Source organism: Leptospira bouyouniensis, from assembly GCF_004769525.1.
GTDB lineage: Bacteria > Spirochaetota > Leptospiria > Leptospirales > Leptospiraceae > Leptospira_A > Leptospira_A bouyouniensis.
Window position 1 is genome coordinate 403,701 of sequence record NZ_RQFT01000007.1, and the last position, 57,671, is coordinate 461,371.

A 57,671-nucleotide genomic window follows, 5' to 3' on the forward strand; every position below is an offset into this window, starting at 1 on the left:
ACCTTTTATGATAACAGGAAGAGCCTGTCTTTTACCTAGATAACCTACGATTCCACACATTGTTTTACTCTCTTTAAAGTAGATTCCAAATCAGATTGGGATTTTGTTTCTGTTATGACACGAAAGATTGGTTCTGTATTGGAAGGCCTGATATGTATCCAAGAATCGGATACATACATCCACAAACCATCTTTTTCGGAAATGAGTTTGGGCGAAAACTCAGTTTGGAAATTGTGATATAAATTTTCCAAAGACATTCCCTTGGCCAATGGAAAAGATTGTTTGTCCATATATAATTTTGGAAGTCCATCCATCAGTTCGTCGATGGTTTTTCCTGTTTCCGCCATTAGGTTCAGAATATGAGCAATTCCGGAAACTGTATCACGTCCAAAGGATGGAATGTTTGGATCAATCACTCCACCATTTCCTTCTCCACCAAACACGGATTTGGTTCGAATCATTTCCTCAACTACGTTTGCTTCACCCACTTTGCTTCGTATCACTTCTCCACCAAAACGAGAAGCTACTTCTTCGTTCAAAAAACTTGTGGATAAATTGACGACTACTTTCGATTTTTTCTTTGATTCCGAAAGAACGTTCATAAGAGCCAAAGGCAAAGTGTATTCTTCTGAGATAGCTCCACGTTTCGGGGAAAACAAAACCAAACGATCAGCATCTGGATCCAAAGCAAAACCAATATCTGCTTTCGATTTTTTAAAGTATGGTTCGACTTTTTTTAATGCAGAAGCTGTTGGTTCTGGAGGACGTGGAAACGTTCCATCTGGATTACAATTATGCGAGATTACTTTGCAACCTAACATCTGTAAAAACTTAGGGATTACGTAAGAACCAGCGCCACCCACTGCATCAACAAATACTGTAAATTTTTTCTTCTTAATTTTGGAAACGTTGACTCTTTTTAAAACTGATGATAAGTGTAAGTCGATATAATCTTCACCAGAATCAATATAACTTTTAGGAGATATTTGTTCTTTTGTAAAGGACCCAGACTGGAGGATGGAAAGTAATTTCTGATTTTCTTCTGCCGAAAAGAAAAAACCTTTTTTGGAAATAAATTTAAACGCATTCCATTCCATTGGGTTGTGAGAGGCAGAAATCATAATTCCACCGTTTGCTTTGGCTAAGTTGACTACTGCTTTTGTTGTGGGAGTCGGAACGAGTCCCAATGTTAATACAGAACATCCTGAAGCTAACAACGCCGAGGTGAGAAGGGATTCTAAATAAGGACCACTGGGTCTTGAGTCTCGACCAATCACAACCGTTCCCTCATTCATCATGGTTGCAAAGGATTTTGAGAAGGCAAGTGCCTCTTCTAAACCAAATCCTTGTCCAATTTTTCCCCGAACACCGGAGATTGAAATCATGAGAGAGGAAAGATCATACTCTTTTGTGAAATGCATACAATACGATCAAGGCTCTTGGATTCACACTGTAAGTCTATCTTTTTGCTTTATGTGAAGTATCAGCGAAGTGGAAATAAAAAATAGATTTGAAGTAAAACGGTTTGGGCGATGACAGGATTGAACTGCCGACCCGCTGCTTGTAAGGCAGCTGCTCTCCCAGCTGAGCTAATCGCCCGTTGTTATGACCAGTAAACTAAGGCAAAGAAATCTGTAAATTAGAAATAGAAATAAAAAAGGCCACACATGGTGGCCTCATTCCAAGGTGCTAAAAGCAATTGTTAGGCGGCTTTTGCTTCAATCGAATTGATACGAAGTGCCATACGTGATTTTTTACGATCCGCATTTTTTTTGTGGATGAGTTTTGTTTTCGCAGCTCGGTCCAATTTAGAAGAAAGTTTAGAAAATACAGAAAGTGCTTCGGTTTTGTCGCCAGATTTGATGGCTTTAATGAGAAGACGAGCGTAAGTGCGTAACTCACTTCGGTCTTCGCCATTTCGCTCTTTTCTACGAGCGGTTCTACGGATGTCTTTTTTAGATGATTTTAAATTAGCCAAGGAATGTCCCCTATGAGGAATTTTTACTTATCTTTTGAGTACCACTCTGCCGGTCAAGGCGAAAGAGAAAAAAATAAGAACCAAAATTAAGGCTTTTGACCCAACTGATGGGAGCAAACGATGTTTTCAGCACTGATTTGGATCGATTCCGAACTCTATGAAATTTTGAAACAACGCCATTTAGACCTTGGTCTTGTCATAAAAATGGCTATCTTATCCTTAAAACTAGAGGGATTGGAACCTGGATCCTATCCAAAAGGAGAGTTTGGCCATTATGAAAGGTTGGAACTTTCTCGTTATGATTTTTTTACGTTAAGTTTGATTTCAAGGGAGAAGGAAGTTGACCCAAACGTATTACTCTCATATGCTTTCACAGAAGCTTTGTTGGAAATTTTGCGACTGTGACCCCTGATAAATCAAAATATCACTATATAAAAATTGATTCGATCGACGAGATCGACCCCATCAAATTATCCATTTCGCAAATCCAACAGCGGTATATCGACAAGGATAACAACCGTTATGCCCTAAGGTTTAACAAAGAAATCCGTAGAATTGAGATTTTAAAACTAGTGGGCAATCATTTTGAGATTGTCCCCCACCACCAGACATCGACTTCAAAAGAAGAAATCAATGCAAGAGAAACAAAGTCCCCAAATATACAAAGCCCTCCTCCCATCATTTCAGAAGATCTTAGGTCCAATCCCATTTTAGGGAAATTAATTTCGGCCCAAGAACCAAAATCCACTATTCATTCTGAAACTTCGGCAAGTCCCATGGAGATTCCCAAAGAAAAACATACTCCCGTTGTGGAAGAAAATCTTATGAGGGAAGATGTGGACTTGGATATTTTCGAAGGTGAAGAACCTCCTAAGCCAGAAGAGCCACTTTCTCATGAAGGTTTACTCAATACACCAGAACCTCCTAAACCTGAAGAGTTCGAAGACCACTCACAAATTACGGCAAATACTCGACTGGAAGAAGGAACAGGAGAAAAAACAGCACAGCAGAGGATTGATGATTTTTTAAAAATCATTGCAACTTATAGAGAAAGGATAACTGCCATCATTCGTAACCTTCAATCCTCTCGGATTTTTGAACTTACGGGGGATCCATCCGAAAACAAAAATATTGTGGGTAATTTTTCAAGAGAAATCGATGCAACTGTTTTTGAAGCCATTGATAAAATGATCGATCTTCATAAAGAAATGACATCATATCCTCGTCCAATCACATATTATATATCCAAAGCACCTGTGGAAAAAAGAGAAGAGATGAAACTCATCGAGTCAGACAAAGAAAAGTTAAACAACTTACATTTGTTCGAAATGCAAAGGCATACCGATGCGATCATTAAAGATCTAAAAAAATTGAGTTTGCAGTTATTGAATATATTGAATATCAAAAATGAAATTCAAGTCAAACAATTACAGTACGCAAACCAATTGATGTTTGTGGATGCAAAGAATGCCTCACTATATTTTGCACAAGACTTAGATAAAACCATTTTGGAAATTGAAAACTGGAAACAATCGAAATGAAAGAACTGTCGGAAGCAGAAACAAAAGCAATATTAGAAAAAATTCGATCTGAATATAGAGAACACGGAAAACTCAATCCAAAAGCATTCGACCAAACAGGATTTGAACAAAGGTATCTTCAAGTATTAAAACTAAGAGGCAACATTACAAAATTTCTTACAGAAGAAGTTACGTTTTTAGAGCAACTCAAATCGAAGTTCCAAGAACTTGCTGCGAGAAAAGAAGCAGCAAAAGCCCAAACACTCAACCGGATTATGGATGAATCGATTGAGAAATTGGCAAATTACAAAAAGGTAGATTTCCATCCATTGGCAAAAGTAGAAACTCGATACTTTTATGGTGCCATGTTGGATTTTACGGAAATGGAACTTCCTGTTCTCATTTATATTTTCAAAGGTACTCCCGAATATTCCTACTTACAAGATGCAGTTTTGCAAGTGGAAAGAATTGGGCTCACCCGACGTGGTCTTCCATCCATTAAAATGCAAGAGTTCATGAAAACTTTGTTAGATGCCAATGGCAATGCCATTGTGATTGAAAAAGCCTCACAAAATTTATTAAAAGATGGTTGTATCGCTTTAAAAAACATCATCGTGGCCGTACAAGATCTAACAGCAAAAAATAGAATTAACCCAGATATGATTGTCCAAGTAAACCAAAAAGAATATCCCAATTCTTTTAATGCTTACAACGGGAAAAAGTTTGGAGAATGTTTAAATCGGATCACTGAACGATGCAAACAAATCATACAAGATTTTCGAATGAATGCGTTGATGAATATCGAAGGTTGATTCAAATGTGGCTTCATGGACCCTATTTTACTTGGTGTCAGCGACACAATTGAATCAGAATTTGATGCTGAGGTTTATAAAAACCTCAGCCCTTTAGAAAAATACCATTCTTTACTTTTTAACTCTGTCGATAAACTGTTTGGATTCCTCGGAACTAACAGAGAAACACTCAAACCCTACCTTACTGATTTTGTTTCCGTTGAAGCACAGTCACTTGGCAGAGAGGGATATGGTTTTACGATCAAAGATGCAAATGATATGGGATTTGGTGGCCTTGCCTGCCATACAGTAGACCTTGGTGGAGCCAGTGTGGGTGGAGCCATTGCACAAGCCCATACCATTGTCAAAGCCAATCCTTATGCGGTGGTGCTTGTTGCCGCAGCCGATATTCCCAAATCCGTATTCAAACAAGTCTCTGACTTAAAACGACTCACGGCAACAGTTTGCCATAAGGATTGGGAGATGCCTTATGGAGCAACCCTCATTGGTCTCTACTCCTTGTTATGTGAACGAATGATGTTTGATACAGGTGTGACAAGTGATGATTTAGAAGTGATTACAAAACACTTCCGAACCCTTGCCGAAACCAATCCCCGTGCCTTCCAATACCAAAAACCAATGGTGGAGAAACAATTACAAAAACCTTTATCTGGTGTGTATAGCACTCCCATGATTGCCATTGTCACTGACCATGGATTCGCAACCCTCATCACATCAGAGTTCATGAAACAGAAGTTAATTGATAAAAAAGTGATTAAGGCTGATGCCAAACACATTTATGTGATTGGTTCGGGTCACAGTGCCCATGCCGAATACCTCATCCAAAAAAAGGATTTAAAAAGCCCTGCAGGTCTTGCTTGTGAAAGGGCCGTCGCGTCGAGTGGGATCAGTCGGTCAGAAATTGACTATGCTTGGATTTACGATTGTTTTACTGGGATGGTCATTCATGAGGCTTCGTTGTATTTTGGAGTCTCGCCGAAAGATACCGCAAATGCACTTCGGAATGGAAAGATCTCCAATGGAACAAAAGAAATTCCAATCAATTTAGGCGGTGGGATTTTGAATTACCAAGCAGCGATGGCAATCTCTGGCGCAACTGGCCTTGTGGACATCGCAAGCCAATATGGACTTTCAGTTCATCCCATTCCCAAAGTATTGAGTGAACCACCTAAGGTGAGTTTGCTTGGAGGTAATGGTGGGATTGATAGCATCAATTCCGTGATCCTGTTTGCCAAAGACAAAACAGAAAGGGTCTCGAAAGAACCAATGGAATTAAAAGCATTGGAAGTGAATGTTCCCAGTCCGAAGGAAAAGGAAAAAGCCACCATACTTTCTGCGACAACGATTTACTTCAATCCGGGCGGAGAAAAAAAACCACCTTATCTGATTGTTTGTTCGACCAAAGAGAATGGAGAAATGGTTCTCACGAACCTATATAACAAAGAAGGAAAGGAGATTGTATCAAAAGAGGGATTGGAACTGGGAAAAACAAAAGTGGAGTTCCAACTCATTGATGGCAAAATCCAAGCAGTGGTTTTAGATTGAATCTGATGTAATTTAGAAAGTTATTGCCACCACCGAACTAGATGGTGGCGACTTGAGAATTATGGTTCTGAGAAAAAACCAACCATGAAACATGGTTGATCTGGCTTCTCACCTAAAACTGTTTTAAAAAACGTAAATTCCCTGATTGGAAATAACGGATGTCATGGATGCCGTAACGCATCATCACCAATCGGTCAAGGCCCAGTCCAAAGGCAAACCCTGTCCATGTTTTAGAATCAAGTCCAGCGGCTTCTAAGACATTGGGGTGAACGAGTCCACAAGGGAGAAGTTCGAGCCATCCCGATTGTTTGCATACACTACACCCATCTCCATTACAAACAAGACAATTGATATCCAGCTCAAAACCAGGTTCCACAAATGGGAAGTATCCTGGGCGGAGTCTTGTTTTGATTTCTTTACGGAACACTCGTGATAAAAGTGTTTCCATAGTATAAATCAAATGGGCAACCGAAATGTTTTCTCCTACGACCATTCCTTCGACTTGGTAGAAGGTATTTTCATGGGAGGCGTCCACTTCTTCGTACCGGAACACACGTCCTGGAGCAATGATGCGAAACGGTGGTTTTAGTTTTCGAAGAGCTCGCACTTGGATGGCGGATGTGTGAGTCCTAAGTAAATTGCCATCCACCGTATAAAACGTATCTTGCATATCACGTGCTGGGTGATCGTCCGTGAAGTTTAAAGCACCAAAATTGTTTTCATCTGTTTCGACTTCTGGACCATCCATCACAGAAAAACCCATTGAGGTGAAGATGTCTTCAATCTCGTATTGGATTTGCGAAATGGGATGCAAACTCCCTCTTTCTTTTTTGGGAAGTGGGCGAAGTGTATCAAAAAATTCTTTACCCAATTGGTTTTCGTAAAAACTTTCTTTGAGACTCGTTCGTTTGGTCTCCACCAAAGCTTCGAGTTTTGTTTGTGCTTCGTTTGCTTCTTTGCCAACAGTCTTTTTTTCTTCTACAGACAGGGAAGCAAGTCCCTTCAGAACAGAAGTGAGTTTTCCTTTTTTACCGAGAAATTGGTTTTTAAATGCATCTAACTCCTGTTCGTTGGTTGCAGAACTTAATACAGTTTCAGCTTCTTTGATTAAAGATGCGATTTCTTGCGATAGGCTCATAGTGACTCTCGTGTTTCAATTAAGGATTTTAGTTCCGAATAAATCCCACCAAACGCACCATTGGACATGGCAAGGATGATGAGTTTGTCTTTTTTGTATTTTGGTAAGATCTTTTTTAAAAGAGAAGGAATGTCTTTTGGTGTGGGAGCATAGATAGACTCTTTTTTGGTATTGGATTTAATATCCTTCACCAATTTTTTGACATTCAGACGAAGGGACTTACTCACTTTGTCTACTTGGTACACTTCAGTGACAATGCTCACATCACTTCCTTTGAAACATTTCGCAAAATCATCTTGAAACACATTTCGGTGTGAAGTCGCACTCCTTGGTTCAAAAAGAGAAATAATTTTGTAACCAGGATACGCTTCCTTATGTGCTTTGATGGTTTCTTGGATGGCAACGGGGTGATGGGCAAAGTCTTCCACAAGTAAACTTGTTTCAGAAACATATAGGTTTTCTTGCCTACGTTTCACACCAGGGAAGGATTCCACTGCTTCTAAAATTTCTTTTCGTTTTTGAGGAGCGATTTCCAAACAAACACGCACTGCCACTTCCACATTGCGATAATTATGCGACCCTATAAGAGAAGGTTTGATTTTAGATTTTGTGCGGATCTCAGTTAAAATTCCTTTTTCATATTTAAAAATGGAATTTTTATCACCCAATTCAAAGGATTCCACAGGTGCATGTTGGTAATCTTTTGTGATATCACTTAAATTTTTGGACCCTTTCCAATAAAAAACCTTTCCGCGACCGGGGACTAAGTTTAACAGCCGTTTGAACATGACTTTGATTGCATCCAAATTGGCAAAAATATCAGCATGGTCAAAGTCAAGTGCGTTCATCACAAGGTAATAAGGCCTATAGTGTAAAAACTTGGAACTTTTATCAAAGAAGGCGGAATCATATTCATCCCCTTCGATAACAAAATAATCACCATCACCAAGTGCAAATCCAGGAAATCCATCCTTACGGATTCCACCTACAAAAAGTCCGGGTCTTAGTCCAATCGATTCTAAAATCCAATGGGTGAGAAAAGTGGTAGTGGTTTTGCCATGAGTGCCTGAAATCACAATTGGTTTTTTCCCTTTGAGGAAAAAATGACCAATGGCTTCTGCCATACTCATATATTCAATCCCTGTGTTTAATACTTCTTCTACTTCTGGGTTCCCCCGTGATATTGCATTCCCAATGATCACAAGGTCAGCACCTTTCACATTCTCCTTACGATAACCAGACTTAGGTGAAAGTCCCCACTCTTCCAATTTATCTGACATTGGTGGGTATAGGTTTTGGTCTGAACCAGAAACATCATGTCCTTGCTGTTTGAGCATATATGCTAAATTGCCCATGGCAATCCCGCCAATCCCTACCAAAAATATCTTCAAAAGAGTACCGTCCTAATGAGGTTATAAAGGAATAAAGGAATCGAAAGTAGAACCAAAAAGAATAACACTACTTTCATTAAAAAAAACAAAAAATCAAAAGAACTCCAAACCCTGCGAATGGATAAATAAAAATACGATAAATGTAAAGAATATAGGAATCCAACAGCTAACATAAACAAGGGGATTGGAGCAGGAAAAATCCAAAAGATAGAAGTGGCTGTGAAAGCTAAAAAGGATATGATAAAGACATGTGGTTCAGGACCTTCCCAATCTTTTGTACGATCACGCATTTGGTGGTACATCCGAAAACTATCCACAAGCCGAACGACAAAATAGAATCCAAGGTAAAAAAAGAAAACAGTTCCAACCCCTTGGGTATACGTGAGTCTTGTTTCTTCTTCCACAAACGAAACTTTAAAAATCAGAATTTGGATACAATTGCCAATCAATTTGGCAATTGGTGCAAGTAACATAAGTTGCAGGTGGGCTAACCAAACATCACGCCCACCCAAATCTGCTTTGTGGTAATACGATTCAAAAGCAGACATTGGGGAATAAAATAAATCACGGATGAGTTGCATCCGTTGTGTGATTGTTGAAACTTTTTGCACCTTATTGGATTTTCTGGTTGGGGCGCTCGTATCGGGAAGCACTTTTCACTTTCATGACGGCATTCACTAAATTTTGGAATGATTCTTCTTTCATCCAAGTGACAGACTCTTCAAAATGAGGAGGGAATTGCCGTAAAACAGGACGCCATTTTCCAGATTCCGATTCCCAAACTGGATAAAGCGACAAACGGATTTTGTTCCCTCCAGATAAGGTCACATCAAGGATGGCTTCTGGGCTCAGTTTATCGGAGAAAATTGGAAACTTCGGAGCACCTGTTTCATCAGGATAAAATTCTACCTTTAAACCTTTCACAACAGATTCCCATTGATTTCCAACATCGGGAGGTAATACAATTCGTTCACCTGTTGTCCGACTCCAATCATTCACGAATACATTGTATTGGTTTTTTTTGGCTCTGTTTTCGGCATGAACTGAAATTCCTTGTCCAACAAATTTAAGTTCCTTGATGAAACCTTCGCTCACCGTCACATACATTTTTTCTCTAAAATTAGTCACTGGTGTTCGAAACTTTTCGATGATGTATTGGTAAGGAGCAATGATTTCCTTATTGATGAGTACGGCGATTCGACCTTCATCCGATCCTATTTTTTTACCAAATAACAATTGTTTGCTTAAATCAAAGGAAATATCTTTTCCATTTTCATCTGATAATGTTAAAGATGGGGAAGATTCTCCTAAACAATAGTTTTTTTGGATTTGATCGCTAGTCACTTCAATGAGTTTTGTTTTAAGAACACTGAGTTCTGAAAAACTATTTTTCACATTATAATTCCCTTCATAGGAAAGGGAATCCCCTTCCCTAAGGGTAGTGACAGTATACAGTGCGGGTTCATTCCAACCACGAGGAATTTTTCTGAAAACCATGGGTTGATCTGCAAAACTTGGGACCATATTTCCACACCAATCTTCTTTTGGAGGAAGATAACGTATGGATTTCCAATCTTCTTTCCAATAATTGGTTTCCGAAATGTTCTCCGGATGATCCTCAAGTAAATAAAATAAGAGGAACAAACCTAAAAAGGCTATTAGAACTAAACTGATTTTTTGTTTCATACTTCTATTAGTGAATGTTTACGTCTGGTATAAACAAAGTAAGATCCAACCGCTAAAATGAATCCTGGAAACAAAAATACTCCAATCAACCATGCAACTAACTTTTGATTGTCGGATAGCGATATTGTATCCACTTCTTCTTTTTTTAAAGGAATTTCTGCAACGATATTGTCTTGGAATAAACCTGTTATGGAAACTGTGGAAAATTGTGAGTTCATTACATAAGGAATGAACTGATCTGTAATCCAAGTTGTACCTGTGTGTAGAATGATTTTTCCCGACTTATCACCTGTCAGGGACATCGGTGATAAAACCACAGAAAGGATTTTACTTTCTTTTTTCTCAGTTGGATCCATTTTACCATTTTTGTTTTCATCTTGGTAAACATCATAACCTGATTCTAGTAAAGTTTCCGATTTCCAAACAAAAGGAGTTGGTGCATTTGTTTCGTTTTCCAGATAACCACTGTAAGGAAATAGAATCCCCATATCTTTTTTTTGCAAAAGATCAGTAAGTCTGTGGTCAGGAAAACGTTTTGCGATGATAAAACCTGGTTTTTCTTCTCGCTCAATGAGAGGAGTTGATTTAAATTTTAATCCGGCAGATTGTAATAACCAACTAAAATCTTCACTCCCTTTTGGCTCCATGGTGATCAGTATTTTTCCATTTTTCTCTAACACAAATTTGGTGAGTTCTTCTTTTGCTTCTTTGGAAAATGGAACCGTTGGTCCAAGGATAACTAGCATTTCAGCATCTTCAGGTAATTTGGAAGGCCAACCTTGAGCAAAACCGAGTTCAGCCACTTTGAAATTTAAAAATTGTAAGGACGAGACAAATCGATTCACTTGTTCGTTGGGTAATGCACGAAATGACACTCCATATCGCTCCCCATTGGCAACGGTGAAATATACTTTTTTTTGTTCCGTTGTCACGTTGAGTAAAGCACCAACTAACTTACGTTCCAAATCTTCTAAATCTTTTGGTTCTTTCGCGATCACTCTTTCTTCAGCAAATGGAGTCGTGGATGTCAATAGAGACTGTTTTTTAGAACGAACAAATATAGTTCCATTGGATACTTGACCGAAATCTTTCAATAAATCAACTTCTACATCGGCATTGATGAACTGAACCGTAATGTGCGAATTTTCTGATTTGATTTGGTCGAGTAAAATTTCGATATCTGGTCGTACTCGTGTTAAAGCAAAAGCCGCAAGTTTGTCACCATTGGCCGGGCCATCTGCTTCAAGAGGTCGTGGATAAAAGGCAGTAATCGTAACATCTTCAGAGATGGGTTTGATTAAATTTCTTGAAATTTGTGATAAAGAAAATTTACCCTGACTACTCAAATCAAAGTTATAGTTTCGTTTAATCGCAAAATAATTCACCGCCACAAGGATTGGCAAAACAAACAAAAATCCTAGAACCGCATTTTGTAATAAGGAACTTTTGGATTTTGCTAAATTACTTTGTGCTTCGAGCGAAGATTTACCTATCTCAAGTAAAATGATTTGTAATAAAAAAACCAAAGAAAAGAGGACCACACATAAAAGAAGGAACTCTCTGATTTTTGGAATCGAACTTACCTCTTCATTAAAACCTGCAACTGGTTTTAAATCTAAAAAATCACGGAGGACCGAAAGTAAAAATGCGGCGATCCCAAAAACGGCAGCAATATAACGATTTTGGTCTTCTTTACGAATCCCTTTTGAAAAAGCGCGGACAATCGTATCCGATGCCAAAAACAAAAACACAACTCCTAAAAAAATAATTTTTCTTTTAGGGTCCACCACCATTCCATCAAACAAGAAATAGGCGAACAAGGAAATTAAACTTACAAATGGCAAAATTCTATCAGCAGATAATAACATAATTTACCCTCTCCATCTCCTGGATTCCAAGACCTTCACGGTTAAGTACAAAAATAGGAAAGTTCCACTTAAGAAAAAAACAATTCCTGTCAAAGGTAACACACCTTTTGCAAAGGCAGCAAAGTGTGAAAAGATATGTAAATGGAATAAAACCTTTCTTGTGGTTGCTTGAAATAAATGAGAAAAATAACCAACGACCCAAAGTGTCAAAATAATGAGCACGGATATGAGGAGTGAAATCATTTGGTTTTTTCCAAGACTAGAACCAAACATACCTATGGTGAAGGTAAAAATTCCTAGTAAAAATACACCGATACTACCAGATGCCACCATATAAAAAGGTGCTTTCCAAAATGCATACAAAAGGAGTGGAAAAAGTCCATTGATAAAAATTGTTATGATGCCACAAACTGTCACACCAAACATAAATTTGCCGAAAACAATTTCTAAATCTGTGATAGGAGAGGTAAATAAAAGTTCAAGAGTTCCTTTATTCCTTTCTTCCACAATGGAACCCATCGAAATGATTACCATTGCAATCAATATGGTTGTCATAAAAGATATAAAAGTGATGTAGGTTGCTATTTCATAATTAGCAGTCCCATTAAAATTGAGGATCATCACAAACAATGCATTTAAGAATGCAGTGCCTCCAAGGACTAGTGGTCCCATATAGGTTCCGAAAAATAATCGTAATTCTTTTTTATAGATCCAAACAGCCGTTTGCCAGTTCATATTTTCTCCATAAAAATCTGCTCGAGTGATACTTCTTGTTTTTTTAATGATTCAATTTGAATCCCAGAAGACAATGCTTTTGAAAATAAGGATTCTTTGAATTGTTTTGGATTTGTTGTTCGCACTAAAAACATTTCTTCTTCTTTTCCAGTTCCCATTTCGGTAACAGTATCATTCCCAGAGAGAACTGTTTTCATAAATTGAACCAATTCCTCTTTCGGTTTGCCAGAAAGACCAACTTCCCAGCCTGCAAGTCGGTTCATCTCCTCTTCCAAACGAGAGAGAGAAAGTTCTTGTTTCAAACTCCCTTTGTGGATGAATAAAAATTTATCACAAGTTTTATAAATCTCAGTTAGGATATGACTTGAGATGAGGACTGTATGATTTCCCGCCAAACTTCGAATCAAACTTCGAATTTCGACAATTTGTTTTGGGTCAAGGCCTGAAATTGGTTCGTCCATGATCACTATTTCAGGATCACCTAGGATGGCTTGTGCAATTCCCACACGTTTGCGATAGCCAAGGGATAAAGTTCCGATGAGTTTATCTTTCACATGGATGAGATTTGTTTTTTCAATCACCTTTTCTATTTCCGAATTTAGTTTTGAGTCCTCAATTTTTTTAATGCGACCCACAAACTGAAGGTATTCGGATATTGTCATATCCTCATAGAGGGGCGGTGTTTCTGGTAAATAACCGATCTTTTGTTTTGCTTCTAAAGGAAAATCAAAGATGGACTTCCCGTCAATGGAGGCATCCCCTGCACTTGGGATTAAATACCCGGTGAGGATCCGGATGGTTGTGGTTTTTCCTGCACCATTCAGACCTAGTAGGCCCACGATCTCACCTTTCTCTAATTTAAAATTGAGCCCTGAGATGGCTCGTTTTTCGCCGTAAAATTTGGATAAATTGCTGACTTGTATCATAACTTTGGTTTAGTTTTCGTATACCTGCACCTATGAATGAATTTCTGGAAAAAATCAAAAGCTTTTTCAAGGATGAAGAGAGCTTTTTTGATGCAAAGCAACTTCTCGGCCAAAATTGGCACAATTTTGTCCCTCAATACTTTGATAAAATCCTAGAAACACGTACGAATGCGGTATATGTATTAGACAGAGACGGAAATTACACCTATGTCAATGCAAAAGCTGTGGAAATGGCCGGGAAATCCGCAGAAGAAATGTTAGGGCAAAACATTTGGAATTTATTTCCAGTACTAAAAACCATCGAATTTGGAACTCAATTATCTGAGGCCATTCAAGAAAAAAAAACCTTTCGATCTGAAGAAACTTACTTCGATACGTTGGGTTGGTACGATATGCAAGTTTTCCCACAAGAAAACTTTACGATCATCATTGCAACCGAAGTCACAAACGAAAAAAATGCAAAAGATGAATTTAGCCAAATCCTAACTAAAAACAAAACAATCCTTAATGCATTACCTGACTTATTATTTGGAATCCATAGAAATGGACAAACAATCAATCATAAAGAATTTCCAAATTTTACAGGTTGGGATTGTAAAAACAAAGAAACTAACCTTCGTTACTCTGATATATCCGAAATTTTTCCAAATGATAAATTAGAAGAAATCCAAACGATTTTACACCAAGTGATTGATTTGGGAATCACTAAAACAGTCGAATATTCAATCCACGATACTGATGGTGAAAAATATTTCGAAGCAAGGTTTATAAAAACGGGTGATGTAGATGCACTTGCGATCATTCGGAATATCACAGAACGAAAAAAAGCAGAAGCATTAAAAAATGAATTCATCAGTTTGGTGAGTCATGAGCTGAGAACTCCACTCACATCTATCAAAGGTTCAATTGATTTATTGCTTGCGGGAGTTGCAGGTGAACTGTCAAACCAAACCAAGTCTTTACTTAATATTTGCCGCAAGAACACACAAAGACTCGTTCGATTTGTGACTGACCTTCTCGATATCGAAGCTTTGGATTCAGGGAATATCAACTTTAAATTCAGAACCTATCAACTCAACGAAATCCTACAAACTTCTGTGGATGGGATGCGTACTTTTGCAGAACAGTATCATGTTCTATTGAATTTTGATTCTAACTTTCCTCAAACAAGCGTTTATGTAGATGAAGATCGTTTGAACCATTGTATCACGAATTTAATTTCGAATGCAGTGAAATATACTCCCAAGTATTCAGAAGTGTCCATCTCTGTCCAAACCGATGAAACAAAAACAAAAATTCTCATTAGAGACAATGGACCAGGCATTGATCCTAATTTTGCACCTAGGTTGTTTCATAGATTTGCACAAGGGGCTCCCCCAAAAGATAAACTTGTCGGAGGATCTGGGCTTGGACTTTCCATTACCAAGGGTTTTGTGGAAGCCATGAATGGTAAAATTTACTTTTTTTCTGATGAAGTTGGCACTGTTTTTACAATAGAATTACCAATTACAAAACCAGGGCAAATTCCCATTGGAATGAACCAATGAGTACCCCGATTCTAAAACATGTTTTGATAGTTGAAGATGAGGAAGATATTGTAGAGATCCTTCGAATTGCCCTTGCGTATAACTCTAGTTATGAAGTGAGTTTTGCGAAAACGGGACCGGAAGGATTACAAAAAGCAATCATCCTACAACCCGATTTGATCCTTTTGGATGTTCTGATGCCGGGTATGAATGGGATGGAACTGATTGAAGAACTCAAAATTTTTCCGGAAACCAAAAGGATCCCGGTTGCCTTTCTCACATCACGCGTGCTAAAGAATGAAATTTTGGAATACCAAAGAAGAGGAGGCATCGGTGTGATTGAAAAACCCTTTGCCCCTCTTGAAATCTCTGAAAAAATCCAAACCCTATGGGATGATTTTCACAAATAGTAAAACCTATTTATTTATTTGTCTTGGAACCCAGCTAAAATTTCATCCTGGCGTCCCATCAGTTTTACAGATAACCTTGGTCCCACCTCACAAACGATACGCGAGGCAACATAATTACCCCAACGTGCTGATTTTTGTGCCGAATACCCTTGTGTGAGTCCATACAAAACTCCGGCAGCAAAAGCATCACCTGCTCCCGTTGTATCAATTGGTTTTACAGGAAAACCAGGAACTAATGTTATTTTGCCATTTTCAGCAACATATGCACCATCTTTACCAGCAGTCATAAATACCAATGAACAGAGCTTAGATACATATTGTACGGCTTCTTCTGGTGTTTTTGCTCCACTTAAAGCGAGTCCTTCTTCTGTATTACAAAAAACTACATCAACGTATTCTTTTGTTAGATGGATGAATTCATCTCTGGAACGATTCACACAAAATGGATCACTATATGTAAAAGAAACTTTTACATTGTTTTCTTTTGCGATTTTCATCGTAAGTTCACTTGCTTTTTTAGTAGAATCTCCATCCCACAAATAACCTTCGACATACACATATTTACTTTTTTTTAAGTTTTCAAGATCAATATCATTTGGACCAAGAGATGTGGAGATCGCAAGATTGGTAAGCATCGTTCGTTCAGCATCAGGTGTTGTTAAGACAACACAAGTTCCAGTATGGCCCGATTTGTCAGGAGTGGTTTCAAATAAAACTCCTGCATCTTCCATATCTTTTTTATAAAACTCACCATAAGTATCGTGAGTGACTTTCCCAGTATAACAACAAGTCCCTCCAGAATTTGCAATCGCAATCATTGTATTGGCTGCACTTCCACCGGACCTAAGTTCTTTCTTCTCATCATGTAAATCAGCAAGAATTTGACCTTGTCTTGACTCATCGACTAAGGTCATTACACCTTTGGTGATACTTTGTTTTTCTAAAAAATTGGGATTGATAAAGGCAATGATATCTACCAGGGCGTTCCCTACGCCGAATACGTCGTAATGTTTCATGTGGACAATGCTTTTTTCCTTTAGGGAATTGACACTCAATTTTCCTATTCCAGTTTGGCAAGGTACCGAGAAAAAAACGACTTCATGGTTTCCAAATTCAATTTATTTTTCCTCATTTGTTTGTTCCTCGGGCCAAAACTATTACTCTCACAAGAAACATCAAAAAAAGAACCAGAAACAATCGAGATCAAAGCGAATGTCGATTCAGCTTCCAAAAATACCAATTTTAGTAAAAACCCAACTGGATTCCAAAAAGAAATCAATTTAGATTCATCTAACACAAGATATACGAGTTTGCCCGACATTCTCAACCGAGAAGCAGGTGTCAGAATTCGCCAATACGGCGGACTTGGTTCTTATTCAACACTTTCTCTTCGAGGAACCAATCCAAACCAATCGAAAATTTATTGGAATGGTGTTCCTATCAATAATTCATTAGGTGGCGAAATTAATTTAGCTGATTTACCCTTTGATAATTTAGAAAAAATAGAAATTTATAAATCGGGGACACCAGCTGGTTTTTCAGGATCTGCTATTGGAGGATCCATCAATCTTGTTTCGAAAATTAAGATTGAAAAACCAATCACCCGTGTGAATTTAATGGGAGGTAGTTTTAAAACAGCAAAAGCTACCGTTACACATATGGACCAATTCAAGTATGGTTCCTATTTTGTGCAGGCTCTACAAGAGACATCAGACCAAAATTTTACGTATCTCAACAACAAAGGTACTGTATTATTTAATACTTATGATGATACAATTGATGAAAGAAGGAATGCTCAGTTTCGAAAAACGGGTTTTACTGGAAATCTTGCGTTAGAACTAGGTAAAACCAAAGTCAATTTTTTGAATGATTATATCCACAGAAAACAAGGGTTACCTGGCCCAGGCAACAGGCAAACTACATCCGTAGGAAGAGTATTTAGCAAACTTTCTTCTGCTATTACAACAGAAACCAATGAGTTTTTATTCACTAACTTAACTTTAGAAACTAAAACGTATGGAAATTTTTCTAGAGATGATTTGTTCGATCCAAAATCTGAGTTTAGTTTTGGCACTCCCAATGCGTACACAAAAACAAATCAGTATGGATTTCAATTATCTCCCACATTATACTTGTTAGATTACTTTCAAGTTTTGCGTGCTTCCCTACAAACAGAACAAGAGTTTTTTACAAGATACGAAAAACGTGCCAATCATGAGACTGAAAGAAAAGAACCAAAAAAAAGAAGGGATACCCAAAGTTTTACATTCCAAGATGAAATTCGACTTTTTTCGAATCGTTTATTTCTTGTCCCACAAGTTCGGTTTGAAAGGTATACAGATCGATTTGGGAAGGATGAAACGAGCATTCGAAATCAATTGCTCGATCCTCTGAATGATGTTTTTTATGTAAGGCAGAATTTTATAAATCCAAGTTTTGGACTAAAAATTGTTTGGATCAAAAAAGAAAATTTGGAATTCGGAACACTTGCAAACATAAGTAAAGACTTTCGAATTCCTAGCTTTTTAGAGTTATTCGGAGAACGAGGTAGTATCGTTGGAAATACAAAATTAAAACCAGAACAAAGTCGTAACGGTGATATGGGTTTTTATCTTCATACAAAAATAGGTTCCAATTGGAAAATCCAGTCGGATATCGCCTACTTTCAAAAACGAATTTTTGATATGATTTTATTTTTACCGAATTCTCAATTCACCTTGAGACCAGAAAATGTGGACCAAGCATTCATTCGAGGTGCTGAAACAAGTCACAACATTATTTGGAACAAAGGTGTAAAATTTAACTTCAATTATACTTACCAAGATGCAAGAAATTACTCCGACTCACCAGCATTAAATGGTAAATATTTACCATTACGATCCAAAAGCCAAGGGAGTGCCTTACTTGCATTTTTTAATGAAACTTCGGAAATTGGAATCGAATATCAATACATTGGAGCCAATTACAGAGATCGTACGAATGAATATTTGGGATACTTACCTTCTCGCCAATTTTGGAATCTTTATATCCAATACTCAGCTTATAAAAACAAGGATACTGGAAATGAATTGATTTTGGGATTTGAAGTGAGAAACTTATCTGACAAACGAGTCGAAGATTTGGTGGGGTATCCACTACCAGGACGTAGTTACTATTTGACTGGGAGTTATCGTTTCTAATGGAAAAGTTATTAATTAAAAAACCACCAGTAAAGAAATGGACTGCAATTTTATCGTTTTTGTTTGTTTTCCAATGTAGCCAATTAGAAATCGAAAAACCAAATTTATTCCAATTCCTTTTTTTGTCATCCTCACCTACTTCCGTTGGAGTTGTCACATCTGATTTTGCCAGTGGTGGTCGATTCAAATCCTTTGAACCCAATTCGTTTACAACTTTTCCGACATCCATACCCATCCATTCTGATGCAGTCGGTCGTTATTCCAATGACCGAGTTTTTATCGTAAACCGATTGAATCGAGATTCCATTCAAGTGCTGAATCCACAATTCGGATTTATCACCGAACAAGAGTTTAGTGTTGGGCAAGGAAAAAATCCACAAGACATTGCTGTTTGGAATGATAAATACTTTATTAGTTTGTACAACGCAGATGAACTTGTCATTCATAGTCGGGCTTCAGGAGTTAAAATTGGTGCGGTATCATTTGTTTCCCTTAAAGAAACTTTCTCCACTTCAGGAATCCCTGACTCTTCGGTAGAAGCATCCTATATGATCCAAGATGGATCTAGTTTGTTTATTTTATTACAAAGATTAGATCGTAATGATGTGTCCGGTTATCTACCACCTAACTCTGATTCTTATTTGGTCGAAGTAGATATGGATTTAAACCAAATCAAAACTGTCTACACTTTACCATATAGAAACCCGAGTTCCAAAATCCAAAAGGTATTTTTATTCGGAGAACCTCATTTAGTATTTTCTTGTGTGGGGCGAGTTGGATTCATTTCACAAATCGATGCAGGGATCATTGCATTCCGTTTGAGCACTAGGCAATTTCATCCAGAAAGATTGTATGCGGAACAAATCGCTGGAGGGGATATCCTATCCTTTCAAATTAAAAATGATGATTTCGGATATGCATCAGTTTTGGATGCGGGATTTAATAAAACCATCCAAGTATTTCGCCCTAGGACGGGAGAAAAAATAGGAACCCTCTTACAAATACCAGGAAATATTGGGATTAGTTTATCGGGTTTGTTACTCACAAATGAAGGAAAACTACTCGTAGGTTCCACTGATTTTTCAAGGCCTGGAATTTATGTGTATGATACCAATATAGGAAATGTTTTGCTGAACCCTATTCCAAGTTCAGTTGAGTTGACACCATTCGATATCTTCCAGTTGCAAAATCTTCCATAATTTTCATAATGGAAAAAGATAGGGGAATCTAATTTATGTTAACTCTAAAAAAACATCCAAACGGTCCACTCGCCAAACAAGTTCTACTCATCGTATTAGATGGTGTGGGTTATACAGAAAAAGGATTCGAAAATGGAAATGCAGTAGCAAAATCCAATATGCCTGTTCTAAAAAGTCTTTGGAAAAACCATCCTACAGTTTTGTTAAAAGCACATGGAACTGCTGTCGGTATGCCAAGTGACGAGGATATGGGAAACTCGGAAGTGGGTCATAATGTATTAGGCTCTGGTCGAATTTTTGACCAAGGAGCAAAATTGGTTTCTCAATCCATCGATAGCGGAAGTTTATTTCGTGGTCCGATCTGGAAAAAGTTGATTTCTAATAGTATCACAAACCAATCAACCTTTCATTTTATTGGTCTTTTTTCCGATGGAAATGTCCATAGCCATATTGATCACCTTAAAGCACTTATAGACCATGCGATCAAAGAAAATATTAAAAAAATCAGATTGCATATACTACTTGATGGAAGAGATGTTCCCGAAAAATCAGCGTTAGACTATCTCATACCTTTCGAAACTTATTTAGAAAATTATCGGAAAGCCGGAATGGATATCTGCATTGCTTCAGGTGGAGGTAGGATGGAGTTAACCATGGATCGTTATGATGCGGATTGGTCTATGGTGGAAAGAGGTTGGAACCATCATGTGGAAGGGGAAGGAAGAATTTTTCCTTCAGCAAAAGAAGCAATCGAGACATTTCGTTCAGAAAATCCTTCAGTTATCGACCAATATTTACCTGGCTTTGTCATTGGAGATACAAATGGAAATCCTGTTGGAAAAATTTTAGACAAGGACTCTGTTGTTTTCTTTAACTTTCGAGGGGATAGATCCATTGAAATTTCAAGAGCCTTTACAGAAGAAAACCTGACAACATTTAACCGCAAACGATTTCCAAAAGTTGAATTTGCAGGAATGATGCAATATGATGGAGATTTATTCATCCCCAAACAATACTTAGTCGATCCTCCTGCAATTGACCGTACTATGGGAGAATATTTTGCCAATGAAGGGATTGCCCAGTATGCCCTCTCTGAAACTCAAAAGTTTGGGCATGTGACATTCTTTTGGAATGGAAACAAATCAGGATACTTTAACCAAAACTTAGAAACTTACGAGGAAGTAAAATCAGACATTATTCCATTTGACCAAAAGCCCGAGATGAAGGCAAAAGAAATCACTGATAATTTGGTATTGGCACTCACTTCCCATAAATACCCCTTTCTACGCGTCAACTATGCTAACGGAGATATGGTGGGCCATACAGGGAATATGGATGCAACTGTGAAAGGTTTAGAGTATTTGGATCTTTGCTTGGATCGAATCAAAAAAATATGTGATGAAACCAATACAGTTTTGTGTATCACTGCAGACCATGGAAATGCTGACGAAATGTACCAACTCGATAAAAAGGGAAATGCACAAACTGCAAAAGATGGAAAACCAGTTCCCAAAACAAGTCACACACTTAATCCCGTACAATTTGTACTTTATGACCCAAAAGGTAAAATAAAACTCAATACAAACATACAAGAAAAGGGACTTGCCAATGTGGCGGCAACGATGATGGATTTATTGGGTTTTGAAGCACCAGAAGGATACCATCCAAGTCTAATTGATAGAAAGTAAATTTTCTCGATTCTTATGACCAAATGGATATTAATCTGTCTTCTGTTCAGTGTTACATTCGCCAGCTGTTCAGAAGATGGGATCGGATCTTTTTCAGAGGAGACCAAAGAAAAAATCCGCAAAAAAATCAAACAGGAAGGTTTCCAAGGTGTAGTTCTAATCTCACAAGATGATACTGTTTTATTTCGCGAAACAATCTCTTCTGGTAAAAGAAGGAAACGCTCACAATTATATAAAAAACATAACTTTCCTTTGGGTGAGTCATCCAAATTATTCACAACATATTTAATCCATAAACTTGTAGAAGATCAAAAAATATCATTGGTAGATCCAGTCCAAAAACATTTAAAGTGGTTTCCCAATTCCAAAATTACCATCGAACATTTGTTACGACACACTTCTGGATTACCAAAAATCATTGAATTTATTCCAAATTTTGACTCTGAACGATCCAATCTAAAAAGGGATGATATCAAAAAAACCTTTTTAGATTCCAACATGAAACCAAATTTCGTTCCAGGAGAATACTGGAAATACAGTCGATTGGATTATTTATTTTTAGCTTATCTCATTGAATCCATCACCTCTAAATCTTATGCAACTGTAGTGAAGCATGAAATTTTCGAACCTTTAGGAATGAAAAATTCGCAAGTTGATGTGAGTGACATTCTCTTAGGAAATAGCGGGATATTAAGTACCCCTGAGGATTTACTTCTCTTTGTAGAAGCAATACGAAAAACAAAACATATATCAGCAAAATCGAAAGAATCTATCCTCAATAAAACCGTGTTAACCGATGCAATCACCGAAGATCCAATATCTTTTGGGGAAGGAGTTTATGTAGGTGATTATTTTTATTGGACTTATGGCAAAAAGAAAGGGATTTCCAACTTTATTTACCATGATTTAAAAAGTAGAATTTTTATAACAATCGTAAGTCCCTATGGTACGAGTAAAGGGGATCTTTCCTCTATCAAATCTACACTGACAGAAATCATCTTCAGTGCAAAAAAACTTAATCTTAAAAAGAAAACAACATCAACAAACGAAGTTTACATTGAAGATCTTATGAAAGAAGAGAAAGTTCCTTCACTTGGAATTGCTGTTTATAAAAATTACAACTTAAGTTGGAAAAAAATGTATGGAACAAAATCTCAACATACATTGTTTCGTGCTGGATCTCTTTCAAAAACAATGACTGCAACAGCAACTTTGAAATTGGTAGAACTTGGGCAATTGGATTTATATTCTAATTGGATTGGAAAACTAAAGCAGTACAAAGTGTCCGTTCCTAAAGGTAAAAAAAGAAGTTTGGTAAATTTGGATTTATTATTATCTCACACAAGTGGGTTAACAGAAAAAGGAAATTGGGATGACCCAATTAACTCTGGAAAAAAACACCTCAAAGATTTAAAAGATACCAATGCCACAAAAGGAAATGGATTAAAATTATATTATAAACCAGGTACAAAGTCTCGATATTCTGGAGGTGGTTTTAGTATTGTCCAAGAAATCCTAACAGAACGTACCGGAAAACCATTCCCAACTTTGATGGATGAAATAGTTTTTTTACCATTACAAATGAAACGCAGCACATTTAGGCAGAATCTAACAGATGCAGATGATCGTTGTTATGGTTATGATGAACTAGGAAAAATATTACCTGAAAAAAAATTCGTAACTCCCGAGTTATCATCGGGAGGCCTATGGACAACGCCAGAAGAGATTGGAACGGTTTTTATCGAGGTAGCGAAAGCCAAACAAGGCCGTTCTGACTTTTTAAACAAGGAATCTGCCGAATACTTACTCTCACCAAAAATGAGCGCTGCCAGTTTGACCGTCCATGCCCTCGTGGCACATGGATTTTTTTTGAATCGCACCGGGAGAACAGAGTATTTCTTCCATGGTGGTCATACAAAGGGACATAAGTCGCTCGCCATCTTCAATGCTGAAAAAGGTTATGGAGTGGTCATTATGACCAATTCAGAGAATGGTTCAAAACTCATATGGAGGATACTCCGGACCATTTCCGTGGATGAAAAATGGGATAAGTTTGTGAATTAAACTATTGACCAAATTTTTAAATTGGCTATTCTCTAAGCGATTCGATGGAATATACAGAATCTAAATCTAACGGAATTGTAGTCCTTAAATTGTTTGGCAACTTAGATATGTTAAATGCCGGCATTCTTAAAGAAAGGATCAAAGAATCTGCGTCCCAATCGGAACATTGTTTCATTTTTGATTTAGAAGGTGTCAGTTTTATCGACTCTTCTGGATTTGGGCTCATCATGTCCCTGAATGACAAACTAACAGAATTAGGTGGAGGATTGCGCATTGTGAACGTATCCAAAACCATCCGTCAAATTTTCCGTATCTCTAAAATTTCCTCCGTGATCCAAATTTTTGAATCGACTGAGGAAGCCATCCAATCATTTCACCCTTAATCCATTTCAAAAAAACCACCAAAGATTATGCACCTTTTGTTAGGTGACAGATGTAGTAACCATTTTTTTCCAAAAGTTTTTAAGTTTCAATAGTTTAGGGTTTTCCGGTGACATTTCTTGTAATGCAAGTAAAACTTCCTTAGAACGTTCAATGTCTCTTCGGTGCATCAGAATTTCTGCAAGCAAAAGTAAATTGTTAAAATTTTTAGGATCCCGATATCTCAACCTCTCTGCATAATCAGTCGCAAGGACAAAATCTCGTTTTTGTTTATGAGCAAATGCAATATAAAATAAAAAATCAGTATCACCTGGATTCAATTGTAAATATCGATTCGCAAGGGAAATTGCCTTTTCATAATCTTTTGATTTCATATAGAGTTTGGACAATTCTCTCAAACAATACAAATCATCTGGTTCAGATTCCAGTGCAATTTCTAATGCATAAATGGCATGATTCCACTCTCCATCGCGGTATGACTGAATTCCTTCACCTAACATTTTGTAGTATGTATTATTCTTTGATGATTCTTTGGCTGCGTGTGCGACTTCTTCTAAAAAGGAAATTCTCATCAAACTCAAATCATCAGTGAGTTCGCCAAAAAGTTGCATCACCTTACAAATTTCACCTAGTTCTCCACCACCATCTTTGACGTGGCGTAAAAACACAGTTTCATCATCATTGATCATTCGATTTCCACCGGAAACACCAACAAACAAATCATCTCTACCATCTGATCCAAGTATCAAAATGTCACCTGGTCGTAGTGGATAAATTTGGATTACAACTTCGTCTCCACTCATTTCAGTGAAACCAATCTTACGTAGAGAATGTTCATTTTCCAAGAAACTTGCATTGCCATCACGGTATAAAACAATCCATGGATGTTCGGCATTGATATAATATAAGGTTCCAGTTTCCTCGTCCACCAAACCTAAAATAGCCGACAACAGCATATGACCATCAAAACTGATAAACACATTATGAACTTCTTGGAAACATTCTTTTAACCAACGTTCAGGATGGCGGTCTTGCATATATCTTAGTTTTTGTGTACGAGTGATAATGGATTTAAATACAGTTCCCATCACCAGAGCACCACCTGCTCCCTGGATAGATTTACCCATAGCGTCCGCATTCAAAAATACAGTATATTTTTTACCCATTAGATAAATTGAATCAGAAACAGATAAATCCCCACCGATTTCCGACTGTTTGTTTCGAAATTGAAACTGTTTCATTTGTCTTTCAAAGATTTGTATCGAAACAGTTTCCGATTTTGCGAATGATCCTTTTAATGGTTTGATGAGTAATGATGTGAGAAAATAATCTCCATTTTGTTTTTCTTGCATCTTTTGCATTTCAGATAAGGTTTCATTCAGTTCCTTTGTCCTCTGGTCGACCATTTCTTCCAAATGGTTTTGGTGTTCTGCCAACTCTTCTTTCATTTCTACAAACACTCTACCCATTTGCCCAATTTCATCACTACGATGTGTAGGAAGAGTTTCAGGTTTCCATTGGTCTAAATCTACCATTGCAGTAGTTAAAAGTTTGATTGCTTCCACCATATCCCTTGAAAACAAAAATGAGATCAAAAAAATAACACCACATAATAGTAATGAGGCGACAACGAAAAAGGACCAAATTTTCCAAGTTTTGGATTCTACCTCGTTTTCATCTATCATCACATGAAATACAAGTTGTTTGACAGTTTGTGAACTCCCTGAATAAGGAATTTTCACTAAGTAATAAGGTTTGTTTTGAAAATGGAATCGTTGTTCTTCCAATAAAAAATTTGGATTTTCATTCATTACCATGCGGATCATATCAGAGCCAACAGTTTTCACTTTTCCATCTTGGAATATGGCTAGATGGATTCTGTTATCTTTGGAAATGGTTTTTGTAAAACTGTCATCAACAACCTGACCTATGAGTAATGTTCCTCGCCCAAATAATGGCGCTGCCAATCGAAACCCGAGTCCACTATGACCATCTTCCAAGGCTGCTGTTGCCTGGCCGTTCAATGCATTTTGAATGATGGGTTGGTTTTTTTTATCATCACCAAAATCCTTTGGTCTGTGAACTCGAAAGACAACTTTTCCCTGGTTGTCTCCTAGTTCAAAAATGGAAAGACCATAACGTTTTAAAATTTGTTGTAAATAAGGAAGTTCTTTTTGTAAAAGAGAACGGTCGCTGAGACCTCTTTCTAAAATTTCTCTCGTTCTTGCATTGAATGTAATTTCTTCTAATAATAATCTAAGTTTTTCTTCTTTAAACTCTAATTCCCTTTGAAAATTCCTAGATAAGTCTTCTGCCCGTTGAGTTTGAGGTATGTTCTTTACCGATTGCAGTAAATAGGCAAAACTAGTCGTGAGAGCAATTACAAGAAGAATTTGACTCACACTCAATATTAATAAGAATTTGTAACGTATGCTCATAGAAAACTACGTGAATCTTCTCAAATTTACGTTACAATCAAATGACATTCCTTTGAAGGAAATGTATCATCTGGAAATTTTCAAATGAAACCAAATGCCACTTTATTTTTCCTCATTCTTTTGCTTTTGATCATTTATTACACAATCGAAGTTATTTTACACAAAAAGACATTAAAAAAATTCAAACATAGAATCCATGTCAATGGTACAAGAGGAAAATCGAGTGTAACAAGATTAATACGAGCAGGTCTCTCTTCTTCGGGATTTTCTGTTTTTGCAAAAACAACTGGCACACTCGCAAGAATGATTTTCCCAGATGGTTCCGAAACATCCATATCCAGATTCGGAAAACCTTCAATCCTCGAACAAATCCAAATTTTAAAAAAAGCAAATTCAGCAGGTGCTAATATTGTAGTTTTGGAATGTATGGCTTTGGAACCACGTTACCAATGGGCGAGTGAAGGACAAATATTACAATCGGATATTGGAGTCATCACAAACATCAGGGAAGACCATTTGGAAGTAATGGGACCTCAACTTTTGGATGTCGCCAAAACATTATTATCAGCTTGTCCCATCAATGGAACTCTCGTAGTTGGACCAAATCAATTCGAAGAAGAAATTCTAGAAGTTTGTTTGGATCGAAATACAAATCCAATCTTAATCAAAGAAGAAGAAATTGAATCCATAACAGATGAAGAAATAGTAAAATTCCCATACTGGGAACACAAAGAAAATGTTTATGTTGCTCTAAAAGTATGTACATTACTTGGGATCGACAGAAAACAAGCTTTAGATGCAATGTGGAAAGTTAATCCTGATCCAGGTGCCCTTTCCGTTTTACCAATTCATTTTTTTGGCAAGGAGTTTGTGTATGTCAACGCAATGGCTGCAAATGATCCGAATAGTACAAATCTCATTTGGAAATCTATTTTAAATAGATACCCAGAAATCAAAAAACGTTTCATCTTATTCCACACAAGAGACGACAGACCCGAACGCACAAAACAGTTAACGAAAGAATTTGCCAATTGGGGTAATTATGATGCAGTGATTTTAATTGGTACTTCTACTTCCTTAGCCTTCAAATATTTAAAAAGTTTTTCCAATGCAGATATTCCCATTTATGTTTGGGAACATTTGAGTTTAGACGGAATCTTTGAATCTTTACTCTCTATACTTCCTAAACAATCATTGGTTTTTGGAATTGGTAATATTGTTGGACTCGGAATGGATTTGTCTTTATATCTGAAAAATAGGTCAGAACAAACATATGAATGAAATTCTCCCTTTATCAATTGGACTTAGTTTGGTCATCAGTTTAATTTTTTCTGAGTTGTTTGGCATCTTGGGAACTGGTTTAGTCGTTCCTGGTTATCTTGCTTTGTCATTGAATCATCCAAAAAACATAGCACTCACTTTCCTCATCGCATTTTTATCTTTCATTTGTGTTGAGATACTTTCCAATTTTTTACTTATCTTTGGAAAAAGAAAAATCGTCTTTATTTTGTTATTTGGCTATTTTTTTGGATATTTACTTAATTATCAAATTTTACCTGAAATCGATTTAAATTATTTATCTGAAGTAAGAGGGATTGGATTTATCATTCCTGGACTAATCGCTGTTTGGTATGAAAGGCAAGGTGTTTTGGAAACTACTTCAGTATTGATACTTGCTGCTATTTTTGTGAAAATCCTTTTAATTTTTCTATTGGGAAATGAATTAGAAAGCCTATGATGACAAAAATTTATTGGTCACCTTGGAAACACTCTCGTATTGCTTTGTTTCTACTTGCAATCCTTGGTATTTTGGGTTTACTTCTCATAGAATCTTGTAAGGTAAAAAAAGAACAACCTTACTTCAAAAAAAAGTTACATGCTGCAAAACTAGCTGAGCGTGGATTTCAAATTCTAAAACCTGAACTCTTAAAACATAAAAAACCAGATTACAAAGAATTTGATCCAACTAATTCAGGGCTCATCGGTGAATTCCTAACACCTGTTACAAGTAATAGTGGTTCATTACCTGCAAAACAAACTTCCATCAATCCTAATTTTGCTGCTGTGATGGTTCAATTTTTTAAAAAAGCAAAAGTAGAAGAAGGAGATACTGTTGCTGTTGCCATCTCTGGTTCTTTTCCAGCATTAAACATTTGTTTGTTTGCAGCATTAGAGACTCTAAAACTAAAACCAATTATCATCTCCAGTGCCTCTGCCTCACAATTTGGAGCCAATCATCCACAGATGTTGTGGTTAGATATGGAAAAAGAATTAGAATCTTCAGGGATATTTTCATTTCGTTCTAGTTACGCATCTCTTGGAGGAATCCAAGACAAAGCAGCAGGTACTTCCAAAGAAGGAAAAGAACTTCTATTACGTGCGCTACAACGTAATAAAGTCAAGTTACTAGATCCAAATCATTTTGATGATTCTATCGAAAAAAGAATGAAATTTTATGACGAACTTTCCCAAGGAAAACCGATCAAACTTTTTATCAATGTGGGAGGGGGAACTACCATCCTTGGAACTAGCTTAGGCAAACAAGTGTTTAAAAACGGACTCATCACCGATCTACCAGAGGAAGTTCACATTCCCAATTCCGTGATCAAATCATTTTTAGAAAGAGAAATCCATGTCATCAATTTCATCCAAATCGAATCACTCGCAAGGAAGTTTGGACTTCCGTTGTCTCCGAAAAAAATACCCAAACCAGGAGAAGGGAAAGTATTTTATTCGGAAGAATACAATCCCTATCTTTATGTTTCCGTTTTCTTTTTTTTGCTCGTTGGTTTGTATGGTGTCACTAGATTGGGATGGGGTGAAAACGAAGAAGATCGTTACCTACCCAAAACACTGCGATCTAGGTAATCGAAAATGGCAAAAATCATCGTTTTATCCATCTTACTTTTTTTGATTTTACGGTTTGTGAGTCGTATCCTCATTTTGCCCGCAAAAATCGCAGAAGAAATTGGGAAACACCCAAGGGAAGAGTTCCGCATCAAACAAAACCCTCCAAAATCCAAAGAAAAAGACATTTCTGACCGGGGAAAAATTATCGAATAAATCTTAAATTCGAAAGGAAATTCGAAAGTTTGGACGAAACTTTAAGTATGATGAGACAGAATTCGTCCAAGAAATTACTTTTTCCTATTCCGTTTCCTAAATTTTTACATCATTCTCTAAAACAAATTCTATTCACATTACTGTTGTTACTTTTAATTCAATGTGGTGTACCCAAAGGGGAATTTGGATGGACGACAACCAAAATGGAAGAGATGGACATCTTAGAACAACATATCCAAACCATCACTGATTACAAAATGATGAGAGATGATCTCATTTTTTCACCAACCGATACGATTCATTATGTTTACCAATTTTCAAGAAATCCTGGTTTAGAAACAGATTTCCATATTTCACTCAACCGTTATGAATTGGATTTTGTTGAAATTGATATCAAAAAGAAAAGGGTAGAACCAGATACACTTGCCATTCGAGATGAATTTTCCCTATTACGAACTGGTGAGTACTTGATTAAAATTGTATATGAAGGTGATACCGTAGATGAAGTAAAGTTTCGCGTTTTGCCAGTTGAAGGTTATACACAAGAAAACCTTGAACAAGAATTAGCCGGCGATCAAACAGATGAAATTATTAAATACTCTCGTTGATGGGTGGAAGAATATTTCCAGTTTCTAATATTTTTTTAATCCTTTCCAATTCTTTTAATGCGACTCTTACTTCTGTCTCGCCACCTTCTTTGATCACAAATTCATAATATTCTTGTGCTTTTTTAAAATCTCTATTTTCTTCAGAGAGAACTCCCAAACGAAATAAAATTTTTATCAAAGGGATTTTGTTCCTTTTGGTTTCTAAAACACGAATCACAGCTTCCTGATCCTCAATTTTTAAATCCATCAATCGGTATTGAGATAATATATCATCCAGTGTAGTGACCATTAAGTCTTTTTTGAGAGTTTGTTTTTTTTCAATCAACTCCATTCGTTCTTTTTCTGCTAGGATAAGTTTCTCATCAATTTTTTTCCATTGCATGAGTGCGATATTTAACTTGTTTTGTTCTAATTCATATTTCTTTTGTTTTTTATCTTTTTTACTGAGAAAAAAATAAGCAATAGATTCCATTTCAGGAACACCTGTATCATCCGCTAGAGATGGATTCCAATCTTTACTATTTTTATCTAACCAATACTCTAAGAAGGTAGACCCTCTCTCGGGATCTCCAATTTTCTGATTGAAAAATACACCAATTTCATAGGAAACTCGCGTTTTTTCTTGGGTATCCGCACTCAATTGAAAATAGGTTTCATAATAATTTCCAGCGAGGATGTTTCGTTTTAAGTCAGAATTAATTGTTGCTAAACGTAAATTAGCCTTAATGATTTTTTCTTTTTCATCTTCAGAAGGATTTGGATTTTTTAAATATTCGGATAACGCTTTTTCATAAAAATCTGCTGCTTTTTCTTTTTTCCCATCTTGTCTAAATTGTTCTGCTACATCATTTAGCACATTTGGATTTTCATTCCAAATTCGATAAGCTCTCTCTAAAATTAATTCATAAGCAAAAAAGTCAGTATTACGTTTATAATCAAAGAGAACATAAATGCCCTTTCCTGCTGTACCCAATTTATTAACAATTTTTAATCTTTCTTTGTTATCATCTTCCAATTTTTTGATAACATTTGCAAACGCATACAAATCATTCGATTCAATTTGTTTTCTTTTTTTTAGATATGTTAAATACCTTTTGTTATAAGAATCATCATAACTAACTTTTGCTTTTTTACGAGCATCATCTAACAATCGTACTTCATCATTCCAAAGTTTTGACTGAGGTAAAAGATCAGATAGTTTTTTCCCTTCACGTATCCAAGCACTTTCTTTAATATGTATTTGATCTTTAGTTTTTTTGTATTTTTGTTCCGCTTGAATCCACTCGTTATACAACCTTTCATGTTCTTTCGCAGCACTTTCATCATATCCAAGTACATCTTCTTTTTGCCACTCTCCTAAACGATACCCTTCTTCCGTCATTTCTAATGGATGGTAACGAAACGCAGCAAGATAATGCCTAAGAGCTGGTGCAAATTTTTCAGATTCAACATAGAGTTTGGCAAGTTTGGTGTGAAGGTAATATAGAAGTGGTGAATCACGAACGATAAAGGTTTCAGTATGTTTGTGTGTACTTTGCCAGAGTAATAAACGGATATCATTCATCTCTGTTCGTGAATTGTATACATTTCCTTTTTCTCTGTCTTCCCAAATCCGCTTCTCTTCAATGAATTGACTATAATATCGTTTTAATAATCCTTCCGCCTCACGAATCTTAGTTTCTAAATTTTTCGGACCCGATTCTTGGCCAGGGTCAACGGGAAGATCTGCACCTGGCACCACAGGTACATCAGGAGCATTTGGATCTGTTGGTTTTGGTTCCTCACGGAGAGCAATACCTGAATCTTCATCAATATTGATTCTTTTTTCCGTGTCGAGGGATTTGATTTCCTCCATGGAAATCACTTGTAATGGAGAAAGATACAAACCAGAGAGAGGATTTCGACGATCCTCTTCCCCTGCCCAAATTGAAATTTGGAATAAGAGGCAAAAAAAGCCAATGGTCAACTTGGACATACTTTTTTTTGAAACCAGATTGACCAAGTTCGGTGACACCAAATCCCACTCCTACCTATTCTGAATTATCGGCGAAAATTCAATTTTCCCAATACAAAAGGTGTTGTATTCTTTTCCAAGTTACCGTTCACTAAACTACAAATACAAACAACAGAATTCTATGTCCAAAAATATAGTCGAAAGGTATCTCGTTCTTAAAAATAAATATCGGAATTATGATACTAAGTATGCCCTCAAACGAATGCAAGCCTTTCGTCTCGCAACCCAAGAACTCTCGAGAAAAGGTTATGAAGTAGCTCTCGAACTACTAGGTTCCATTAATTTTGGAATTGTTGACCCCACTTCCGATGTAGATTGTATTTTGTTACTGGAATGTGACCTACATAAAGACCAAGGTTCTTGCCCAAATCATTGCAATAATTTATCTTTTGTTAAAAATGAAATTTCTAAGTTTGTCACGAAACGATTGGCACCAGAATCATTTAACATTGATTATTTAGATTCTATCAATTTAAAATATGTAGAAGAAAAAATCAGAACAGAATCGGTATTGGGTGATGAAACACTTTTTTGTTTGTTATTCTATCGAAACATTGGTAGACCTGTCAATCGCCCTCTCTTCATTCCCTTTTGTGATCAACTAGAAGAAAATCATGATTTTGTGAAAGAAATTATCCCATGGGCGTCGGAGGCATTGGAAGGGTATCTAAATACCAACCAACACAGAATGTCTTTTAACAAATACAACGAGAGAATTCGTTCCCGTGGTTTAAGTTTACCAGAAGGGTTACAACAAGAATTACAAGCTTATATGGAAGGAAAGTCCTAAACGTAAACAATCTTAGTAGAAACAACAGTCAATAACCACACAAAATTTTCTATTTTGAATCACGTACGTAAATTTAATACATTCTCTAATATTCTTCTTTACTACTATTCTTTTCAAAATAGAGTATCGCCATGTTGGACAGAATTTGGTTACCGAGAGGAATATTGTTTCCCTATCTTTTTACCAATTTTGTTTTATTCATTTTTGTCTCAATTGCCTTTGCTTATTACACTGCAAGTGAACGAAATATTGACGCGGCGGAAGAAAACAGACATAAATCTTTGCAAATTGCAAATGAGCTTCGACATTCCTCAGACCAACTAACAAATTTAGTACGGTTGTTTGCAATCCAAAAAGAGCCCAAATATAAAACGTATTTCCAACGAATTCTCGAAATTCGAAATGGTGAAAGACCAAGACCCGAAAATTATGATTATGCATATTGGGACCTAGTCATTGCTGATGAATTACCTCCACCAAAAGAAGAAGGGGAAAAAATCAGTATCTATGATGCCATGGAGCAGGCAAATTTTATAGAATCAGATTTTAAATTACTCTCATTATCCAAAGAAAAATCAGATGAACTTACAAAAATAGAATTTGAGTCTATGGCAATGATTGAAAGTGAATTGAAAACTGGGAAATCCAATCCCAAAGCAATTCATATTTTATTTGATGATCATTATCTCCAATGCAAGGCAGAAATCATGAAACCAATCAATGATTTGTACCACCAATTGGATGATAGGACATCACAAGCAATCACCGATGCAAAAGAAAAAGTGTTTTTCCTAAGATCTATTTTAATCTTTTCAGGTATAATTTTTGGAATTAGTTTGTATTTAACTCATAGATCCTTGGTGTCCATTATGGGAGGGAGTGTTGACGAAGTACTGAGACGTATTTCTTTACTAGGTGAAGGAAAGTTTACTGGAGAAATCCTTCCAAACGATGATAAAAACTCAATTCTTAACAATTTGAATACGACTCAAAAAAGATTACAAGAGTTATATGAAGAAAAAGAGATGGCTAGTCGAGCCAAATCAGAATTTTTAGCTTCGATGAGTCACGAGATCAGAACTCCTCTCAATGGAGTGATTGGCATAACGCAAATTTTATTTAAAACCAATTTGGACGAAGAACAAAAGTCATATATCAAAACGATTGCAGATGCTGGAAAGGCGCTATTAAACATTTTAAATGATATACTAGACTTTTCCAAAATTGATGCAGGTAAGTTAACAATTGAAAAAATTACGTTTCATTTAAAAGAATTAGTCAAAGAAATCTTTGATTTATTTTTGATCGAAACAAAAACAAAACATTTAGAATTCACCTATTCTATAGGCGAGGATGTGCCAGAGGTGATCATTTCTGACCCTAGTAGAATTCGCCAAATCCTATTTAATTTAATAGGGAATGCTATCAAATTCACTGAGTCTGGATTTGTAATGTTACATATCCAAAAAAGGAATGAATTCCTTTTCTTTGCAATCAAAGATTCTGGCATTGGAATTTCTCATAACAAATTATCCTCCTTATTCCAAACATTTTCTCAAGTGGACACTTCCACCTCACGCAGGTATGGTGGAACAGGCTTGGGTTTAGCGATTTCGGAACGATTGGTGAAACTTTTAGATGGAACCATTGGTGTCGAGAGTGTGGAAGGAGTGGGTAGTACATTTTGGTGTTTATTACCTTTCTCTATCCCAAAGAAACAAGATTCCAATCTTGTACTAAATTATGTTAAAAATCCGAATGTGAATATACAGTCTTCTATTCAAACAGATCCCAAGTTAACGCAAAAGATTCACGAAATCAATCCATCAGATAAAACCAACTCTCAACCTTTTGTAGACCAAAGATTTCTTGTAGTTGAGGACAATGTTTTGAATCAAAAAGTGATTGGTGGTTTACTCAAAAAACAAGATATCTCCTTTGATTTGGCAGAAAATGGAAAAGTTGCAGTGGAGTTGTTTCAAAAAAATCATTATGATTTGATCTTAATGGATTGTGAAATGCCTGTGATGGATGGATTTGAAGCTACACTGAAAATTAGAGAATTGGAAACATCCAAAGAAAAACAATCCATCATCATCGCGGTCACAGCACATGTATTAAACGAACATAGGCAAAGGTGTTATGAAGTGGGAATGGATGGATTTATCAGCAAACCGTTTTACATCGAAGATTTGTTGCAGACATACAAAAATATAGTGAATAGTAAAAGAGCAAAAGAAGGATCATTCGAATGATCTACTATTTTTGAGCGAACTTAAATTTCCGATCTATCAGGAATCAAATGATCCAAATTACCGTCACCATAAGTTTGTAAAACTTGTGAGATGATTACTTTGTATCCGTCATACCATTTGTCATATTTGGATTTAGCTTCTTTATGATCAGAAAACGATTTTAATGCCGCCAATCCATTTTCAGATTGAAAGTAATACACAACAGCCAAAATTCCTTTTTCCTGGTTTGACCATTGGTCTCTTCCTAAATATTCAGGATGGTTTGTTACAAATTTTTCAATGGAGTTATCTAAGGATTCAAATTCACTATCAGAAGATTTTTGTTTGAAGATAAATGTCGCTGAGATCATAATTTAAACAAAGATAATTCTTTGTTCAATTCGACAATGAGAGAATTTAATTCAGATGAGGATTTGGCTGTTTTTTCAGACATCATCGATAATTTTGCAGTGTCATTTGCTAGATGGTGGACCGATGTTCCCATTTCTTCATTTACTTTCTTTTGTTCTTCCGTTGCAAACGAAACAGAAGAAGACCTATTGACTATGTTTTCAGATTGTTTTCTAATTTCTTCCACTTCAGTGTATAAGCTAAGAAAAACCCTTTCGGTTTTTGTTTGGAAACAATTTCTTTCGATTTCATAAGCAAGGAATTCTTAAAGGATTCATATTCCATTGTCAAATGAATTTAATGGGTTGGTACGAATTCCTTAATCTTATGATATGAGTAGATACCACAAGACCAATACATCCAAACTTGTGTACAATCTGTTCAAATATCAGAAATTTCTTTCTCATTTAGGTTACAAAGGAGAAATGACAAGGACAGTATTTGATTTCTATTTTGAGAGGAAATTGTTTTTTAAAAAGGTTAACTTTTCTTCGAATCGGTAATTGATGGAGATTTCAAACCATCCTTAGAATGATTTAAATAATTTTTTAAAATCTAGTTTACTGATATAAAGCCGATTTCGATTTTACATTTTCCAAATGGCGTATGTCTTTACCCGTATTGAGACGAACAAGTTCCTCAGCAACATTCACCGCATAATCACCTAATCTCTCTAATGCGAGAATAATTCGATACACATCGGCAAATTCTTGTTTTTCCATATCAGGAACGGCTCTATATTTTTGGAAGGCTTGGTCACAAAGGGCATTGAGTTCGTCTTCTAAAGAATTCACACTTCCCATAAACCTTTCTTTTTCTTCCACAAGGGATTCTATCGCCATGCCTGCAAGTGTAGTGACTCGTGACAAAATCAATGTCATCGGTTCTTCATTTTTAAAAAGACCTTTGCGAATGGTTTTATGACGGAACACATCCGCACAATTCACTACTTGGTCTCCCATTCGTTCCATATTCCTTGTGATCCGAATCGCAGAAAGAGCAAACCTGAGTGGATCTTTTTTCAAAACAATATCATTGTCCACATCTCCCATCCCCAGGATATTTCGGTTACTCACCGCTTCTAAGATGGCATTTTGGGAAAGGTTATCATTTTCTTTTTCTAAATCATCGATTAGGTCATCTCGTTCGACAATTTTAAGTGCCAGTTCATAATCGTCAGCTTCCAAGGCTTCACTAAGAAGGATCACTTGTTCCAAAACAAGTTCGGCCATGGAGTATAAGTTTTTTCGTAAGTAATAAAATTTTGAGATGATCATTTTATTTTTTAACTTTGAACGAAATATTGAAGCATAAAAATGAAACCCCTTTGAACTGGTTTCGCTTCAAATGTTTTTTCAATTTTATACCCATTACAATTTAACTTACGTTGGTTAGACGGTAGCTAACTCGGTAATTTCTTCCACTGTGAGAATTTTTTCAATATCGATGAGAATGATGAACCGATTGTCTTTTTTACCAACACCTGTAATGTAACGAGAGGAGATTCCTTTGACAGAAGGTGGAGGTGGATCCACTTGGTTAGCTGGAAAATGCACAACATGTGACACCTTGTCTACGATGACACCAATCGATTTGCCAGATACATTGATGACAATGGCACGGTCAGCGGTCTCTGAAACATTTTTGATATTCAAACGTTTGGCAAGATCAATCATCCTGACGACTTTACCTCGGATGTCCATGATCCCTGCAAAATAACTTTTGGATTGTGGAACACGGATTAGGTTTGTGATCTTAACAATTTCTTCTACAATTGTGATGGGGATGGCATACTCTTCATCGCCCAAATTGAAAATTATATATTGTTCATGAATGAATTGGTTTGCTTGGGATGTTTCTTTTGCCATATCAATTTCTACTACTACGTCTAAAAATAGACGTAGCCGTTGTAGAAAAAATATGAACCGAAACTGAGAAATGACAACACTTTTGTCATAAGGACAGAACGTTTTCTCACAAGAAAATCCAGAAGGCCTGCGACCATCCCTAAAATTCCTAGACTGAGTCCTAATACGACATAATCATAATATACATAATAGACCAAACAGCCAAATCCAACGCCTAGACAGATATCTTGCAAATCTCCCCAGACCCTTCGTTTGAAACGTGTCCAGAGCGAACCTCGTGCTTCTCTCGCCTCTCTCCGTTCCCTTCTCCAACGTTGGAAACGGGTCTCGCGGACAATGCCAAAAATAGAATCATAACGAGTGGAAGGAAATAAGGCCGATTCCATCGGTCCACGAGTGTTTCGTTTTTTTTCCGAAACATCTGGTTGGAAAGGAGGGTAAATTTCATACGCTCCACCGATGTTTGCCAACATGTCTTTGTCAGGGAGGGAACTGAAGTATTCGCGAAATGGCCAAATCTTACGAAAGACTGGATAAGCACGCCCAGAAGTAATGTCCTTCTCGGATTGCACGGTTCCGTTTTTCACGGTGGCTCCGTACATACGCCCTTTCTCTTCTTTGATTTCGACAGATAAACGAACGAGTTGTTCGTGAAAATTAAACTCAGCCTCCAGGACATCCCCGAGAGGTGTTTCCATGGTAAATGCTCGGATGAAACCGGGTGTGCGGGGTTTCTGTTTCCTCCAGACTTGTTTCATAACAAATCTATCGGAGGAAACATTAAGTCACTGAAGAAAGATTATTTCTTCTTTTTGTGTCTGTTGGCTCTGCGTTTTTTCTTACGTTTGTGGGTTGCGATTTTTCTGCGCTTTCTCTTTTTTCCGGAAGGCATTCCTTCCTCCTTATATCAAGCCTGTTCTGTCAAATTTCTAGTCGAGGTACTTTTGTAAAACTTTATTTTTCCGCATATTGGATAACATTGCTTTGATCTCACCTACACCATCTCTTGAAGTCACAAGGAGTACGTCTGGTTCTTCCACAACGATGAGATCTTTCACACCAAGAAACGCTATTAACTCTTTTTGAACGGATGAAATATTCCCTGATGCTTTGTGGTAGAGAACTTCTTTTCCTTGGTGGTGGTTTTTCTCTTTGTCTCCAGGTAAAATTCGTTCAAGAGACATCCATGAACCAACATCATCCCAATTGAAGGTTGCTTCCACCATACGAATACGATTCGACTTTTCCATGATGGCAGTGTCGATGGCTTCAGAAGGTAACATTTGGAATGCAGTTTTTAAATCCCCAAAGTTCTTAAATGGAAATCCATTTTTTAATGGACCAAGGATATGTGGGGCATGGCGCTCGAGTTCAGACAGAATGGTTTCCGTTCGGAAAAGGAAAATCCCTGGATTCCAATAAAAATTCTTTTTTTTGATGTATTTGAGTGCTGTTTTGAAATCAGGTTTTTCAAAGAAGGCTTTCACCGTATAACCAACATCAGTTGGCTTACCAGTGCTGATGTAACCATACCCAACTTCGGGTCGGTTTGGTTTGACCCCAAGTAAAACCATCCCATTGGCCGTTTCGTAAAGAGCTGCCTCAATGGTTTTTGTGAATTCTTTGATGGGATCAATGAATGCATCAGCAGACAAAACAATAAGATTCGGGTTTCCGTATTTTTTTTGAAAGTAAAGAGCCGAAAGAGCAATGATAGGGGCTGTATTTTTTCCTTCTGGTTCGATGATGAAATTTCCGGAAGGAAATTTGGGATCTTTTTTGAGGATCTCTGCCTTAAGAGTGGCATTGGTCCCGATGTAAATACGATCCAAAGACGTAATGGTTAAGGCACGGTCAATTGTCTCTTTGAGTAAAGTTTTATTGGAATAAACTTTCTGGAGTTGTTTTGGGGAATTCGTGCGGGAACGAGGCCAAAACCTCTCCCCCTTTCCTCCCGCCATAATCAGAACCACAGGGGTTTCTTTCGGTAATTTAGCCATAGGGTTTGGAACCAGAATTTAAAAAGGGAAAGAGAGGAAAACTAGAAAAGTATTAAACCCCACCTGCTTCCTTGGGAGTTTCTTCGCTATGAAGTTTGATTGGTTTTGCAGGGATGATGGTCGAAATGGCATGTTTGTATACCAAATTCTGTTTGTTTTCATTCTCTAAAATGATTGTGAAATTGTCAAAACTGACAACCTTTCCTTTTAATGGCACTCCATTTAACAGGTAGATGGTGAGATCGATTTTCTCTTTTCTTGCTGTGTTTAAAAGTTGGTCTTGGATGTTATTTTTTGCCGACATTGGAAATCCCGAGTGTTCTCTCTATCTTTGTTCTATATTTGTATACAATTGGACAGCGGCATCATAAGAAATGGGCGAAAGGAAAGGTTCTTTTTTGAACCAAGTAATTTGCCTTTTCGCATAATTTCTGTGACTTTGCGCCAGCTGTTCAATGAATGTATTAATGTCTATCATTCCATTTAGGAATGCAAGCGCAAAATTGTAACCTAAGGTTCGTAACCCTGGGCAGTCTGGTCCATATTTAGAAACAACTTCTTTCGTTTCTTCTATCATACCACCGACGATTTGTTCCACTCGAGTGTTGATTCGATTGTACAGAATTTCCCTTGGCCAATCCAACCAATGACCAACTAGTTTTATATCTGGGTTGTCCTTTAAAAACCCTCCTACAGTTTCTTTAGAAACATCCGACCACAAAACTCCTGTGAGTACAACTTCCAACGCACGTTTGATGCGATATCCGTCTTGGTAGGATAAAGTTTCCATCGCCTTAGGGTCTTTTTGTTGGAGCATCAACCTCGCCTCGTCAAGCGGAAGTCCCAATACATACTCTTTCGTTTCTTTGGGTACGTTTGGTACGGGAAACATCCCCAAAAGAAATGCTCTTAGGTAAAAACCAGTCCCTCCAATGAGAAAGGGAATTTTCCCTCTACTTTGGATGTCCGAAATGGCATCTCTTGCCATAAGGGAAAACTGGTTGGCATTGATGGTTTCGTTGGCATTTAAAAAACCAATCAGCCAATGTTTGATGGTAGAGGATTCTTCGGGAGTGGGTGCCGTTGTGCCTACCGGGAGGTCCCGGTAGACTTGGCGAGAGTCAAAAGAAACAATTTCAAAACGTTTTGGGTCGAGTGATTGGGTGAGTGAGGTTTTTCCAGAACCGGTAGCTCCACCAAGGATGGGAAGGATCACTCCTCTTCCTCGGCAACGACCTCCTCTTCTTCGGTCTCTTCCAATTCTTCCGTTTCTTCTAAGAGTTCATCATCTTCAATGACTGGCTCTTCCTCTTCTTCCACTTCGTATTCAGAGCTACGAATGGCTGCCATACGGGATTTGATCGCTGGTTTTGCCAGTTGGTCAGCTCCACATTTCGGGCATTTTTTTTCAGGTTTGTTCAAATCATAAAACTTCGTTCCGCAAGAGTAACAATTGAACTTCTTTCCGAGAGGATTGTTTGGATCAATTTTTACGGCAGGCGCTTTGGTTTGTGGGTTGGGTTTCTCCTTGGATGCTGCGGCAGTTTTTGGAGCTGGTACAACTTTCCCCTTGGTAGCAGGGGCTTTAGACCCAACTACGGTCTTTTTTTTATCTTCCTTCGGGGAAGAGGACTTGGCGTCCTTACTCGGTTTTTCCTTGGCTACGACCTTTTTTTTGGGTGGAGCCTGCTTCTTTGCTGCTTTTTTTGCGACCATAAACGTACTTTTGACAGTTTTGGAAATCCTTGTTTAGGGACAACCTTTTTGAAATTGGACGGTTTTCTCCTGGATGAAAATTAATGAAAAGTTTTTTTTTTCCTATGACCCAATTAAGTGTCAATGTCAATAAGATCGCCACTCTCCGCAATTCGCGCGGGGGATCCCTCCCCAATGTCCTAAAATTATCAGAGTTAATCTTAGATTCCGGTGCCCATGGAATCACAGTCCATCCTCGTTCGGATGAAAGGCATATCACCAAACAAGATGTATTCGAATTAAAGGATTTTTTACGAACTTACAACGAAAAAATTACTAAATTAGGATTTTCTAAAAAAGAATACAATATCGAAGGTGAACCAAGTGAACGCTTTGTGGATCTCGTACTGAAAGCAAAACCAGACCAAGCCACACTTGTCCCCGTAAAACCGGGGGAAATCACTTCGGACCATGGATTTGATTTTCGTGATCCGAACACATTTACCACACTCAAACCAATTGTAGAGGTATTTCGAAAACAAGGCATTCGAGTTTCTCTTTTTATGGAAACAGATTTTAGTGTTTATGACCAAGTGGTAGCGCTTGGAGCCGAACGAATTGAACTTTATACAGGTCCTTTCGCAGAGGCATATGATTCATCCATTGAAGAAGGAAAAAAGATTTTTATCAATTACCAAAAAGCGGCGATAGAAGCAAACAAACTTGGATTAGCTGTGAATGCTGGTCATGATTTAGATACAAATAACTTACAAATCTTTGCAAAACTCCCTCACTTGGAGGAAGTTTCCATTGGGCACCGATTGATGGCCCAAAGTTTAGTAGATGGATTGGAAAAAACGGTAAAGGAGTATCTCAAAGTTCTTTCGCAAGGGAACGAATTTTGATGTATTGAGGGTCTTGTTCGATGAGGAGTTTCGCAGCCCTTTCCAGTGCCGTGGCCATAAGTGCTTCTGTTTTTCCTTTTTGTTTTACAAGTTGTACTTCTGCAATGAATTGCTTAAGTGCTTCTTTGGCTTGCGATTCGTTTCCTGAAAGGGCTGCCAGTTTGACTTTTTTCCAAATTTCGGTGATTTGTGCTTGGGATCGAAAAGAGCCACCCGAGGTGGAAATATTTCCATCAGAACCTGAGGAAACACTAGCAGACACAGCACCTGGAGTGGAACCAACCATTTCTTTCCCCAACTCGCCTCGGTGGTAACTACTGGTATCCCAAATTTTAGTAAAAGGATCTGACTTCATTTGGTCAGCGTAGAGCCTTTCTTTGTACGAAAGATTTGGATTTCTTACCATTTTTTGTAGTACAATTTGTTCGTTCGGCTCCAACCTTAAGAAACAATTTGCAAAACTCCCACGTTTCAAAGAATTTTTTGTGAAGACTCCTCTTTCGATTAAGAACTGAAATGGTGGGAGTGCTCGTGGTTTTGCCTCACGGCATTGGATTTCCAATTCGGAGAGAGTTGCAAGGACTTCGCCGTCATAGGAATGAGCTTTTAAATCGTTTAAGTTTCCTGATTTTTCTGCAGAGATCCGCAACATATTTTTGTACAAACTGTCGTTCGGATTTTTTTCCAATGCTTTTCGAAATCCAGTGTAACTTTCACTAAAATTCCCACGTTGGTATTCTAGAAGTCCCCACATGTAACATAAGTATCCATCGTCTGTATCTTTTGTTCGACAAACATATCTTAGACGAGACATAGCGTCATCTTTTGCAGAAGGGTTTTCCCAAACATCGAGCAAAACCTCTTCCAAAAAAAGAAGGGTTTCCAAACTATATGGATCACGATTGGGGTTCTTTTCTGGTTCTCGGGAACAAAACCCGAGAGAAAGGGCAAAAATCAGGACAACGAATGCGCGCATGTCACCGTCTATGATATACATGTGTCCTAGATTTGTCCCGATTTTTTTTGTGTTGCCTAGGCTGGAAATTGGGAAATTCTTAGGATAATCTATCCACTATACGAGAGATCCATTGAAACGATTTGTTTATCTACTATCCTTTTTCACCCTTCTAAGTTTTGCCTTCCCTGTTGGGTTTATTTCCTGCGAACCAGAAGCGAAAAAAGCACAAAACCGCGAGACCAATTTCACTTATGTAGACTTCGAAACTGTCATTCGAACGGTAGACAAACTGTACATTGACAAACATATCAATGTCAATCGGGCTTACACTGATGCAGCAAGTTTTGCCGCTTTGAGTTTACCCCACCCTCTTTATATTTACCCAGAAAGTTATTTCAAAGAAAGAGAAAAATACGACGATAGAGAAGACATTTGGCCTGGAACCACTTTCAAAATTTCTCCATCTGATAAATTTGTGATTTTTGATCCTGATTATCCACAAGTGGAAAAAATCCAAAAAGAAAAACGGAAAAAAAACGAAAACAGAAAGTTATCTGATGCTGAGCTCAAAAAACTCATCGAAAAAGAAAAATTAAAAAAATCTGTGATCTCTGCCCGTTGGGAAGAAATCAATTTTTCCAGAAAAGAATTTGATCGAGTGATCACATATATCCAAGACAATTTAGAAAAATACAAAACTCCTGTCCTCAAAGGACTCGTGGAACTTGATGGGGAACTTCCAGAAGAAGAGGAAGAAGACAAAAAAGAATTCCGCATGGAACAAGTGTTTGTTGCCGCTGCCAATGGTTACTTAAACTCACTCGACCCACACTCCAATGTATTTTTGGAAGAAGTTTGGGAAGAATCCATGTCCAAAATTAGCGATGGATCCTTCGAAGGGATTGGCGCCATTCTTTCTGGTGGTGGAAGTAGAGAAGTCATTGTTGAAAATCCATTGGAAGGAAGTCCTGCCCTAAAAGCTGGGATTCGAAGTGGTGACAACATAGTTGCCGTTGATGGCAAGTTGATTAAAAATTTATCCCTTGATAAAGTGGTAAAAAAAATCAAAGGTCCAAAAGCCACAAAAGTTGTATTAACCATCTCCCGTAAGGGCAACACAGGTAAAATTGATATCGAAGTGATTCGTGATAAAATCACAATCAAAAACGTAACCTACCACCTTGTAAAAGAAAATCCACAAGTCGCTTATATCAAACTCACTGGATTTGTAAAACCAGGGAATGGTGAACCACCAATTGACACTCAAATTGCAGATGCTTTATCCGAAATGGAAAAAACAGCAAAAGAAAATGGCAAACCACTTAAGGCTGTCATCCTAGATTTGAGAGGTAACTCTGGTGGGTATTTAGATTTGGCGGTCGACATTGCCGACATGTTTATCGAAAAAGGAATCATTGTTTCGACAAGGACCCCAGGAAGAAGTGATGATGAAAAACCAGCTAAAATCAAAGATATCACAAAACTACCGTTAGCGATTCTCATGAATTCAAAATCAGCTTCGGCATCAGAAATTGTTGCTAGTGCCATCCAACACCATGGAAGAGGGATTTTGCTGGGAGAAAGGACATTTGGAAAGGCAACCGTCCAAACGTTGAAAAAACTAGATAACAACCCAAACTATCTTTTAAAGATTACAAATGCAAGATACTACTCTCCATCTGGAAAAACCATCCAAGTGGTTGGTGTATCTCCTGACATCGAAGTATCGGAAGAAGCGGACGGAACATTTCCATTCCGATATCGCGAAGAAGATATGTGGAACCATTTACCACTAATCCCACATGAGGGAGTTGTAAAGTCTAGATTCAATATCAATGCAATCAAAGAATATGCCAAAAAGAATGGGAAAGCAGAAACATATTTAAAAGAACATGCAAATGACGCGATCAAACCTGACTACATGTTGATTCGAAGTTTGGATTATATTGAAGGAATGATCAATTCAAAATAATAGATTCTTAACTTTGAATCTATTGATTAGAATTAAAATGAAATTGGATCAATTGTGACAAGAATCAAATCAGATTTTCTGATCATAGGAAGCGGAGTGAGTGGTCTCTTTACCGCATTAAAATTGGCTCCGCTAGGTTCAGTGGTGGTAGTCACAAAAAAAGCAGATTATGAATCCAATACCAACTATGCACAAGGTGGTATTGCTTCTGTTTTTGACGATAAGGACAAATTTGAAGAACATATCCATGACACCTTAGAATCGGGAGCTGGTTTATGTGACCCAGAAGCGGTTCGGGTGTTGGTGGAAGAAGGTCCTACTCGTGTCAAAGAATTATTGGAACTTGGTGTTCCATTCACTAGAAACCAAACCGGTGAACTAGATTTGGCACGTGAAGGTGGTCACAGCAAAAATAGGATCATTCACTCGCTTGATAGAACCGGGAGTGCCGTCGAACAGTCATTACTTGACAATGTGCACTCAAATCCAAACATACAAATTCTCGAAAACCATGCTTGTGTGGATCTTATCACCAAACACCATTTAAAAGACAAAGATAACTTACCTTTACGTTGTTATGGTGCTTATATCGTCGATACAGAAACTGGAGAAGTTTTCCCTGTGCTTGCTAAAAAAACCATTTTAGCGACTGGAGGAGCCGGCCAAGTTTATCTACATACAACAAACCCTAATATTGCCACAGGAGATGGGGTAGCAAGCGCTTACCGAGCAGGTGCCATTGTCAAAAATATGGAGTTTTATCAATTCCATCCAACCTCTTTATTCCATGAACAAGGAAACAGCTTTTTAATTTCAGAAGCTGTGCGAGGTCATGGTGGGATTTTACGCGAAATCGGTGGACGACCTTTCATGAAAGATTATCATGAAATGGGAGAACTGGCTCCAAGAGATATTGTGGCTCGTGCCATTGATGACACGATGAAAAAAAGAGGTGAACCACATGTCCTCCTCGATATTACTCATAGACCCGCTAATGATATCATAAGTCACTTTCCATCCATATATGAACGATGTAAAAAACTCGGAATTGATATCACAACAGATCCAATTCCTGTAGTACCTGCGGCACATTATATGTGCGGTGGAGTTGCCACTGACCTTTTAGGCAGAACAAACATTGCTGATCTTTATGCTTGTGGTGAAACTACATGCACTGGTGTCCATGGCGGGAACCGATTGGCATCCAACAGTTTATTGGAATGTTTGGTATTTTCACATCGGATTGCCGAAGACATCCGTTCCCAAGGCAAACTAAGTTATTCTTTAGAAACAGATTTGATCCCTGATTGGAACAAGGAAGGAACAACAAATACAGAAGAATGGGTTCTCATCTCTCATGACTTGATTGAAATCAAAACTATTATGAGTAATTATGTAGGCATAGTACGGTCGGATATGCGATTGGAAAGGGCACTTCGTCGTTTGAAATTAATCTCACAAGAAGTAAAAGACTACTACAATCGCACAACAGTTTCATTGGGTTTATTAGAACTTCGTAATTTAGTAAAGGTAGCTGAGTTGATTGTCAGATCGGCATTGTTAAGAAAGGAAAGTCGGGGTCTTCATTTTAGCACTGATTATCCAGAAGATAGAACCCCATCTAGGCAAGATACAATCCTATCTCATAAATTGTAACAAATCCAGCGCCAGGGACCGAAGCGAAAATCCTTTCTCGGCAAGAGAAAGATTGTAGCAAAGGGCCCGGTCCCTTTCCAAATTAGATTTGATAGTCGATTGTTTGGAGGCGCCCACATAATATCAATTGAGTGATAATTATATCAACCTCGAATTCCTAAAATTGTGTAAACGATGCCAAGTACGACAGGTAAAATTGAATAACTAAAGACGTGAATGAAATACCCTCTTTTTTCTCCCCATTTTTGTTTCATTGGTTCTAATTTCCAAAAAAAACTCGGTTTGTAGAGGCGTAAAAGATAGGTGGTGATTCCATAAATGATAAAAAAGATTCCCAATCCAACTGTGACTAAATTCATATAACTCCCTTTTGATTTCACTTTGGGCGAAAGCATGAACTTTCCAAGAAAAAAAAGTTTTGGGTTCGGATTCGATTTGTCGTAAAGGGAGCGGTGTGATAGAGGGAGCGTATTGGGTGGCGGGTCCAGAACCCCACCCAATTCAGGGCGGGGATCGTACATTCGCGCGCGACCCGCAGCCTTTCATAAATCCATTAACCAACATTTTATCATAATTTATCAAAAAATCGAACTGAACTTAGAACCAAATCGCAAACAATCCACCTATCTCTATGAATCCAATAAGGTTAGGTGTTTTATGATCAAACTCAGATATGTTACAAGTGATAAACGATTCCATTTGAGGTTTCCTTATTCAAAATTATATTACAATATAGCTAAATCAATTCCTAAAGCCATTTACCATCCAGAAGATAAAACTTGGTCATACCCTAACGATTTTAATTCCATAAAACGCGTATTAGCCGAATTTACCGAATATGATATTCGATTTTTAGTTTGCGAAATTCCAAAACAATGTGGAATATTAGAAGATTTTTTCCGAGCTGCAAGGGAACGTAATTTTTCATTTTGTACAACAAAAACGTATTACTCTCACTTATACCAACTTCTGGTATTTACTGAAAAATTACCAACTAACATCAACTCAAAAGATTTGGAAAATTATTTAGATTTTCAGGTAAAAGAAAAAAATGTAAAATCAGCGACCATTCGTAGTGCTAGACAAGCTTTCATTTTTTACTTCAGAGAAGTAAAAAAACAAATGAAACACTTAAAATTTCCAAAAATCAAAACAAATGTCAATTTACCTGAAGTATTGTCAGCAGAAGAAACAAGGGCGATATTCAATTCACTTCCCAATTTAAAACATAAAATGTTATTACTATTAAGTTACTCGGCTGGTTTACGAGTCAGTGAAGTGATCCATTTACAGGTAAAAGATATTGACCTTGAGAGAAATATGATTCGGATCACACAAGGAAAAGGAAAAAAAGACAGATATACCATGCTTGCAAACTCTCTCATTGATGAATTAAAAGAATATATAAAAGTCAGAGAATATAATTTACTTTTAAAATATAGTTATAACGAAGTGAAAAATATTCCTTGGTTATTTCCAGGTGCAAACACGAGACCACTCCATGTTCGAACGGCTGAGACAATATTTAACCAAGCAACAGCCAAAGCAAAAATCACTAAAAAAGTCACCTTTCATAGTTTGAGGCATGCTTTCGCCACACATTTGTTAGAACTTGGAACTGATTTAAGAATGATTCAAACTTTACTCGGGCACACAAGTGTCCGGACAACACAGATTTATACAAAAGTAGCAAGGAGTAGATTGGAAAATATAAAAAGCCCATTGGACCAAATGACAAAAACAAATTCAAAAACTATTTCGTAAACCAGCAAATCCCCATTATTTAACCAATTTATCTCACTCCTCTTCCAAATTTATCTCTCCCCTCAATTAAATTTCCGACTATGAACAATGATTTCATTGACGAATTCTATTTATGGTATAAAAATTTGATTCTCATTTATTTTCTTTTGATAGGTTACCAATGAAACGCATCCCATTTGTTCTAATTTTCACTATCCTTTTGTCAAATTTATACGTTTTTGCACAAGTAAAACCGCAGTTGGAAAATGAATGGATTGTATCCAAAAGTTTAGGTCCAATCATTGATGGAACGTCTGTTCGTTGGAATTTTTCGGCAGTAATAAAAGTAGATCAGCTTAAATCCATTCGAGGATATGAATTGAATGGAAAAGAAAAAAAAGAATATTTTTCCGAGTTACAAACCATTAAAAAAGGTAACTTCTCGATTGAAAGCAAAGCATTAAACGAAGAAGAATATAGTTGGATTTTTGAATCTGGTCTCACTAGCAAATTTTTTACTATTGAAGTGATCAATCTTAAAGGAGAAACAAATTCATTAAATATTCCCATTAATTTTACGGAAGATACTAAGGTAAGCTTACGATTGTTTATGGATAAAAACTTAGGTATTAAGAAAGAAATAATCAAAGTACCTTTCCATCGAAATTTTGATGGTAGAAAATGGATCATAGGTCATTCAGAAGACAATGAAATCATGACGATGTTAGAATTGTTTCCAGACGAAACAAAAACTCCAGTTTGGTCGGAACTTTACCGATTCACATTCTTAAAACAAATTGGAACTTCCAACAGACAAGAATTCATCAATGTAGTCAAAAGAGAACTTACAAAAGATTGTAGTGATTTATACTTTAATATTTTAAAAGAGACCGAGTCTGACATTTATTTTGAATGGTCACACGATGGTTGTGGTGGATATCCAACTGGATCTGAAATCAGTCGATTGGCCTCTGATGAAGAAAAATCTTATCTATTTACTTTCGCTTCCAACGAGCACAAACTCTCCAAAACTCAAAAAGATATTTACCTAAGCATTTTAGAAAAAGAGAAATAGGGCGTTCCCAATCAATATAAGATTAAAATTTATAATCCAAAGGGTCGGGCCAATCCGGGGTGCGCTTACGCTCCCGTCACCTTCCATTTCACAATGGCAGGTGACCAAACCCTACTTGTCCCTAACGTTGGATCTATTGATCATATTGATGTATGTAAGTTTTATAATCGATACTATTTTCCTTTTTGTGCCCAAAAGAAAATCAAAACAAGTAAACCAATCCCAGTGAGTCCAATGAGTTGCCACCAACCGCTCATTCCCACATCATGCAAACGTCTCGCACCAACACTGATACTGGGAAGGAAAATTCCAATCGAGAATACAATTCCTAAAATTGGAAGGAACATATTCAATAAAAAAGTTACAATGAAAGTAAAGGCAACCCAATACCAAAATTCTGGTCGTTTTGATTTTCCGTTAAAATCTACATATTTTTGAAAACATACCTTGATTGCATCTTGGAATGACATAAAAATTTACCTACCTTGTTTTATGATTATTTAAAATCACCAAACTGCCAAAGTAGAGTTCATTTTGTTTTGATTGTAAAGAAAAAAAGAAATCATTTTTGATTTTATTCATCAGCTAACAAATATATAGTGAACTTTGTTTTTCCAACTTCACTTTCAAACTCAATACGGCCATTCAGTTTGTTAACCACTTTACGACATATATCTAAACCCAAACCAACACCTTCACCTTTGGATTTTGTCGTAAAAAATGGTTCGAATATTCTATTTTGGATTTCTTTCGGGATTCCACATCCATAATCGATAAAACTGACCTTAATCCATGGACCTTCCTCTTCGATAAAAATTTCAATCGTTCCTTCATATGAAATTGCATAAAGTGCATTATTTAACAAATTTACCCAGACTAAATTTAGATTATCTCGATTCCCCTTACATTTACGATTGGAATTAAAATGTTTTATAATATTTACACGATGGTTGATATTATAATAATAAAGAGTGAGAATTGTTTCTATTTCATGGATGATATCAATTCTGTTTTCATCTGAATGGGTTACGTCTTCTGATAACAAATAATTTTTCATCGACTTAACAACATGTGTGGATTTTTCAGAAGCAACTTTTATAATAGAGCTAGAGCGAAACAAACTAGCAATTTGAACACAAATCGCTAAAATCTCTTTATTTCTATCACTTTCAAGTATATACTTTAACTTGTTACCTAATATAAAAGCAGAAGAATCAATGATTAAGTTAAGAATACTATCTCTTTCATCAGGCAAGTAAGTTTGTAATATTTCAAAATATCTGGTTTCGAGTTCTTTTTTTAATTCCCTTTCCTTTTTCCCACTTAAGAATACGTTTTGTGAATTCGGATATTCTGAGACTAAAATATTGAAACGATCTCTATCTTCCTTCGGAAGATGAAAAACAGTATTGATTATATTCTGGAACTGGTTTTGAAAGAATTCTTCGATCGAAACGTTTGAAGAGACAATTGCACCAAGAGGTGTATTTAATTCGTGTGCCATACCAGCAGTTAAATTTCCAATCGTAGCCAATTTCTCTGAGGTTAATAACTTGTCTTGTGCATCTGTCAATTCCTTTAATTTAAGTTCAAGGAATTGGTTTGTGGAATTCAAAGTATCATTCGAAACTTTTAATTCTTCTGTTCTAATTAATACTTCCGTTTTTAAATTTTCTGAATATCGTTTGTTCCAACGATACCTTTGTATCATCCAAGCAACTACCAAGATAGTGAATGCAGCAAAAAACAATGATATGACCATTTGATAATCAGGACTTGAATTGGGCGTATAGAGAAATCCACTAAGATCTAAATTTTTTGGCAACATACCATAATCAGCATATACTTCACTAATATGTTTCCATCTCCCTTCATACATATAACCCAATTCAACAAGTGAAGGTTGGATCAAAGGTTCCATTTGATTTGCTTCAAACAATAATTGTTCTTTAGAAATTTGATTTGAATATTTATTGTATATCAATTCAACAATTTCTTCCTTATGTTTCATTGCGTATTCCCAACCTCGAAGACTTGCTTCACGGAAGAGTTTGACTCTTTTTGGGTTCCTTTGAATTTCGAGTTGGCTTGTGAACAAATTGTCACCATAAAAATCGATCCCTGATGTTCGAGGAGAGTACACCATAAGGGGAAATCCAGTTTTTTGGATTTCAAATGTTTGAGTCGTCGAATATCCGTCTACGGCATTTACCTTACCTTCCACCAAATCTAAAAACCGAAAACTATGGTCCATGACGATGAATTTGTTTGGTTCTAATTTTTCTTTTTTTAAATACGCTAAAATTTCATAAACATGCGGAGACAACATGATCTTTTTACCAACGAGATCATGGAGACTTTGATCTGAATTTGTTTTCCTTGTAAATAAAACGGTGGGTGAATGTTGAAATATGACTGCGATAACAACAATAGGAGTTCCAGCATGCCATTGTAATAATACTTCGTTTGTTCCAACTCCGTATCGAGCTTCCTTTTCGGAAACATACTGGTGTAATCCTTCGATACCATTTTTACTTTCATGAATTTTTACATCTAAACCAAGATCATGATAGTAACCTTTTTCAATTGCAGCATAATAACCTGCGAATTGGAATTGGTGAATCCATTTTAAGTATAAATCTACGTGGTCTCTTGAATCGATTGGTTGGAAAAATGGAATCAATCCAAAACAAAAAAGAAAACATAGAAACTGTTTCTGAAGCGGTCGCATTCGTACTTCTCACTAAATTTTCGCTTTGTTAGTCGAAAGTGACTAAGGCTTACAATTTGGAGAATTTTTGGCAACCGAGATATAAAAATCTTTTGTTGGAAACTATTTATTTTTTCTACGAATGATCCATTCCGCAAATAAAAAATTGATAAGCCAACCTGTTCCCATCATCAAATCCCTTGGAATTCCGGATGGGTCTCCTCCTACAAAGAGGAACCAAGGTAAATGTGTAAAAACTTGAGTCCCGGCACCAAGTCCAATGGCATACCCTCTGATCATCCAATGGCTATGGATCAGGTATTTTCGTTGCATAACAAAATAAAATCCAAGGCAAATACAAATTACCATCCAGAAGCCAATCACCATACGAATTCCAAATAGCCAATCTCCGTCAGTTGGCACTCTAGGATACACCATCGTGAGCCAAATTCCAGAAATAGCAGTTGTTAGTCCAAAAAATACTAAAACTCTACCAGAAACGCGGTGCCATTTGGGATATAGTTTTCGAAACCCAGGAGCAAATTGAAAGGCTCCTAAAATACTATAAACAAGAACGGCAACAATATGTAAAAGGATTGGGACTGGATCATCAAAAAATCTTTGATTTTCTACCGTATAACCAGAACCAGTTGTCAATTGGGAAATCCGAACGACACCTGCGATGCTAGGTACAAAACTTAGGAATAATAAAGAACCGATAATCCAAATATCTTTCTTTGTAGTGGTATTCATTGCCATGTGATTTCATTGATGAATATTATATAAGAAACGGCAACAAAGAATTGAAAATAATTTATTAAATTAATCTAAACCTCATCAGTTGTTGCAAATGAATTGGCAACATTCGAAATAGTTTTTGCAACATCGCCAATTGTAATACTAACTCGGTTTAGATCTTCTGAACTAATTGCCAACTCTTGTGCATTTCCTGAAAGTGTATTCACACTCATTACCATATCTTCAGATGTTCTTTTTTGTTCGAGGCAAGATGTTTCAATTGATTCAGCTAAAGACTGAAGTTCTTTAACTTCATGTGAAACTTTGGTTAAACTATTTGATTGTGATGAAATTTCACCTCTCAACTTCTCAATACCCATCTGAATACGAATTGATTGACCAACAATTTCATTGAGTGCTTTCACTGTTTCATTTACATGATACACGCCTGTATTCACTGCAGAATCACTTTTTGTAATTAAAACCATTATGTTTTTCACAGAAATCCTCGTTTTGTCTGCAAGTTTAGATATTTCCTCCGCTACAACGGCAAATCCCCTACCCGCATCACCAGCCCTTGCAGCTTCTATACTGGCGTTGAGGGCTAACAAATTCGTTTGTTCTGAAATATCGGTAATCAATCCTACGATTCCTGAAATCTCTTTCGTTGCCAAACGAATCTCTTCCATAGAACTATCTGTACTGCGAATGGACAAATTCCCTTTATCAGCTAATTGAGTTGATGTGACTGATTCAATGGATAATTGTGAGAGTTCTTTTTCAATATTTACGATAGAATACTCAATATTAAGAATTTCATCTGCAATCTTTGAAATGTTTTTTGTTTCATCTGAAATGGAAGCAAACATCACTTCAAAGGAAGAAGATAACTCTTCCAAAGAGGCCGCAGATTCTTCAGTGGTTGATGCGAGTCCCGTTGCATTATCGGATACGGTTAGTGCATCTTTTTTCAATTGTTCAGAAATTTTTTCAACTTGGCTAACGGAATGTTTCAATTGGATCATAATTTCATTCAGCTTACTTAAAAATAGGTTGATCGATACTGTGATCTCTCCAATTTCATTTTTTCCAAATGTTGGTAATTGTTTTGTTAAATCTGCATCTCCACTTGATAATTCATTTATTTTCGTAAGAACAGATTTAAGAGGAATGTTTATGCTTCGGAAGATGAATAGAATTAATATGATCGATAAACTTAATGCCACAAATACAATGATGACATTGATTAGCCTTTGCCATTTTTGTTCTGTTAGTCGATCTCGAATTATATTTTCAAGTATAATGATCGAATTGTTTTGAATATCAGAACCAATCGAAGTTCCTTGATGGATAATCGTGAATAATTTATCGGCTGATTCAGGTTTAATTGTGTCTTTTAGAAAAATATTTTGAAGTTCATTGACATAAGTATTACATTTGGTTTTGACTTCTATGATATTTTGATTGATTTTTTCTTGGTACTTTTTTGAACTCTCTAAAGTTTTAGTATTTGAATTCGTTATATTAACACAAATTGTTTCGATTCCATTAATTGATAAGATCGCTTTCGTAAAACTCGTATTTAAAAATTGTTTGTTCTTACGGTTATCGCCAAGATATTCATCGCGAATCACTTCTTTTAAAACTGCCACATGTTTCCATAACTCTGGGATCTGGAACAAGATAATTTCCATTTGGTAATATGAATCGAGTTCTGGATCCAAAATCAAATGCGAAAAATCACCTATTTTGACTGCAAGTTTCTGAGTATGATCGATGAATTCTCGTGCCGTTTTTGCATCAAAACTCTTCACCTTTACATCCTGATTCCATTCCTTTATTTGAACAATCTCTTCTGTCAAGATGCCTGACTCGAGTATTTGCTTTGTACCTTCAGTTACTATGGGAACTAATTCATCAGTAGTTTCATTTCCAATTTTTAACTTCGTTAGTCCAACTTTCAGCACAGTATATACTGGCTTAAGAATTTGGATTCCCTTTAACTCTTTCGAAGTGAACTCGATATCATGATTTTGTGAGCGCAGAAAAAGGAAGAGTAAAATGAGTAAAAATATAAGGATGGGAAGCGGGAGTAAAAATATCCTAAGGCGAATCGATACATTTGATAAATAGGAGCTCATATAGTTCCACTTCCTTTATAAAAAAGTATGAATTGTTTCTATAGTTTTAAATTAGAAAATAAAAAAATAAAAATTTGGCAAAATTATCTAACAACGCCGCTCTATCTACCAAACATGAAAGCAAAATAGGAGATGTACTAAAATCCAAACCATTCACCTAACTTTCGCTAATCAAACATTACTAAAATCGCTCAAATCATTTGTCAAAATTCCAATATTTTGGGGATTTCGAGAATTTTAGCCTTCTCATTTTGCAGTTACTTTCAGACTCAACTTTAGTTTAGAAATAAATTTCCGATCCAAATCGAGCATAGTTTTCCCCATACCAATGGCTTCACCTATGGTAGGTGTAAAATCGATTATTTTAATTTTTGTAAAGAAGCATTCACCAATTTTTAACGGGAAATCTTCTTGGCAGTTTCAGAAAACCTTTCAACCAATAGACAACCATCAACGGTTCCATCAAAAGCAAACTCAATTCGATCCTCTATGAATCGTACGCCACTCAACTCATCTTCAGGAGAGAATTGTAATACACACTGGTAATCATACTTCGATGGGCGATAGTAAATTTCTATGGTTGTATACTCAACTTGGATAAATTGTGCAGGTATTTTTCACTTTCGTCTAACTTTTTAACCGTAGTGCTTTGTAGTTTTCTACATTCAAAATATTTATACTGGAACAATCCATAACATCCTTATCCCTCTTGCCTCTAATACCCCAAATTCTCTTTAGTCTTAAATAACTTCGATATTTGTTCGCAATTTCCGAAAGAATTCGAAGTTTTTCTAAAAAGAACTCCAGGTGTTAAACAAAATCCACGGATAGGTGTATGCAAGGAAACTAGCAGTGGGTGAAAACTGAGTCGGTGTCTAAAGGCAAGTTTTTGGTTATAACTTTGAGTATATGAGTCGGCCTTGTCATTTATTTATATTCCGCAGCTTTTCGTTGTAGCAATCAATTTGTATTTAGCCCTCAAATAACAAAATACTTTATCGATTTCATTTTGCGATAATGCAGAATCGAAAAAGAAAAACTCTGCTACATCACCATCCATGTTGCCATTGGAAAGGGATCCATCTGTGCCTGTCACATAACTTTCAATATTTGAGGTTGCATTCCCTTTTAAGTCACCATTCCAATATTCTTGCCAACTAACATTTGTATTCTGAACACTTGCAATTGCGATAAAAGTTGTGACGGGAATAGAATTGACAGAAGGAGGAGTTAGTCCAGACCCATTTCGCCAAAGATACAACTCATTTCCAGGTGAAGCACCAATATTAATCTCTCTTCCATTTGCAGAACCGACTAAAAGTAAATTTGTGGCAGGATGAGTTTGTGGCATCTTAAATACCAAGAAAAAAGATCCGCTGTTAATAGATGAAAATCCAGTTCCACCACTGTAACTCATCGAAGTCAAAGATGCTTGTGAAAAATTGAGAGCTGGAAGACCATTCACCTGATTCAATCTATATACTGGTTGTCTTGTCGGGAAAGTTACTTGCGTAAGATGATTTCCTCTTCCACTAAAATCATTCCAGGTTTGAACATTTGCACCATCAGATAAATTAAGACTGTCTGCCTTGAACCAAAGTACTAAAGATGAACCACCATAGGTTCTTGGAGCAGTAAGAGTGACAGTATAATCCTTACTGGTACCATCGGTAGCAGTCACCGTATAAATTAGATTTGACGAAAACGAATTTGCGGTTACCTCACTTGTCTGCGTTACGTTACCTATTGAAACACTTTCTCCTGTGGTTGTAAATTTAGCAACTAACGGAGTAAAAGACGAGAGTGTATCAGACACAAGACTGATATTCGTATCTGAGATAATTCCAGATATTCCTAATGAAGGAATTGAGTATGATGTAATTTCTTTTCCGGGGAATGGACCAATTCCACAAGTTATACTTTTATCATTCAATGCAAACTTTAAAAAAATAGTCTGATAAAATGCTTTGCTCTGAGGATCACAAACATTGGAAAAATTTTCCCCTTTGCAATGAGTGATAAACAATAGAGTTTGAATAGCAAAAAAAAAGTAGAATATCGATCGATGCCAAACAATTTGAAACTTTATCATTTAACACCGCCTACAATCTCCCTCTGATTTTTCGATCGTTTATCGCTACTAAACTAAGAAGGTTTTCATGGAATACTTGATGAACATCCCATTATTGAAAGTGAACTGAATTGAAGGCGAATCTATTTTGGCAAAAAATTTCCAAAATTGAGAAAATTTTTCTGAATTTGAAGTATATCCCGACAAATCATCCTTTAACTTCGATTAGGAAAGGTATCTAACCAAATTGGCTACTCGAGCTCTTTCGCAAAATCGTTCGAATCCCAATCCAATTAATTCCTAAGTAACCTTAACACTTATCCCAATTTCCCAAATGAAGTTCGTTTCTTCTTAAAATTCTCCTGGGCGCCGCAAAGCACCCACGGACGGGTGCGAGCGAGAGCTCTGACCATGGAAGGCCAGGCGAACGCAAGGCGCCCAGGAGAATTTTAAGAAAGATTAAACGTTGAAGTGGGAAATTGATAAGTGGGTGGATGACGGGATTTCGCCTTACACGGTTCTCCCTTCCGGGTCG

52 protein-coding genes and 1 tRNA gene (1 of these 53 only partly in view) are annotated in these 57,671 nt (G+C 36.8%); 23 read left to right on the plus strand and 30 right to left on the minus strand.

Annotation, left to right across the window (positions count from 1 at the left end; all coding sequences use genetic code 11):
* The 4 genes from glmS to rpsT form a co-directional block, all read right to left on the minus strand.
* A protein-coding gene (gene glmS, locus EHQ43_RS07975) for a glutamine--fructose-6-phosphate transaminase (isomerizing) (protein ID WP_135770657.1) crosses the window boundary here: on the minus strand, window positions 1–60 show its start. The gene continues 1,776 nt to the left of window position 1, outside the view; the window shows 60 of its 1,836 coding nt (coding positions 1–60); its start codon is at window positions 58–60; its stop codon lies beyond the left edge, outside the window.
* Complete coding sequence (gene glmM, locus EHQ43_RS07980) at window positions 45–1,421, minus strand: phosphoglucosamine mutase (protein WP_135770659.1); 1,377 nt, start codon at window positions 1,419–1,421, stop codon at window positions 45–47. The genes glmS and glmM overlap by 16 nt, the downstream gene beginning before the upstream one ends.
* A 105-nt stretch (window positions 1,422–1,526) precedes the next feature.
* Window positions 1,527–1,599: transfer RNA gene (locus EHQ43_RS07985), tRNA-Val, on the minus strand.
* 103 nt (window positions 1,600–1,702) lie between these two features.
* Window positions 1,703–1,978 (minus strand): 30S ribosomal protein S20, encoded by a 276-nt coding sequence (rpsT, locus tag EHQ43_RS07990; protein WP_100715767.1) that lies wholly within the window; start codon window positions 1,976–1,978, stop codon window positions 1,703–1,705.
* A 120-nt stretch (window positions 1,979–2,098) separates the two neighbouring features.
* Between rpsT and EHQ43_RS07995 the strand changes: the two genes are divergently transcribed.
* Genes EHQ43_RS07995 through EHQ43_RS08010 form a run of 4 tightly spaced genes read left to right on the plus strand, consistent with a single transcriptional unit; the run spans window position 2,099 to window position 5,855 of the window.
* Window positions 2,099–2,383, plus strand: coding sequence for a hypothetical protein (locus EHQ43_RS07995; protein WP_135740956.1), 285 nt, complete (start codon window positions 2,099–2,101; stop codon window positions 2,381–2,383).
* Window positions 2,380–3,519, plus strand: coding sequence for an LIC_10450 family protein (locus tag EHQ43_RS08000; protein WP_135740955.1), 1,140 nt, complete (start codon window positions 2,380–2,382; stop codon window positions 3,517–3,519). The genes EHQ43_RS07995 and EHQ43_RS08000 overlap by 4 nt, the downstream gene beginning before the upstream one ends.
* A complete protein-coding gene (locus tag EHQ43_RS08005; protein ID WP_135770661.1) occupies window positions 3,516–4,310 on the plus strand; it encodes a hypothetical protein in 795 nt (264 codons plus the stop codon). Before EHQ43_RS08000 ends, EHQ43_RS08005 begins: the two co-directional genes overlap by 4 nt.
* 15 nt (window positions 4,311–4,325) lie before the next feature.
* The gene (locus EHQ43_RS08010; RefSeq protein ID WP_135770663.1) at window positions 4,326–5,855 is read left to right on the plus strand and encodes a thiolase C-terminal domain-containing protein; all 1,530 of its coding nucleotides are present in this window, start codon (window positions 4,326–4,328) and stop codon (window positions 5,853–5,855) included.
* A 112-nt stretch (window positions 5,856–5,967) separates the two neighbouring features.
* Here EHQ43_RS08010 and pheS read toward each other — a convergent pair whose 3' ends face one another.
* From pheS to EHQ43_RS08045, 7 genes are read right to left on the minus strand one after another with little or no spacing between them, the layout of a single operon-like run.
* The gene (pheS, locus tag EHQ43_RS08015) at window positions 5,968–6,993 is read right to left on the minus strand and encodes a phenylalanine--tRNA ligase subunit alpha (RefSeq protein WP_135770665.1); all 1,026 of its coding nucleotides are present in this window, start codon (window positions 6,991–6,993) and stop codon (window positions 5,968–5,970) included.
* Entirely contained in the window at window positions 6,990–8,384 is a 1,395-nt protein-coding gene (locus EHQ43_RS08020; protein WP_135740951.1) for a UDP-N-acetylmuramate--L-alanine ligase, read from the minus strand. Before EHQ43_RS08020 ends, pheS begins: the two co-directional genes overlap by 4 nt.
* Window positions 8,381–8,995: a hypothetical protein gene (locus EHQ43_RS08025; protein ID WP_135770667.1), complete on the minus strand. Its 615-nt coding sequence runs from the start codon at window positions 8,993–8,995 to the stop codon at window positions 8,381–8,383. Before EHQ43_RS08025 ends, EHQ43_RS08020 begins: the two co-directional genes overlap by 4 nt.
* A gap of 1 nt (window position 8,996) precedes the next feature.
* On the minus strand, window positions 8,997–10,070 hold the full coding sequence (locus EHQ43_RS08030) for a hypothetical protein (RefSeq protein WP_135770669.1): 1,074 nt from the start codon (window positions 10,068–10,070) through the stop codon (window positions 8,997–8,999).
* Window positions 10,067–11,938, minus strand: coding sequence for a motility-associated ABC transporter substrate-binding family protein (locus EHQ43_RS08035; RefSeq protein ID WP_135770671.1), 1,872 nt, complete (start codon window positions 11,936–11,938; stop codon window positions 10,067–10,069). The genes EHQ43_RS08030 and EHQ43_RS08035 overlap by 4 nt, the downstream gene beginning before the upstream one ends.
* A 3-nt stretch (window positions 11,939–11,941) precedes the next feature.
* Entirely contained in the window at window positions 11,942–12,673 is a 732-nt protein-coding gene (locus tag EHQ43_RS08040) for an ABC transporter permease (protein ID WP_135740947.1), read from the minus strand.
* Window positions 12,670–13,599, minus strand: coding sequence for an ABC transporter ATP-binding protein (locus tag EHQ43_RS08045; RefSeq protein ID WP_135740946.1), 930 nt, complete (start codon window positions 13,597–13,599; stop codon window positions 12,670–12,672). Before EHQ43_RS08045 ends, EHQ43_RS08040 begins: the two co-directional genes overlap by 4 nt.
* A gap of 32 nt (window positions 13,600–13,631) precedes the next feature.
* Between EHQ43_RS08045 and EHQ43_RS08050 the strand changes: the two genes are divergently transcribed.
* Window positions 13,632–15,146, plus strand: a complete 1,515-nt coding sequence (locus EHQ43_RS08050; RefSeq protein ID WP_135740945.1) for a PAS domain-containing sensor histidine kinase — start codon at window positions 13,632–13,634, stop codon at window positions 15,144–15,146.
* Window positions 15,143–15,535, plus strand: coding sequence for a response regulator (locus EHQ43_RS08055; protein ID WP_135740944.1), 393 nt, complete (start codon window positions 15,143–15,145; stop codon window positions 15,533–15,535). The genes EHQ43_RS08050 and EHQ43_RS08055 overlap by 4 nt, the downstream gene beginning before the upstream one ends.
* A 14-nt stretch (window positions 15,536–15,549) precedes the next feature.
* Here EHQ43_RS08055 and EHQ43_RS08060 read toward each other — a convergent pair whose 3' ends face one another.
* Complete coding sequence (locus tag EHQ43_RS08060; protein ID WP_167481759.1) at window positions 15,550–16,551, minus strand: adenosine kinase; 1,002 nt, start codon at window positions 16,549–16,551, stop codon at window positions 15,550–15,552.
* A gap of 84 nt (window positions 16,552–16,635) precedes the next feature.
* Between EHQ43_RS08060 and EHQ43_RS08065 the strand changes: the two genes are divergently transcribed.
* The 5 genes from EHQ43_RS08065 to EHQ43_RS08085 are packed head-to-tail and all read left to right on the plus strand — an operon-like array spanning window position 16,636 to window position 24,048.
* Entirely contained in the window at window positions 16,636–18,714 is a 2,079-nt protein-coding gene (locus EHQ43_RS08065; RefSeq protein WP_135770673.1) for a TonB-dependent receptor plug domain-containing protein, read from the plus strand.
* Entirely contained in the window at window positions 18,714–19,913 is a 1,200-nt protein-coding gene (locus EHQ43_RS08070; RefSeq protein WP_135770675.1) for a hypothetical protein, read from the plus strand. The genes EHQ43_RS08065 and EHQ43_RS08070 overlap by 1 nt, the downstream gene beginning before the upstream one ends.
* A gap of 35 nt (window positions 19,914–19,948) precedes the next feature.
* Complete coding sequence (gpmI, locus tag EHQ43_RS08075) at window positions 19,949–21,601, plus strand: 2,3-bisphosphoglycerate-independent phosphoglycerate mutase (RefSeq protein WP_135740941.1); 1,653 nt, start codon at window positions 19,949–19,951, stop codon at window positions 21,599–21,601.
* Window positions 21,602–21,616: 15 nt separating this feature from the next.
* Window positions 21,617–23,665, plus strand: a complete 2,049-nt coding sequence (locus tag EHQ43_RS08080; RefSeq protein ID WP_135740940.1) for a serine hydrolase domain-containing protein — start codon at window positions 21,617–21,619, stop codon at window positions 23,663–23,665.
* A gap of 44 nt (window positions 23,666–23,709) precedes the next feature.
* Window positions 23,710–24,048 (plus strand): STAS domain-containing protein, encoded by a 339-nt coding sequence (locus EHQ43_RS08085; protein ID WP_135740939.1) that lies wholly within the window; start codon window positions 23,710–23,712, stop codon window positions 24,046–24,048.
* 39 nt (window positions 24,049–24,087) lie between these two features.
* Here EHQ43_RS08085 and EHQ43_RS08090 read toward each other — a convergent pair whose 3' ends face one another.
* Complete coding sequence (locus tag EHQ43_RS08090) at window positions 24,088–26,484, minus strand: SpoIIE family protein phosphatase (protein WP_135770677.1); 2,397 nt, start codon at window positions 26,482–26,484, stop codon at window positions 24,088–24,090.
* A gap of 84 nt (window positions 26,485–26,568) precedes the next feature.
* Between EHQ43_RS08090 and pgsB the strand changes: the two genes are divergently transcribed.
* From pgsB to EHQ43_RS08115, 5 genes are read left to right on the plus strand one after another with little or no spacing between them, the layout of a single operon-like run.
* Window positions 26,569–27,765: a poly-gamma-glutamate synthase PgsB gene (gene pgsB, locus EHQ43_RS08095; RefSeq protein ID WP_135770679.1), complete on the plus strand. Its 1,197-nt coding sequence runs from the start codon at window positions 26,569–26,571 to the stop codon at window positions 27,763–27,765.
* Window positions 27,758–28,222, plus strand: coding sequence for a poly-gamma-glutamate biosynthesis protein PgsC (gene pgsC, locus EHQ43_RS08100; protein WP_135740936.1), 465 nt, complete (start codon window positions 27,758–27,760; stop codon window positions 28,220–28,222). The genes pgsB and pgsC overlap by 8 nt, the downstream gene beginning before the upstream one ends.
* Window positions 28,222–29,352 carry a poly-gamma-glutamate system protein gene (gene pgsW, locus EHQ43_RS08105; protein ID WP_135742392.1) on the plus strand — a complete coding sequence of 377 codons (1,131 nt, stop codon included), beginning with the start codon at window positions 28,222–28,224 and terminating at the stop codon, window positions 29,350–29,352. The genes pgsC and pgsW overlap by 1 nt, the downstream gene beginning before the upstream one ends.
* Before the next feature lie 6 nt (window positions 29,353–29,358).
* Window positions 29,359–29,547 (plus strand): hypothetical protein, encoded by a 189-nt coding sequence (locus EHQ43_RS08110; protein WP_135770681.1) that lies wholly within the window; start codon window positions 29,359–29,361, stop codon window positions 29,545–29,547.
* A gap of 50 nt (window positions 29,548–29,597) precedes the next feature.
* Window positions 29,598–30,155, plus strand: a complete 558-nt coding sequence (locus EHQ43_RS08115) for an LIC_12238 family plasminogen-binding lipoprotein (RefSeq protein WP_135742391.1) — start codon at window positions 29,598–29,600, stop codon at window positions 30,153–30,155.
* On the opposite strand, the gene EHQ43_RS08120 is transcribed toward EHQ43_RS08115, so the two are convergent.
* On the minus strand, window positions 30,139–32,130 hold the full coding sequence (locus tag EHQ43_RS08120; protein ID WP_244242706.1) for a hypothetical protein: 1,992 nt from the start codon (window positions 32,128–32,130) through the stop codon (window positions 30,139–30,141). The genes EHQ43_RS08115 and EHQ43_RS08120 overlap by 17 nt on opposite strands.
* A gap of 160 nt (window positions 32,131–32,290) precedes the next feature.
* Here EHQ43_RS08120 and EHQ43_RS08125 point away from each other — a divergent pair, with 160 nt between their 5' ends.
* Complete coding sequence (locus tag EHQ43_RS08125; protein WP_135740933.1) at window positions 32,291–32,959, plus strand: hypothetical protein; 669 nt, start codon at window positions 32,291–32,293, stop codon at window positions 32,957–32,959.
* 131 nt (window positions 32,960–33,090) lie between these two features.
* Complete coding sequence (locus EHQ43_RS08130; protein ID WP_135770684.1) at window positions 33,091–35,214, plus strand: response regulator; 2,124 nt, start codon at window positions 33,091–33,093, stop codon at window positions 35,212–35,214.
* A gap of 20 nt (window positions 35,215–35,234) precedes the next feature.
* Here the strand turns inward: EHQ43_RS08130 and EHQ43_RS08135 are convergent, their stop codons facing one another.
* The 9 genes from EHQ43_RS08135 to EHQ43_RS08175 all read right to left on the minus strand — a co-directional run bounded on the left by EHQ43_RS08135 (window position 35,235) and on the right by EHQ43_RS08175 (window position 41,188).
* Window positions 35,235–35,564, minus strand: coding sequence for a hypothetical protein (locus tag EHQ43_RS08135; protein WP_135770686.1), 330 nt, complete (start codon window positions 35,562–35,564; stop codon window positions 35,235–35,237).
* Window positions 35,561–35,791 (minus strand): hypothetical protein, encoded by a 231-nt coding sequence (locus tag EHQ43_RS08140; protein ID WP_244242708.1) that lies wholly within the window; start codon window positions 35,789–35,791, stop codon window positions 35,561–35,563. The genes EHQ43_RS08135 and EHQ43_RS08140 overlap by 4 nt, the downstream gene beginning before the upstream one ends.
* A 373-nt stretch (window positions 35,792–36,164) precedes the next feature.
* Window positions 36,165–36,878 carry a phosphate signaling complex PhoU family protein gene (locus tag EHQ43_RS08145; protein ID WP_208730986.1) on the minus strand — a complete coding sequence of 238 codons (714 nt, stop codon included), beginning with the start codon at window positions 36,876–36,878 and terminating at the stop codon, window positions 36,165–36,167.
* Between the two features lie 117 nt (window positions 36,879–36,995).
* A complete protein-coding gene (locus tag EHQ43_RS08150) occupies window positions 36,996–37,472 on the minus strand; it encodes a chemotaxis protein CheW (protein ID WP_135740930.1) in 477 nt (158 codons plus the stop codon).
* Between the two features lie 20 nt (window positions 37,473–37,492).
* Window positions 37,493–38,230: a hypothetical protein gene (locus tag EHQ43_RS08155; protein WP_135770688.1), complete on the minus strand. Its 738-nt coding sequence runs from the start codon at window positions 38,228–38,230 to the stop codon at window positions 37,493–37,495.
* Between the two features lie 171 nt (window positions 38,231–38,401).
* Entirely contained in the window at window positions 38,402–39,472 is a 1,071-nt protein-coding gene (locus EHQ43_RS08160; protein WP_135740928.1) for a mannose-1-phosphate guanylyltransferase, read from the minus strand.
* Between the two features lie 52 nt (window positions 39,473–39,524).
* Window positions 39,525–39,776, minus strand: a complete 252-nt coding sequence (gene hfq, locus EHQ43_RS08165; RefSeq protein ID WP_012387504.1) for an RNA chaperone Hfq — start codon at window positions 39,774–39,776, stop codon at window positions 39,525–39,527.
* A gap of 21 nt (window positions 39,777–39,797) precedes the next feature.
* On the minus strand, window positions 39,798–40,688 hold the full coding sequence (gene miaA / locus EHQ43_RS08170; RefSeq protein ID WP_135770690.1) for a tRNA (adenosine(37)-N6)-dimethylallyltransferase MiaA: 891 nt from the start codon (window positions 40,686–40,688) through the stop codon (window positions 39,798–39,800).
* Window positions 40,685–41,188 carry an FYDLN acid domain-containing protein gene (locus EHQ43_RS08175; protein ID WP_135770692.1) on the minus strand — a complete coding sequence of 168 codons (504 nt, stop codon included), beginning with the start codon at window positions 41,186–41,188 and terminating at the stop codon, window positions 40,685–40,687. The genes miaA and EHQ43_RS08175 overlap by 4 nt, the downstream gene beginning before the upstream one ends.
* Before the next feature lie 104 nt (window positions 41,189–41,292).
* Between EHQ43_RS08175 and EHQ43_RS08180 the strand changes: the two genes are divergently transcribed.
* The gene (locus EHQ43_RS08180; RefSeq protein ID WP_135770693.1) at window positions 41,293–42,072 is read left to right on the plus strand and encodes a pyridoxine 5'-phosphate synthase; all 780 of its coding nucleotides are present in this window, start codon (window positions 41,293–41,295) and stop codon (window positions 42,070–42,072) included.
* Here the strand turns inward: EHQ43_RS08180 and EHQ43_RS08185 are convergent.
* On the minus strand, window positions 42,041–43,069 hold the full coding sequence (locus EHQ43_RS08185; protein ID WP_135770695.1) for a hypothetical protein: 1,029 nt from the start codon (window positions 43,067–43,069) through the stop codon (window positions 42,041–42,043). The genes EHQ43_RS08180 and EHQ43_RS08185 overlap by 32 nt on opposite strands.
* A 91-nt stretch (window positions 43,070–43,160) precedes the next feature.
* Between EHQ43_RS08185 and EHQ43_RS08190 the strand changes: the two genes are divergently transcribed.
* Together EHQ43_RS08190 and nadB are read left to right on the plus strand one after the other, a co-directional pair.
* Entirely contained in the window at window positions 43,161–45,002 is a 1,842-nt protein-coding gene (locus tag EHQ43_RS08190; protein ID WP_135770697.1) for a S41 family peptidase, read from the plus strand.
* Between the two features lie 54 nt (window positions 45,003–45,056).
* Window positions 45,057–46,658 (plus strand): L-aspartate oxidase, encoded by a 1,602-nt coding sequence (gene nadB, locus EHQ43_RS08195; protein ID WP_135740922.1) that lies wholly within the window; start codon window positions 45,057–45,059, stop codon window positions 46,656–46,658.
* 143 nt (window positions 46,659–46,801) lie between these two features.
* On the opposite strand, the gene EHQ43_RS08200 is transcribed toward nadB, so the two are convergent.
* A complete protein-coding gene (locus EHQ43_RS08200; protein WP_135742389.1) occupies window positions 46,802–47,017 on the minus strand; it encodes a hypothetical protein in 216 nt (71 codons plus the stop codon).
* 112 nt (window positions 47,018–47,129) lie between these two features.
* On the opposite strand from EHQ43_RS08200, the gene EHQ43_RS08205 reads away from it, so the two are divergent.
* Both EHQ43_RS08205 and EHQ43_RS08210 read left to right on the plus strand, forming a co-directional pair.
* Complete coding sequence (locus tag EHQ43_RS08205; protein WP_341867037.1) at window positions 47,130–48,422, plus strand: tyrosine-type recombinase/integrase; 1,293 nt, start codon at window positions 47,130–47,132, stop codon at window positions 48,420–48,422.
* A gap of 160 nt (window positions 48,423–48,582) precedes the next feature.
* Window positions 48,583–49,476, plus strand: a complete 894-nt coding sequence (locus tag EHQ43_RS08210; protein WP_135754434.1) for a hypothetical protein — start codon at window positions 48,583–48,585, stop codon at window positions 49,474–49,476.
* Between the two features lie 173 nt (window positions 49,477–49,649).
* On the opposite strand, the gene EHQ43_RS08215 is transcribed toward EHQ43_RS08210, so the two are convergent.
* The 5 genes from EHQ43_RS08215 to EHQ43_RS08235 form a co-directional block, all read right to left on the minus strand.
* Window positions 49,650–49,946, minus strand: coding sequence for a DUF805 domain-containing protein (locus tag EHQ43_RS08215; protein ID WP_135740919.1), 297 nt, complete (start codon window positions 49,944–49,946; stop codon window positions 49,650–49,652).
* 104 nt (window positions 49,947–50,050) lie between these two features.
* Window positions 50,051–52,207 carry an ABC transporter substrate-binding protein gene (locus EHQ43_RS08220; protein WP_135770701.1) on the minus strand — a complete coding sequence of 719 codons (2,157 nt, stop codon included), beginning with the start codon at window positions 52,205–52,207 and terminating at the stop codon, window positions 50,051–50,053.
* Between the two features lie 102 nt (window positions 52,208–52,309).
* Window positions 52,310–52,939, minus strand: a complete 630-nt coding sequence (locus EHQ43_RS08225) for a DUF2306 domain-containing protein (protein WP_135770729.1) — start codon at window positions 52,937–52,939, stop codon at window positions 52,310–52,312.
* A gap of 74 nt (window positions 52,940–53,013) precedes the next feature.
* Window positions 53,014–55,065, minus strand: a complete 2,052-nt coding sequence (locus EHQ43_RS08230) for a methyl-accepting chemotaxis protein (protein WP_135770703.1) — start codon at window positions 55,063–55,065, stop codon at window positions 53,014–53,016.
* 931 nt (window positions 55,066–55,996) lie between these two features.
* Complete coding sequence (locus EHQ43_RS08235; RefSeq protein WP_167481761.1) at window positions 55,997–56,998, minus strand: DUF5018 domain-containing protein; 1,002 nt, start codon at window positions 56,996–56,998, stop codon at window positions 55,997–55,999.
* Between the last annotated feature and the right edge of the window lie 673 nt (window positions 56,999–57,671).

What these genes read in the sequence shown, in the direction of transcription:
- EHQ43_RS08110 (WP_135770681.1), top strand. Translation starts at nt 29,359, where the DNA reads ATGGCAAAAATCATCGTTTTATCCATCTTACTTTTTTTGATTTTACGG.
- EHQ43_RS08080 (WP_135740940.1), top strand. Translation starts at nt 21,617, where the DNA reads ATGACCAAATGGATATTAATCTGTCTTCTGTTCAGTGTTACATTCGCC.
- EHQ43_RS08220 (WP_135770701.1), bottom strand. Translation starts at nt 52,207, where the DNA reads ATGCGACCGCTTCAGAAACAGTTTCTATGTTTTCTTTTTTGTTTTGGA.
- EHQ43_RS08085 (WP_135740939.1), top strand. Translation starts at nt 23,710, where the DNA reads ATGGAATATACAGAATCTAAATCTAACGGAATTGTAGTCCTTAAATTG.
- EHQ43_RS08050 (WP_135740945.1), top strand. Translation starts at nt 13,632, where the DNA reads ATGAATGAATTTCTGGAAAAAATCAAAAGCTTTTTCAAGGATGAAGAG.
- glmM (WP_135770659.1), bottom strand. Translation starts at nt 1,421, where the DNA reads ATGCATTTCACAAAAGAGTATGATCTTTCCTCTCTCATGATTTCAATC.
- EHQ43_RS08210 (WP_135754434.1), top strand. Translation starts at nt 48,583, where the DNA reads ATGAAACGCATCCCATTTGTTCTAATTTTCACTATCCTTTTGTCAAAT.
- EHQ43_RS08150 (WP_135740930.1), bottom strand. Translation starts at nt 37,472, where the DNA reads ATGGCAAAAGAAACATCCCAAGCAAACCAATTCATTCATGAACAATAT.
- EHQ43_RS08215 (WP_135740919.1), bottom strand. Translation starts at nt 49,946, where the DNA reads ATGTCATTCCAAGATGCAATCAAGGTATGTTTTCAAAAATATGTAGAT.
- EHQ43_RS08115 (WP_135742391.1), top strand. Translation starts at nt 29,598, where the DNA reads ATGAGACAGAATTCGTCCAAGAAATTACTTTTTCCTATTCCGTTTCCT.
- pgsB (WP_135770679.1), top strand. Translation starts at nt 26,569, where the DNA reads ATGAAACCAAATGCCACTTTATTTTTCCTCATTCTTTTGCTTTTGATC.
- EHQ43_RS08130 (WP_135770684.1), top strand. Translation starts at nt 33,091, where the DNA reads ATGTTGGACAGAATTTGGTTACCGAGAGGAATATTGTTTCCCTATCTT.
- EHQ43_RS08065 (WP_135770673.1), top strand. Translation starts at nt 16,636, where the DNA reads ATGGTTTCCAAATTCAATTTATTTTTCCTCATTTGTTTGTTCCTCGGG.
- EHQ43_RS08010 (WP_135770663.1), top strand. Translation starts at nt 4,326, where the DNA reads ATGGACCCTATTTTACTTGGTGTCAGCGACACAATTGAATCAGAATTT.
- EHQ43_RS08090 (WP_135770677.1), bottom strand. Translation starts at nt 26,484, where the DNA reads ATGAGCATACGTTACAAATTCTTATTAATATTGAGTGTGAGTCAAATT.
- EHQ43_RS08185 (WP_135770695.1), bottom strand. Translation starts at nt 43,069, where the DNA reads ATGTATATCATAGACGGTGACATGCGCGCATTCGTTGTCCTGATTTTT.
- EHQ43_RS08030 (WP_135770669.1), bottom strand. Translation starts at nt 10,070, where the DNA reads ATGAAACAAAAAATCAGTTTAGTTCTAATAGCCTTTTTAGGTTTGTTC.
- EHQ43_RS08035 (WP_135770671.1), bottom strand. Translation starts at nt 11,938, where the DNA reads ATGTTATTATCTGCTGATAGAATTTTGCCATTTGTAAGTTTAATTTCC.
- EHQ43_RS08070 (WP_135770675.1), top strand. Translation starts at nt 18,714, where the DNA reads ATGGAAAAGTTATTAATTAAAAAACCACCAGTAAAGAAATGGACTGCA.
- pgsC (WP_135740936.1), top strand. Translation starts at nt 27,758, where the DNA reads ATGAATGAAATTCTCCCTTTATCAATTGGACTTAGTTTGGTCATCAGT.
- pheS (WP_135770665.1), bottom strand. Translation starts at nt 6,993, where the DNA reads ATGAGCCTATCGCAAGAAATCGCATCTTTAATCAAAGAAGCTGAAACT.
- pgsW (WP_135742392.1), top strand. Translation starts at nt 28,222, where the DNA reads ATGACAAAAATTTATTGGTCACCTTGGAAACACTCTCGTATTGCTTTG.
- EHQ43_RS08125 (WP_135740933.1), top strand. Translation starts at nt 32,291, where the DNA reads ATGTCCAAAAATATAGTCGAAAGGTATCTCGTTCTTAAAAATAAATAT.
- EHQ43_RS08060 (WP_167481759.1), bottom strand. Translation starts at nt 16,551, where the DNA reads ATGAAACATTACGACGTATTCGGCGTAGGGAACGCCCTGGTAGATATC.
- EHQ43_RS08200 (WP_135742389.1), bottom strand. Translation starts at nt 47,017, where the DNA reads ATGAATTTAGTCACAGTTGGATTGGGAATCTTTTTTATCATTTATGGA.
- EHQ43_RS08055 (WP_135740944.1), top strand. Translation starts at nt 15,143, where the DNA reads ATGAGTACCCCGATTCTAAAACATGTTTTGATAGTTGAAGATGAGGAA.
- gpmI (WP_135740941.1), top strand. Translation starts at nt 19,949, where the DNA reads ATGTTAACTCTAAAAAAACATCCAAACGGTCCACTCGCCAAACAAGTT.
- hfq (WP_012387504.1), bottom strand. Translation starts at nt 39,776, where the DNA reads ATGTCGGCAAAAAATAACATCCAAGACCAACTTTTAAACACAGCAAGA.
- EHQ43_RS08160 (WP_135740928.1), bottom strand. Translation starts at nt 39,472, where the DNA reads ATGGCTAAATTACCGAAAGAAACCCCTGTGGTTCTGATTATGGCGGGA.
- EHQ43_RS08180 (WP_135770693.1), top strand. Translation starts at nt 41,293, where the DNA reads ATGACCCAATTAAGTGTCAATGTCAATAAGATCGCCACTCTCCGCAAT.
- EHQ43_RS08135 (WP_135770686.1), bottom strand. Translation starts at nt 35,564, where the DNA reads ATGATCTCAGCGACATTTATCTTCAAACAAAAATCTTCTGATAGTGAA.
- EHQ43_RS08045 (WP_135740946.1), bottom strand. Translation starts at nt 13,599, where the DNA reads ATGATACAAGTCAGCAATTTATCCAAATTTTACGGCGAAAAACGAGCC.
- EHQ43_RS08175 (WP_135770692.1), bottom strand. Translation starts at nt 41,188, where the DNA reads ATGGTCGCAAAAAAAGCAGCAAAGAAGCAGGCTCCACCCAAAAAAAAG.
- EHQ43_RS08120 (WP_244242706.1), bottom strand. Translation starts at nt 32,130, where the DNA reads ATGTCCAAGTTGACCATTGGCTTTTTTTGCCTCTTATTCCAAATTTCA.
- EHQ43_RS07995 (WP_135740956.1), top strand. Translation starts at nt 2,099, where the DNA reads ATGTTTTCAGCACTGATTTGGATCGATTCCGAACTCTATGAAATTTTG.
- EHQ43_RS08040 (WP_135740947.1), bottom strand. Translation starts at nt 12,673, where the DNA reads ATGAACTGGCAAACGGCTGTTTGGATCTATAAAAAAGAATTACGATTA.
- EHQ43_RS08230 (WP_135770703.1), bottom strand. Translation starts at nt 55,065, where the DNA reads ATGAGCTCCTATTTATCAAATGTATCGATTCGCCTTAGGATATTTTTA.
- EHQ43_RS08225 (WP_135770729.1), bottom strand. Translation starts at nt 52,939, where the DNA reads ATGAATACCACTACAAAGAAAGATATTTGGATTATCGGTTCTTTATTA.
- EHQ43_RS08155 (WP_135770688.1), bottom strand. Translation starts at nt 38,230, where the DNA reads ATGAAACAAGTCTGGAGGAAACAGAAACCCCGCACACCCGGTTTCATC.
- EHQ43_RS08005 (WP_135770661.1), top strand. Translation starts at nt 3,516, where the DNA reads ATGAAAGAACTGTCGGAAGCAGAAACAAAAGCAATATTAGAAAAAATT.